The 57671-nt window shown below is 30.9% G+C and carries 46 protein-coding genes, 1 tRNA gene and 1 pseudogene (2 of these 48 cut by a window edge); 18 read left to right on the top strand and 30 right to left on the bottom strand.

The window, feature by feature from the left end; genetic code table 11:
- Positions 1 to 179 carry the end of a hypothetical protein gene (locus BTO06_RS14035; protein ID WP_100925914.1) on the top strand. Its footprint begins 664 nt before the window's first position, so only the last 179 of its 843 coding nucleotides appear in the window; the start codon falls outside the window, past its left edge; it ends in the stop codon at positions 177 to 179.
- 57 nt (positions 180 to 236) lie between these two features.
- Here BTO06_RS14035 and accD read toward each other — a convergent pair whose 3' ends face one another.
- The 3 genes from accD to tamL all read right to left on the bottom strand — a co-directional run bounded on the left by accD (position 237) and on the right by tamL (position 4842).
- Entirely contained in the window at positions 237 to 1094 is an 858-nt protein-coding gene (gene accD / locus BTO06_RS14030; RefSeq protein ID WP_100925913.1) for an acetyl-CoA carboxylase, carboxyltransferase subunit beta, read from the bottom strand.
- A 103-nt stretch (positions 1095 to 1197) separates the two neighbouring features.
- The gene (gene fbaA, locus BTO06_RS14025) at positions 1198 to 2256 is read right to left on the bottom strand and encodes a class II fructose-bisphosphate aldolase (protein WP_100925912.1); all 1059 of its coding nucleotides are present in this window, start codon (positions 2254 to 2256) and stop codon (positions 1198 to 1200) included.
- A 108-nt stretch (positions 2257 to 2364) separates the two neighbouring features.
- Positions 2365 to 4842, bottom strand: coding sequence for a translocation and assembly module lipoprotein TamL (gene tamL, locus BTO06_RS14020; RefSeq protein WP_100925911.1), 2478 nt, complete (start codon positions 4840 to 4842; stop codon positions 2365 to 2367).
- A 135-nt stretch (positions 4843 to 4977) separates the two neighbouring features.
- Between tamL and BTO06_RS14015 the strand changes: the two genes are divergently transcribed.
- Positions 4978 to 5709 (top strand): TrmH family RNA methyltransferase, encoded by a 732-nt coding sequence (locus BTO06_RS14015; protein WP_100925910.1) that lies wholly within the window; start codon positions 4978 to 4980, stop codon positions 5707 to 5709.
- 5 nt (positions 5710 to 5714) lie between these two features.
- Here BTO06_RS14015 and BTO06_RS14010 read toward each other — a convergent pair whose 3' ends face one another.
- From BTO06_RS14010 to BTO06_RS13990, 5 genes are all read right to left on the bottom strand, one after another.
- Positions 5715 to 6881, bottom strand: coding sequence for a radical SAM protein (locus tag BTO06_RS14010; protein ID WP_157811869.1), 1167 nt, complete (start codon positions 6879 to 6881; stop codon positions 5715 to 5717).
- A 138-nt stretch (positions 6882 to 7019) separates the two neighbouring features.
- On the bottom strand, positions 7020 to 7244 hold the full coding sequence (locus tag BTO06_RS14005; protein ID WP_100925908.1) for a hypothetical protein: 225 nt from the start codon (positions 7242 to 7244) through the stop codon (positions 7020 to 7022).
- Between the two features lie 364 nt (positions 7245 to 7608).
- Positions 7609 to 8223: a deoxynucleoside kinase gene (locus BTO06_RS14000; RefSeq protein ID WP_100925907.1), complete on the bottom strand. Its 615-nt coding sequence runs from the start codon at positions 8221 to 8223 to the stop codon at positions 7609 to 7611.
- 55 nt (positions 8224 to 8278) lie between these two features.
- Positions 8279 to 8959, bottom strand: coding sequence for a response regulator transcription factor (locus BTO06_RS13995; protein WP_100925906.1), 681 nt, complete (start codon positions 8957 to 8959; stop codon positions 8279 to 8281).
- Positions 8952 to 10568, bottom strand: coding sequence for a sensor histidine kinase (locus tag BTO06_RS13990; RefSeq protein WP_100925905.1), 1617 nt, complete (start codon positions 10566 to 10568; stop codon positions 8952 to 8954). The genes BTO06_RS13995 and BTO06_RS13990 overlap by 8 nt, the downstream gene beginning before the upstream one ends.
- A gap of 122 nt (positions 10569 to 10690) precedes the next feature.
- On the opposite strand from BTO06_RS13990, the gene BTO06_RS13985 reads away from it, so the two are divergent.
- The 4 genes from BTO06_RS13985 to BTO06_RS13970 all read left to right on the top strand — a co-directional run bounded on the left by BTO06_RS13985 (position 10691) and on the right by BTO06_RS13970 (position 15828).
- Positions 10691 to 11263, top strand: coding sequence for a hypothetical protein (locus BTO06_RS13985; protein WP_100925904.1), 573 nt, complete (start codon positions 10691 to 10693; stop codon positions 11261 to 11263).
- A gap of 27 nt (positions 11264 to 11290) precedes the next feature.
- Entirely contained in the window at positions 11291 to 12130 is an 840-nt protein-coding gene (locus BTO06_RS13980; protein WP_232731468.1) for a GLPGLI family protein, read from the top strand.
- A gap of 80 nt (positions 12131 to 12210) precedes the next feature.
- A complete protein-coding gene (locus BTO06_RS13975; RefSeq protein ID WP_100926796.1) occupies positions 12211 to 13083 on the top strand; it encodes a GLPGLI family protein in 873 nt (290 codons plus the stop codon).
- 18 nt (positions 13084 to 13101) lie between these two features.
- A complete protein-coding gene (locus BTO06_RS13970) occupies positions 13102 to 15828 on the top strand; it encodes a TonB-dependent receptor (protein WP_100925902.1) in 2727 nt (908 codons plus the stop codon).
- 63 nt (positions 15829 to 15891) lie between these two features.
- Here BTO06_RS13970 and BTO06_RS13965 read toward each other — a convergent pair whose 3' ends face one another.
- Positions 15892 to 19188, bottom strand: coding sequence for a zinc-dependent metalloprotease (locus tag BTO06_RS13965; protein WP_100925901.1), 3297 nt, complete (start codon positions 19186 to 19188; stop codon positions 15892 to 15894).
- 180 nt (positions 19189 to 19368) lie between these two features.
- Positions 19369 to 22644, bottom strand: coding sequence for a reprolysin-like metallopeptidase (locus BTO06_RS13960; RefSeq protein ID WP_100925900.1), 3276 nt, complete (start codon positions 22642 to 22644; stop codon positions 19369 to 19371).
- Between the two features lie 1204 nt (positions 22645 to 23848).
- Between BTO06_RS13960 and BTO06_RS13955 the strand changes: the two are divergent.
- Positions 23849 to 24704 (top strand): annotated as a pseudogene (locus BTO06_RS13955) (IS982 family transposase).
- 489 nt (positions 24705 to 25193) lie between these two features.
- On the opposite strand, the gene BTO06_RS13950 reads toward BTO06_RS13955, so the two are convergent.
- A complete protein-coding gene (locus tag BTO06_RS13950) occupies positions 25194 to 27407 on the bottom strand; it encodes a zinc-dependent metalloprotease (protein WP_100925899.1) in 2214 nt (737 codons plus the stop codon).
- A 74-nt stretch (positions 27408 to 27481) separates the two neighbouring features.
- Between BTO06_RS13950 and lipB the strand changes: the two genes are divergently transcribed.
- Positions 27482 to 28192 carry a lipoyl(octanoyl) transferase LipB gene (gene lipB, locus BTO06_RS13945; protein WP_100925898.1) on the top strand — a complete coding sequence of 237 codons (711 nt, stop codon included), beginning with the start codon at positions 27482 to 27484 and terminating at the stop codon, positions 28190 to 28192.
- A 34-nt stretch (positions 28193 to 28226) separates the two neighbouring features.
- Here the strand turns inward: lipB and BTO06_RS13940 are convergent, their stop codons facing one another.
- The 4 genes from BTO06_RS13940 to BTO06_RS13925 form a co-directional block, all read right to left on the bottom strand.
- A complete protein-coding gene (locus tag BTO06_RS13940) occupies positions 28227 to 28868 on the bottom strand; it encodes a YceI family protein (RefSeq protein WP_100925897.1) in 642 nt (213 codons plus the stop codon).
- Between the two features lie 70 nt (positions 28869 to 28938).
- Positions 28939 to 29391 (bottom strand): D-aminoacyl-tRNA deacylase, encoded by a 453-nt coding sequence (gene dtd, locus BTO06_RS13935; protein ID WP_100925896.1) that lies wholly within the window; start codon positions 29389 to 29391, stop codon positions 28939 to 28941.
- Between the two features lie 6 nt (positions 29392 to 29397).
- The gene (gene rsgA / locus BTO06_RS13930) at positions 29398 to 30348 is read right to left on the bottom strand and encodes a ribosome small subunit-dependent GTPase A (RefSeq protein ID WP_100925895.1); all 951 of its coding nucleotides are present in this window, start codon (positions 30346 to 30348) and stop codon (positions 29398 to 29400) included.
- A 41-nt stretch (positions 30349 to 30389) separates the two neighbouring features.
- Positions 30390 to 31142 (bottom strand): DUF5995 family protein, encoded by a 753-nt coding sequence (locus tag BTO06_RS13925; RefSeq protein ID WP_100925894.1) that lies wholly within the window; start codon positions 31140 to 31142, stop codon positions 30390 to 30392.
- Between the two features lie 93 nt (positions 31143 to 31235).
- On the opposite strand from BTO06_RS13925, the gene BTO06_RS13920 reads away from it, so the two are divergent.
- The gene (locus BTO06_RS13920; RefSeq protein ID WP_100925893.1) at positions 31236 to 31691 is read left to right on the top strand and encodes a hypothetical protein; all 456 of its coding nucleotides are present in this window, start codon (positions 31236 to 31238) and stop codon (positions 31689 to 31691) included.
- 82 nt (positions 31692 to 31773) lie between these two features.
- On the opposite strand, the gene BTO06_RS13915 is transcribed toward BTO06_RS13920, so the two are convergent.
- Genes BTO06_RS13915 through BTO06_RS13900 form a run of 4 tightly spaced genes read right to left on the bottom strand, consistent with a single transcriptional unit; the run spans position 31774 to position 35708 of the window.
- Positions 31774 to 32856: a bifunctional 3-deoxy-7-phosphoheptulonate synthase/chorismate mutase type II gene (locus tag BTO06_RS13915; protein WP_100925892.1), complete on the bottom strand. Its 1083-nt coding sequence runs from the start codon at positions 32854 to 32856 to the stop codon at positions 31774 to 31776.
- A gap of 11 nt (positions 32857 to 32867) precedes the next feature.
- Positions 32868 to 33731: a prephenate dehydrogenase gene (locus tag BTO06_RS13910; RefSeq protein ID WP_100925891.1), complete on the bottom strand. Its 864-nt coding sequence runs from the start codon at positions 33729 to 33731 to the stop codon at positions 32868 to 32870.
- 1 nt (position 33732) lies between these two features.
- Positions 33733 to 34887, bottom strand: coding sequence for a pyridoxal phosphate-dependent aminotransferase (locus BTO06_RS13905; protein ID WP_100925890.1), 1155 nt, complete (start codon positions 34885 to 34887; stop codon positions 33733 to 33735).
- The gene (locus BTO06_RS13900; protein WP_100925889.1) at positions 34884 to 35708 is read right to left on the bottom strand and encodes a prephenate dehydratase; all 825 of its coding nucleotides are present in this window, start codon (positions 35706 to 35708) and stop codon (positions 34884 to 34886) included. Before BTO06_RS13900 ends, BTO06_RS13905 begins: the two co-directional genes overlap by 4 nt.
- A gap of 588 nt (positions 35709 to 36296) precedes the next feature.
- On the opposite strand from BTO06_RS13900, the gene BTO06_RS13895 reads away from it, so the two are divergent.
- On the top strand, positions 36297 to 37091 hold the full coding sequence (locus BTO06_RS13895) for a patatin-like phospholipase family protein (RefSeq protein WP_100925888.1): 795 nt from the start codon (positions 36297 to 36299) through the stop codon (positions 37089 to 37091).
- A gap of 1 nt (position 37092) precedes the next feature.
- Here BTO06_RS13895 and BTO06_RS13890 read toward each other — a convergent pair whose 3' ends face one another.
- Both BTO06_RS13890 and BTO06_RS13885 read right to left on the bottom strand, forming a co-directional pair.
- Positions 37093 to 37785: a tetratricopeptide repeat protein gene (locus BTO06_RS13890; protein WP_157811868.1), complete on the bottom strand. Its 693-nt coding sequence runs from the start codon at positions 37783 to 37785 to the stop codon at positions 37093 to 37095.
- Entirely contained in the window at positions 37782 to 38327 is a 546-nt protein-coding gene (locus BTO06_RS13885) for an RNA polymerase sigma factor (protein ID WP_100925886.1), read from the bottom strand. The genes BTO06_RS13890 and BTO06_RS13885 overlap by 4 nt, the downstream gene beginning before the upstream one ends.
- Positions 38328 to 38457: 130 nt before the next feature.
- Here BTO06_RS13885 and BTO06_RS13880 point away from each other — a divergent pair, with 130 nt between their 5' ends.
- The 5 genes from BTO06_RS13880 to BTO06_RS13860 all read left to right on the top strand — a co-directional run bounded on the left by BTO06_RS13880 (position 38458) and on the right by BTO06_RS13860 (position 45789).
- Complete coding sequence (locus tag BTO06_RS13880; protein WP_100925885.1) at positions 38458 to 40566, top strand: T9SS type A sorting domain-containing protein; 2109 nt, start codon at positions 38458 to 38460, stop codon at positions 40564 to 40566.
- A gap of 2 nt (positions 40567 to 40568) precedes the next feature.
- Positions 40569 to 41441 (top strand): hypothetical protein, encoded by an 873-nt coding sequence (locus BTO06_RS13875; protein ID WP_100925884.1) that lies wholly within the window; start codon positions 40569 to 40571, stop codon positions 41439 to 41441.
- 15 nt (positions 41442 to 41456) lie between these two features.
- Entirely contained in the window at positions 41457 to 42092 is a 636-nt protein-coding gene (locus BTO06_RS13870; protein WP_157811867.1) for a hypothetical protein, read from the top strand.
- Between the two features lie 6 nt (positions 42093 to 42098).
- Complete coding sequence (locus BTO06_RS13865; protein WP_100925882.1) at positions 42099 to 42626, top strand: hypothetical protein; 528 nt, start codon at positions 42099 to 42101, stop codon at positions 42624 to 42626.
- A 367-nt stretch (positions 42627 to 42993) separates the two neighbouring features.
- Positions 42994 to 45789: a CHAT domain-containing protein gene (locus BTO06_RS13860; RefSeq protein WP_100925881.1), complete on the top strand. Its 2796-nt coding sequence runs from the start codon at positions 42994 to 42996 to the stop codon at positions 45787 to 45789.
- 729 nt (positions 45790 to 46518) lie between these two features.
- Here BTO06_RS13860 and BTO06_RS13855 read toward each other — a convergent pair.
- The 4 genes from BTO06_RS13855 to trxA form a co-directional block, all read right to left on the bottom strand.
- On the bottom strand, positions 46519 to 46704 hold the full coding sequence (locus BTO06_RS13855) for a hypothetical protein (RefSeq protein ID WP_100925880.1): 186 nt from the start codon (positions 46702 to 46704) through the stop codon (positions 46519 to 46521).
- 145 nt (positions 46705 to 46849) lie between these two features.
- Positions 46850 to 46926, bottom strand: a tRNA-Asp gene (locus BTO06_RS13850).
- Between the two features lie 65 nt (positions 46927 to 46991).
- Positions 46992 to 47918 carry a DUF58 domain-containing protein gene (locus BTO06_RS13845; protein ID WP_100925879.1) on the bottom strand — a complete coding sequence of 309 codons (927 nt, stop codon included), beginning with the start codon at positions 47916 to 47918 and terminating at the stop codon, positions 46992 to 46994.
- A 66-nt stretch (positions 47919 to 47984) separates the two neighbouring features.
- Positions 47985 to 48302 carry a thioredoxin gene (gene trxA, locus BTO06_RS13840; RefSeq protein WP_100925878.1) on the bottom strand — a complete coding sequence of 106 codons (318 nt, stop codon included), beginning with the start codon at positions 48300 to 48302 and terminating at the stop codon, positions 47985 to 47987.
- A gap of 271 nt (positions 48303 to 48573) precedes the next feature.
- Here trxA and metK point away from each other — a divergent pair, with 271 nt between their 5' ends.
- A complete protein-coding gene (metK, locus tag BTO06_RS13835; RefSeq protein WP_100925877.1) occupies positions 48574 to 49827 on the top strand; it encodes a methionine adenosyltransferase in 1254 nt (417 codons plus the stop codon).
- Positions 49828 to 50432: 605 nt separating this feature from the next.
- Here the strand turns inward: metK and sppA are convergent.
- The 3 genes from sppA to BTO06_RS13820 all read right to left on the bottom strand — a co-directional run bounded on the left by sppA (position 50433) and on the right by BTO06_RS13820 (position 54775).
- A complete protein-coding gene (gene sppA / locus BTO06_RS13830; RefSeq protein ID WP_100925876.1) occupies positions 50433 to 52178 on the bottom strand; it encodes a signal peptide peptidase SppA in 1746 nt (581 codons plus the stop codon).
- A gap of 47 nt (positions 52179 to 52225) precedes the next feature.
- Positions 52226 to 52612: a DUF6146 family protein gene (locus tag BTO06_RS13825; protein WP_232731466.1), complete on the bottom strand. Its 387-nt coding sequence runs from the start codon at positions 52610 to 52612 to the stop codon at positions 52226 to 52228.
- A gap of 108 nt (positions 52613 to 52720) precedes the next feature.
- The gene (locus BTO06_RS13820) at positions 52721 to 54775 is read right to left on the bottom strand and encodes a protein-disulfide reductase DsbD family protein (protein ID WP_100925874.1); all 2055 of its coding nucleotides are present in this window, start codon (positions 54773 to 54775) and stop codon (positions 52721 to 52723) included.
- A gap of 96 nt (positions 54776 to 54871) precedes the next feature.
- On the opposite strand from BTO06_RS13820, the gene BTO06_RS13815 reads away from it, so the two are divergent.
- Entirely contained in the window at positions 54872 to 55438 is a 567-nt protein-coding gene (locus tag BTO06_RS13815; RefSeq protein WP_100925873.1) for a DNA-3-methyladenine glycosylase I, read from the top strand.
- 30 nt (positions 55439 to 55468) lie between these two features.
- On the opposite strand, the gene BTO06_RS13810 is transcribed toward BTO06_RS13815, so the two are convergent.
- Entirely contained in the window at positions 55469 to 56392 is a 924-nt protein-coding gene (locus BTO06_RS13810) for a YfaP family protein (protein ID WP_100925872.1), read from the bottom strand.
- Between the two features lie 19 nt (positions 56393 to 56411).
- Entirely contained in the window at positions 56412 to 56915 is a 504-nt protein-coding gene (locus BTO06_RS13805) for a hypothetical protein (RefSeq protein ID WP_100925871.1), read from the bottom strand.
- 120 nt (positions 56916 to 57035) lie between these two features.
- Between BTO06_RS13805 and BTO06_RS13800 the strand changes: the two genes are divergently transcribed.
- Positions 57036 to 57671 carry the 5' portion of an ion channel gene (locus BTO06_RS13800; protein WP_100925870.1) on the top strand. Its footprint extends 282 nt past the window's final position, so only the first 636 of its 918 coding nucleotides appear in the window; it begins with the start codon at positions 57036 to 57038; its stop codon lies off the right edge, out of view.

Below are 57671 nucleotides of genomic sequence, written 5' to 3'. Positions count from 1 at the left end.
CAATTACAGAAAACTTAAGAAGAGAATATGCTTGTAAATATATAGTAAGTGGAGTTACAGAGATATCAAAAAATGGTGAAGTTTACACACTTGACTTTGGAGATGGGTCGTGTAATAATAAGGCTACCTTAACCAATGCAAATGGAGAAAGCATGGAGATTTCGTTAAGAAATAAATAGGTAGAGATAGTAGTTTTTCAGTTGAAAAAAACCAGCCTTTTGGGCTGGTTTTTTGTTTTATGCTCTCACAGGTTGATTTTGTATTAAATCTAAATACAGGTTTACCTGTTTTTTCAGGTCTTTCCTTTCATAAATTCCGTCTAAGAAACCGTGTTCTAATACAAATTCAGATCTTTGGAACCCTTCAGGTAATTCTTTTCCTGTTGTATCTTTTACAACTCTAGGTCCAGCAAATGCGATTAAAGCATTTGGTTCAGCAATGTTAATGTCTCCCAACATAGCGAAAGACGCTGTTGTTCCTCCAGTAGTTGGATCAGTACATAAAGAAATATATGGAATCTTTGCATCTGCTAATTGAGCTAATTTTGCAGAAGTTTTTACCAATTGCATTAAGGATAAAGAAGCTTCCATCATACGTGCTCCACCAGATTTTGAAATCATTAAGAAAGGAGTGTTATTCTGAATTGAGTAATCAATAGCTCTTGCTATTTTCTCTCCAACAACACTTCCCATTGAACCTCCAATGAAAGCGAAATCCATTGAAGCAATTACTAAATCTTTACCTTGCGATTTTCCCACTGCAGTTCTTACAGCATCTTTCAATCCTGTTTTTTCTTGTGCAGCTTTTAAACGCTCTGGGTATTTTTTAGTATCCTGAAATTTTAAAGGATCTTTTGCTGTTAACTTCTCGTTAAGTTCAGTAAATTCATTATTATCGAAGAATAATTCAAAGTATTCTTTACTTCCTACTCTTACGTGATAACCATCTTCTGGACTAACATAAAGATTCCTTTTTAACTCATCTGTGTCAATAATTTTTCCACTAGGAGTTTTGTACCATAAACCTTTAGGAGTGTCTTTCTTCTCTTCTGTAGGGGTTTGAATCCCTTTATCTTTTCGTTTAAACCAAGCCATATTACGATGTATTATAGTATTTAGTCAGTTTGTTATTTAGCCCGCAAAATAAGTAAAAAACTAAAGTTAATTACCAAAATTAAACTAAAATGTGATTAAAAATCTATAATGTATCGATGTTGTTCAGGTCTTCAAATGCTTTCTTCAAACGAGTTCTAAAGGTAATTTCACCTTCACGTAACCATTTACGTGGGTCGTAATATTTTTTATTTGGTATATCGTCACCCTCTGGATTTCCAATTTGGGTTTTTAAATACTCAATTTTATCAGTCATGTAATCCCTTATACCTTCATTAAAAGCAAATTGCAAATCTGTATCAATATTCATTTTAATTACACCATAACCGATTGATTCGCGAATTTCTTCTACAGTTGATCCTGAGCCACCGTGGAATACGAAATCGATAGTGTTACTTGGGACGTTATACTTTTTAGAGACGTATTCTTGAGAATTCTTTAAAATTTTTGGAGTTAATTTTACATTCCCAGGTTTGTATACACCGTGAACATTTCCGAAAGCCGCAGCTACTGTAAATTGGTCGCTTATTTTCATTAACTCTTCATATGCATAAGCAACCTCTTCAGGTTGTGTGTATAATTTTGAGCTATCAACATCAGTGTTGTCAACTCCATCTTCCTCACCTCCAGTTATTCCTAATTCAATTTCTAAGGTCATACCCATTTTACTCATTCTAGCCAAGTATTCCTTACATATTTCAATATTTTCTTCTATTGGTTCTTCAGACAAATCAATCATATGAGAACTATATAAAGGCTTTCCAGTTTCTGCGAAGTGTTTTTCACTAGCATCCAATAATCCATCGATCCAAGGTAATAACTTTTTAGCAGCATGATCTGTATGTAAAATCACAGGAACTCCATAAGCCTCTGCCATTAAATGGATATGTTTTGCACCAGCTATTGCTCCGGCAATTGCAGCTTTTTGATCTTCATTAGATAATCCTTTTCCTGCATTAAATTGTGCTCCACCATTCGAAAATTGAATAATTACAGGAGCGTTTACTTCTTTTGCAGTTTCTAAAACTGCGTTTATTGAATTTGAACCTACAACGTTAACAGCAGGTAATGCGAATGCTTTTTCTTTTGCTAATTTGAAAATCTCTTGAACTTCTCGTCCAGTTGCAACTCCAGGTTTTATCATTTTATAAGTTTTAGATTGATGTCATGAAGATAACAAAACTACATAAAAAATCGTGTAAAAGAAGAAAATCAAGAAGAGATTACGATTACGTTATAGTTAAGTATTTTTTTAGAATGGATAGTTGATTCCAATATTATATACTGCATTTGAGAATCCAAAATTTTGAAACCATCTTTTGTCTGTTAAGTATGGTTCACGTACTTTAAATCCTAAGTCTAAACGAGCTATTAGAAATTTAAAATCATATCGAACTCCAAATCCGGTTCCAACAGCGATATCAGTCAACGATTTTAATCCTGAGAAACGAGATTCTTTGTCTATTAAAGGAGAGTTTGTAATGTCCCAAATATTTCCTGCATCAATAAAAATTGCACTTTTTAAACTTCCAGCGATGTCAAATCGATATTCAAATGAGGTTAAGAATTTTAAACTCCCAATATTATATTCTAAACCCGGTAACCTTCTACCTGGTCCTAGTTCATATGTTCTCCATGCTCTAATGTCATTTGACCCCCCTGCGAAGTAACTTCTTGAAAACGGTATTGCAGAATTACCATATGTAATTATTGCTCCTAATAGTGTTCTGTGTGCGATCACATTATTTTGACCTAAATCCCAAAATTTTTTATACTCGATATCAGTCTTAAAGTACTGAGCAACTGGGATTTTAAAAACTGTTTTTTGATTGTTTTCATTGGTTTGATTGGATAACAATCCCATAATATTTCCCGAATTTGCTATTCTAAATCTGAAATAAGAAAAGTCCTTATCCTTAACATTTTCTTGATTGTTGTATGTAAAAGCATAAGCTATTTCCGGTATAAGGAAATCTGAGGTAACAATTATGTACCTATTTATAATGTTTGATAGGATTGTTGCATCTGAGGCACTCAAATTAGGGGAGCTAGCAATGCTAATTGCGTAATTAGTAATGGCTTCAAAGTTTCCAGGGATATTTTCAGGTGGAGTAATATTAGGAATAGTGTTTTTTCCAATATCAATTAAACTTCTATATTCAGACCTATAAATATTAAAATAATTACTAACATTTAAGTTTCTTACATATTGAGCATTTATTAATTCTAATTGAATTGATTTTTTTCGGTTAAAATTCCATCTGTAATCGACCCCAAGAGAAATGTTTTGTTTGTCAAGAGCTATATTTTTTTGAATATTTAAACCAGAAGAAAAAATAGTTCGAGGTTGCATTCTTTTCGGAACTAATTTGTGTAAACCGAAAGGTGCCATAAATCGTGGAACTTCAAGAGATGCGTTCGTACCTATCTCGTAACCAGGTCCGTTGCTCGAATTGAAATAACCTCCAGAAAACGATAATTTAAATATTTCTGATCCTTTAAAAGTATTTCGGTTTGTAATCGAAAACTTGGCTGAAATATCGAAGTTTCGAATATTAGAACGTGATAGTTCTGTTTCTACACCTATTGTGTATTTCTCTCTTGGAGTTAAGAATATATTAGCTTCCAAACCTTCATCATCATTCATTAAAGAACTATACCTTATTGAGGTAGATTTGAAATTTCTTAAAGCTCTTAAATGAGATTGAGTTAAATTTCTTAGCGAATCGGTATAAATTTGATTAGGTTTGATAAAAACCGATTGACTTAAATATTTTGGATTATATCTTAATTTTTCATGAGCAAAAAACGTAACACCATTATAGGAAATAGAGTCTAAATAGGGAACATTTCTCTTGTTATAAGTGTAATCGGTATAAACGTTGATGTTTTTTATTTTTTGAATTTTGAAAGGCTTAGAAATATAGTTTCCATCTTGCTCAACTAATCGATCTAAAATTCCTAATTCAACTTTTGTTTTTTGGTAGTCTTTTAAGGTATCATTAATAAACTCTATATAATTTTCATTAAAATGATAAACACCGTTATTTCTGAAAAGTTTTACTAAACGATTTGCTTCATTAATGAAACTTTGATTTTTGTATTGCTCTCCAACTTTTAGAAAGCTATTTCCTTTTTCCCTTGTGTATATCGAATCTAATACTTGTGAGCGAATGTTTATTTTAATTGAGTCTAAAAATGATGGTTTATTCTTCTCAACAAAGTAAGAAATTGCGCCCTTTTTCTCTCCAACGGTATCTTTCTTTGACCATACTTTAGCTCTGAAATAACCTTCTGTTTGAAAATACATTCGTAAGTTGTTAACTGTACTTTTTGTTTTTTTGTCACTTATAATTTCAGGTGCTTGCCCGTTATTAAGATACCATTGATTAAGTCCTATAAATGAATTAGCAACTGCAATACTTTGTTTTTCAGAGAAAATATCTTTGAAAGTATTGTACCATTTTGGGTGATTTTTTTTCCATTCATCTACATCCTGTGATCCTTTTGGATTTCCTAAGTTATAGAAGTACAATGATAAAGGAAGACCAATAGCACGGGCATTTGTGCGTTGAAGTAGAAGTTCTTTTAATTTTTCATCATTACGCTCAACATTATCTACTGTAATGGTGTTTTTAGTTAATAATAACTCATTTACTGGGACATGTTTTGTTGTGTTACATGAACTTAGCAGTATGGTGAATAATAAATAAAAAGAAAGTTTTTTCATTAACTTTACGCTGCGTATTTAGTACTTGATTTACGCTTGTTTTAAGTAGTAATACATTTAAAATAAACGTAGATAAAGTCAAGTAAGTCATCAAAAATACCATTTTTATGGTAATGTGCTGTTAAAAAACTACGAATGAGTTTATCCAAAAATCAAACCAAACTAATAAATAGTTTACGTCAGAAAAAATATAGGCAAGAAACCGGCTTATTTATCGCCGAAGGAATCAAGGTTGTAAATGAATTATTAACTTCCCATCTTGAGCTTGAGAAAATCTTTTTAACTGAAACTGGAATCGTTAAAGTAACAGATACAACTAAAATAATTGAGATATCAGAAGCGGAACTCAAAAAAGTTAGCACTTTTAAAACACCAAATAAAGTACTGGGGATTTTTCGTATTCCTAAAACAGTTTCAATACTAAACAAAGGATTAATAGTTACTTTAGACTCAATAAATGATCCTGGGAATTTAGGAACTATTATTCGTTTATGTGATTGGTTTGGAGTTGAGCAATTAGTTTGTTCTAAAGATACTGTTGATTGTTATAATCAAAAGGTTATTCAGTCTTCAATGGGATCTATTACAAGAGTTAAAATTTTTTATACCGATTTGAAGAGCTTTATTCAAAATTCAGAGTTACCAAGTTTCACCGCTGATATGGATGGAAATAATGTTTATAAAACTGATTTACCTAAAGAAGGAATACTAGTAATGGGAAATGAAGCCAACGGTATTTCTGATGAAATTAATAGTATAATTCAACAAAAGCTTACCATACCTAGATTCGGTAAAACTCAAAAAACAGAAAGTTTGAATGTGGCAACTGCAACGGCTATTTTATTAAGTGAGTTTAAGAGAGGTTAATCTTTTTAAACCAAAACGGATTCTTGTTGTAAAAATGATTCAAGCTCTTTTTTAAAAGGACTTTCAACTTCTTTAGAAATATTAGAAAGATATTCCATAATTTCTTTAGGGTTAATTGCTTCAATATTTTCCTTTTCATGTAGTTCTGGATAGCAAGAAATAAAGAACTTTTGAACGTGCGCAATAAGTTTAATCAAATCATTACAATAAACAGATGGATTGTTAAAACCATTATGTTTACTATGACGATGAACTAATCGACCTCCTTTACAGATTTCATTTAATGGACATTGCAAACATTGATTACAAAGCTTGGAGTTTAAATCATTGAAATATAAATTACCTAGTGAGGTATTTTGAATATCTTCTAAATTATTGGAGGTAATGTTTAATCCAGTTTTGGTAAAACCATGTCCGCAAGCTTTAAGAGAATCAATAGCCTCTATTTCACCGTTTGTTTCGATAACTAAAACTGTTGACTCATTTTTAGCATCTTCAGTTATTCTCATTAAGGAGTTTAGAAGTCCAAGAAATAAGGGGATTTTGAATCGATTTGCATCACGAATCCAAATATCAAATAAAGTAATAAGCCAGTTAGCCATGGTTGTTTCATTTTTGTTAAATGGAAAGTTATCATGGGTGTAATCAGGAATTAAAAAATTTACATAAGTAGCATTCATTCTTTTAAAACTGGCATAGATTTTTTCGGGAGATTCATTGGTGTTGATAACACAAGCAATGTCTGCGTAATCCATTTCTTCCTTTAATAGCTGGGCACTCTTAAAAACCTTGTCGTAACTACCATTCCCTTTATGATCAACTCTGAACATGTCATGAGCTTTTTTAGTTCCATCAACACTTATGCTAGGTGCAATATTTAGAGATTTGAATAGTGCTATCCAATTTTTATCTAAAAGAACACCATTTGTTTGTACATCAAAGAAAAATGAAACATCAGGAAGTTCTTTTTTCATCTCATTAACTTTTGTAACGAAATCAATATAAAATTGCTTAGATGCTAATAGAGGTTCACCTCCATGAAATATAAAAGAGAATTCTTTTTTGTTGTATTTCTGAATGTAATTTTTTGTTTTTTCTATGACATGATTTGCAATTTCGGCAGACATAAATTTTGGTTGTTTCTTATAAGTAGTATCTCCGAGATTATACATAAAACAATAAGAACAGTTTAAGTTACATCTACTCGCTATTTTTAAGGCTAAAGAATTGAAAGTCATGTTGGATTATTTATTTTAAACAAGGAAATTGTAAGAGATTACAATTTCCTTGAGAGATTTAGTAAACTAATTTTAGAATCTGAATCTTTCTTCGTCTTTTTCTGCAATTGACACACATCTTTGCAGTTTATCACTCCAAACTTGACCATGTGGACATTTTTTACCTCCACCGCTCGTCGGATAATAAATCACATCATCGTCTGCTGGAATTGCTCCTCCTTTGATAAGGGATAAATCATTGATTTGTTTGTTTGAAAATTTCTCTAATCCTTTCGATAAAAAAAATGATTTTTTCATTTTATAAAATTTAGTTTTTAGCTTACTCTTATTTGATTATTAAACAATACATTTTCAGCATCCTGTATTTGTCAAAACTTAGCTCGTTATTTGGCTGTAAGTTCAATACAAATATTGGATGAACGACTTATAAAATGAAGTGAATGGAGTTCCTATTTATAAAAAATGGAGATACTTTTTATAAAAAGTAACCATGGGTTCAGTTATATTGTTTTCAAAACGAATCCGTTGTGTTTTAGGGTAAAAAATAAATATTACTTTCTAAAAAAAATCATAATCAGTGTTAATCGAGTTTAGTACAACAAAAAAAACTCACTATATCAATAGTGAGTTTTATATATTTTGAAAATAGACTTTACTACGATTAAAAAAGTCCGTTTATCTGTGCATCAATTCTGTCAATGATATAACCTAAATCCTCTGGTTTGTCAACAAAATCAAGTTTATCAACCTCAATGATTAATAACTTTCCTTTATTGTAAGTGCTAATCCAAGCTTCGTATCTTTCATTTAATCTGCTTAAATAATCAATACTTATTGAACTTTCATAATCGCGACCTCTCTTATGGATTTGCCCAACTAACGTCGAAATGTCTGCACGCAAATAAATCAATAAATCAGGAGGTGTTACCAAGTTTTCCATTAATTCAAAAAGAGAAGAATAATTTCCATAATCTCTATTAGTCATTAATCCCATCGCATGTAGGTTTGGAGCAAAGATATGAGCATCTTCATAAATAGTTCTATCTTGAATAATAGCTTTTCCTGATTTACGAAGTTCTAGAATTTGTCGGAATCTACTATTTAAAAAATATACTTGTAAATTAAAAGACCAGCGTTCCATTTCACTGTAAAAATCATCTAAATACGGATTCTCATCTACTGATTCAAAGTGCGGTTCCCAATGGTAATGTTTAGCTAATAATTTGGTTAATGTAGTTTTACCAGCTCCAATATTTCCTGCGATTGCTATGTGCATACATCATAGTTTTTAGGCGGTCAAAATTACATATAATTTTCAATAATTTTTAAGATTAGCAGGTTAATTTATAACCATAACCTCGAATGTTAATAATTTCAACGGAAGGATCTTTTTTTAGTTTCTTTCTCAATTTAGAAATAAAGACATCCATACTGCGTGCATTAAAGAAGTCATCATTTCCCCAAAGTTTATTTAAAATAAAAGTTCTGTCTAAAACTTCATTTTTCTTTTCAGAAAGATAGTACAAGAGCTCACATTCTCTATGAGTCAAAAGTTCGACATCGTCTTTGTAATGTAGTTTTTGTTTTTCGTAATTTAAGGTGAATTCTCCAATAGGTATCTTTTCTAAGTTTCTTTTTAAGTTTACTCGATCAAGTAAATTATAAACACGAACAATTAATTCCTCCATGGAAAATGGCTTTTTTAGATAGTCATTTCCTCCATGCTGAAAACCATCAATTACATCTTTAGTTTGCGATTTCGCTGTTAAGAATATAATGGGAATAGTACTGTTTTCTGCTCTAATTTCCTTTGCTAATGTAAATCCATCTTTTCGAGGCATCATTACATCCAAAACCAAAATTTCAGGTTGTTCTTTTTCGTATAATTCATAAGCTTCTTCACCGTTCAGTGCATGAATTACTTGAAAGTTTCTGGTTTCTAAACTTTCTTTAACGATTTGTCCTAAACTTGGCTCATCTTCTGCTAGTAATAACTTTATCTTTTCACTCATTGGTTAGGTTGATTTTAAAAATAGTTTTACCAGGATTCGCTTGTAAATTTATAGATCCATGATGTTTTTCAATGATTTTTTTTGTGTAGTACAGACCAATCCCAAATCCTTTTACATCGTGCGTATTTCCTTTTGGGATTCGATAAAACTTGTCGAATATTTTTTCTTGTTGATTTTTGTCGATTCCTTTTCCGTTGTCGGATACTGTTATAGTAATGTTGTCTCTCTCGGAAATTAATAACACATCAATTTTATCACCTCCATATTTTACAGCATTATCAATTAAGTTAGACAGCGCATTTTCAAAATGAAATTCATCAACATTTAAATATAATGAGTTTGCATTGGAAGAGAACTGAATATCTTTTTCTGTTGTTAAAAGTTGATGTTTGTTTGACAGTTTCTCTAGCAAGTTAATTACTTCAACTTGTTCTTTCTTTAACAGTAGTTTTTCGCTATCAAGTGTTGCCGTTTCCAACAGTTTTTCAACCATTAAATGCAACTTTTTAATTTGATTTTCAGAGATTGAAACATACTTTTTAGTTTTCTCAATATCTTCAATCGCATTGAAACTATTAATTGCTTCCAAAGCAGTTGAAACTGTTGTGATTGGCGTCTTAAATTCGTGTGTGATGTTACTAATTAAATCGTTTTTAATTTCTGCTAGTTCTTTTTGTTCGTTAATTACTTTAAGTAAATAAAATAAACTTGAAATAACTGCTAAAGACAATAACAATGATAATAATATTCCTGTTGAACTCCTTTTTAAAGCTTCAGTCGACGGATTAGAATACTTCATTTTAAACTGTTTGTCTGGTCCAAGAAAAGTGGATTTTGACTCGATAATGTCGAATTGTTTTATAGGAACAGGTAAAAAATCCGCACGAAGTGTATCAGCTTTGAAGTATTCAAAACCAAACTGAATATTGATTTTCTTTTGTGTTAGTTCTTTTCTTAAAATAGAATCTATTTTAACAGGATTGATAGAGTCGTTTTGAATAGCAACAAAAACGGTTTGTAATCCTTCTATAAGCTTTAAACTATCTGTAGCTCTTTTTCCTCTATACACTTTAACATTAGAAATAGAATTTCCTTCAATGTGGGTTCCAGTTATTCCATCTTTATGAAATTGAGTGAATCCTTTTATTGGCGTTTTTTTGTCTATGTTTCTTTCTAACTCAAAAATGGTATCTCGCATTAGACTATCAATGGCAGAAGCTGTTCTATAAAAGTCTGTTTTATCATCGGTTTCAAGCTTAATGGAAGTTATTTGGAAGTCAACCTTTGAAGTAGAATCTTTTTTTCTCGAAGTATTTTTTGTTTTTCCTTTTGTACTGTCAATTTTAGAAAAGATATTCTTCCAAATATTTTTCATTTTATTTTGTCGTGTAGAATCTTTCCTGTCTGTAACAATTGCAAAGTAATTTTTCTTCGATAAGTCGGCAAAATACTGTTCAACAGCATTGTCTAAACTTATCTGAATTTCATTCATAACACGTTGTTTGTTTTGTTGGTAATTTTTATAATTCCAATAAAACTGAACAGCAATGGTGGTAATAATAGTTGCTGTGATGAAATAAAGAATCCAATTATATTTTTTTGATTTCATAGTTCAAAAGTACATTATAAATGTTAACAAAATTAGTCGGTTAACACTAGTTAACACTCGTTAACCAAGAAAGCTGTTTTTTGAAATCATATTTGTATGTGAAACGTAATAACTAAAAAATCATGAAAAATATAATTACAATAATCGTAGCAATTATTTCACTAAATACATATGCTCAGGAAAAGAAAAATATAAAATATAAAACTACATCATTAACGTTCACAGTTGATTCTACAGATGAAGTGAAGAAAATTAATTGGGATGATACCAAAGAGTTTTTTGAAGATGCAGATAAAGATGAAGAAATATCACTTGGCATCAAGATAAAGAAAAAAGGGGAAGAATTTAAGTCAGAATCAAAACATAATTTCTTAATATCTGGAAATGCTGGGAACATTGATCAGCTTATTAAAATGATATCAAACTATGAGTTCAGTAAAACGAAAGTAGAAAAATCATCATTGGTTTACACTGTGGAATCAATAGAAGAATTAAAAGAAATTAACTGGAATGAAGTGAAAGAGTCCTTAAAAGATAAGGATGAGAATGAGGAAATCACTTTAGGATGTAAAGTAAAAGGTAAAGATAAAGACGAGTTGAAATTTGAAACGAAACAAAGTTTTATCATCACAGGTAAAATAAAAGACTTAGACAAGTTGATAAATATTATGTCTAATTATACTAAGAATCAATAATAAATAAGCTAAATACAATAATTAAGTATGATGAGAATTACATTATTTCTGACGATGGTCTTGTTGTCAATCATAGCTGGTGCACAAAAATTTCAAGGGAAAGCAACTTATAAAACCCATAGAAATATGGATATCAAAATAAGTACAGATCAGAATGCACCAAATTCAGCAATACAAAAAAAGTTGCATGATCAATTAAAGAAAATGTCACAAAAAACATTTACACTAAATTTTAATAAAACAGAATCTACGTACACTCAGAACAAAGAGTTAAAACCAGAACCGCAAGCTGGAGGAGTAAGTATTGTTATGATTGGAGATGGAGGTGGAAATGATGTGTTATACAAAGATGTAAATAAAAAAGTGTATAGAAATAAAACAGAAATAAGTGGTAAGACATTTTTAATTGAAGATAAATTAGAAACTGTAGAGTGGGAAATGACAGCTGAAACGAAAAAGATAGGTAAATACAATTGTTACAAAGCAACTAGATCAAGAGAAGAAGAACGAGTTAGTTATACCATGACGGATGGAGATAAAGAAGAAACAAAAAAGAAAGTGACCGTAATTACTGAGGTTTGGTATACACCAGAAATTCCAGTAAGCAATGGTCCAGGAATGTTTTGGGGGTTACCAGGATTAATTTTAGAAGTTCATGAAGGAAAATTAACAATCGTGTGTTCTGAGTTAGTTTTAAATCCATCTGAAAAAGTAACAATCAAAAAACCTAAAAAAGGAAAGAAAGTTTCTCAAGAGAAATTTAATAAGATTATGCGTGAAAAAACAGAGGAAATGATGGAGCGTTTTAAGAATAATCGGAAGTCAAAAAATGGAGGAGAATCAATAAGTATTGAAATTCAAGGATAGTAATTAAACCTTTAGCTTTTTTTTATGTCTAACACCCGATAATGAGTATTATCTTTAACGAAATAATAAAGCTAATCAACATGAAATCAATTGTAACTTATTTGTTTATTTTCTTTACGATAGCAAGTTTTTCTCAAAAAAACTTCTATGGTAAGGCAATCTATCAATCAAAAACTACCTTCAACTTAGAACAATGGAATAACCGAGAAATGTCGGAACAACAGAAGAAAAGAATTATGGAACGAATGAAGAATATGCTTGAGAAAAAGTATGTACTTCAGTTTAATAAAAGTGCTTCCATATATAAAGAAGATGAGAGGTTAGAAGCACCAGGCAGGGGAGGAGGTTTTAGTTTTGGAGGCTTTTCAGCAGAGTTACAATACAAAAGTATTACTGATAAAAAGTTTGTAGAAGAGCGTGAATTTTTCGGCAAGAAATTCTTAATTGAAGATGATTCTGAAATGCCAAAATGGGAAATGACAGGAGAAACGAAACAAATAGGAAATTATTTATGTTACAAAGCTACAATGCTTAAAAAGACCGATGAATTCGATTGGCAAAATATGAGAAGAAGAGGACGAGGTAGAGGAAGAGATGGAAATCGTGGTAAGGAAGATAAAAATAAAGATACGGCCAATGTCAAGGAGGTAACAGAAGATATTGAAATACCAAAAGAAGTTTTAGTAACAGCTTGGTATACTCCTCAAATTCCAGTAAGCAATGGTCCTGGAGAATACTGGGGGTTACCAGGACTAATTCTAGAAATTAACTCTGGTAGAACTACAGTTTTATGTACGCAAGTTGTTTTAAATCCAAAAGAACGTGTTGAAATTAAAGCGCCCACTAAAGGTGAAAAAGTAACTAGAGAGAAATATAATAAGATTGTAAAGGAAAAAATGGAAGAGATGCGCGGAATGTGGAGAGGAAGAAGAGGTCGAAATTCTAGACGTTAGATAACCAAATATTTTATAATGAAACGAATATTACTATTGGCGGTCATTTTGATCGCTAGTTATACTAGTGCCCAAATTAAACTGTCGGGAGTAGTAAAAGATGACAGCGGAAATACACTAGAAATGGCGAATATGATTGCTGTAAATCAAGAAACTAAAAAAATTGACTCCTATGGTTTTACCGATTCTTTTGGTAATTATAAACTGAATTTAGATAAAAATGCAAGTTATGTAATTAAGGCTAGTTATGTAGGAATGAAATCAGGAGAAATTCAGATTTTAACAAAGGAATCAGATATTAAAAAGGATATCGTATTAACTTTTGATAATACTCTTGATGAAGTTGAAATCGTTTCTAAAATGCCCGTGACGGTAAAAGGAGATACAATTGTTTACAATGCAGATTCTTTTAAAAGTGGAACTGAGAAAAAATTAGGAGATGTTTTAAATAAATTACCAGGTGTTGAAGTAAATGATGAAGGAGAAATTCAGGTTGAAGGAAAAACAGTTAGTAAGGTAATGGTTGAAGGAAAAGATTTCTTTGATGGTGATTCTAAATTGGCAACAAAAAATATTCCTGCAAATGCAATTGATAAAGTACAAGTTTTAAAGAATCATAGTGAGGTTAGGCAAATGAGCAGCGTAACTGATAATGAAGATAATATTGTAATCAATTTAAAATTGAAAGAAGGAAAGAAGAACTTCTGGTTTGGAGAAGTTTCTGCCGGAATTGGAATGGCAACTGATGATACACGTTACATCGTTCATCCGAAGTTGTTTTATTACAGTCCAAAGTATAGTTTAAACCTGATAACAGATTTCAATAACATTGGTGAAGTTCCTTTTACACGTCGTGATTATTTTAAATTCACGGGAGGTTTCCGTGGAGGTGGAGGAAGAGGAACAGGATTTAATGTTGCTTCTTCAGATATTGGATTTTTAACATTAAGAAATAACAGAGCTAAAGAAATTGAATCTCGTTTTGGGGCGTTAAATTTCAGTTACTTACCTAAGAAAGATTGGGATTTAAGCGGATTCGCAATTTACTCAGGTTCAAATACAGATTTAGAGGAAAATACAGTAAGGAATTACTTGAATCCAAACATTGACGATTCTCGTTCAATTGATACAGAAACTACTCAAAGTATTACAAATCAAAAAAGTGATTTAGGCTTGATAAAAGTAAGTTCAAGTTATAAAGCAAATGCCGATAATCAATTCGATTATGATTTGTTTGCTAAGATTTCAGATCAAAAAGAAACTCAATTATTAACATCTAATCGTACTACTATTGATGGAACTTTCACATCTGTTCCAATTAATCAATTAACAAGTCAAAATCCATATTCTATTAATCAGAATTTTAATTATTACTATACATTAAATGATAATAATATTTTTGCTTTTGAAGGGCAACATTTATGGCAAAATGAAGATCCTTTTTATAATGCACAACTATCACAATTATCATTTTTCAATCAATTAGGATTAATAAATCAATCCTTATTTGATGTTTCCCAGAACAAAAGAGTTAAAACAAACAAGTTGGATGCTAAACTAGATTACTTCTATGTAATAAATGCTAAAAGTAATTTAAATCTAACTTTTGGAACAACGCTTAGTAATCAGCAATTTAATTCAGATGTTTTCCAGGTGTTGGATAATGGAGATCAAATCAATATTAATAATCCTGACGCTATTAACGATGTTGAATATACTTTTGATGATTATTACGCAGGATTACATTATAAATTTATCACTGGAATTTTCACATTCAATCAAGGATTTACAGCCCATAAGTATGCTGCAGTAAACACCCAATTGGGAAGTGTTTTTGATAATACTTTTATAAAATTACTTCCAGATGCCTCTATTAAAGTAGCTTTGAAAAAATCTGAAACGCTACGATTAGATTATAGTCAGCAAGTAAGTTTTACTGATATTAATAGAGTTGCAGAAGGCTTTGTGTTTAATAACTATAACCGTTTGTACAGAGGAAATAGAGAATTAGAAAGTTCGTTATCTCATAATATAAACTTAAGTTATTTTAGCTTTAATATGTTTAATTATACCAATGTTTTTGCTAGTGTTAATTATAGTAAATTAATAGATGCTGTTAAAGGAGCAACTGTTTTTAATGGAGTCGATCAAGTTTCTAGTTCGATTAATTCTGTTTTTCCAGACGAAACAATTTCCGCGAATGCAAACTTCCAAAAAAGTTATAGAAAGTTTAAAATTACATTAGGAGGGAATATGGTATATTCGATTTCTAATAACCTTTTCTTTTCAGGAATTACCAATCAAAATGAGAATAGAGAGTCTAACTCGTTTACGCAGGCTTACAGAACAAGATTTAGTTCGAATTTTAGAGAGTTTCCGAATTTCGATTTTGGATATAATGTAAGTATTAATAAGTATGATCAAGGAGGAATTATAAATACATTTACAACCCACAGTCCATTTATCAATTTCGATACATTTATTACTAATGATTTAGTATTCAACACTAGCTATACGTATAACAACTTCAGAAATCAATCGAGAACTTTAAACGATTATAGTTTTTGGGATGCAGACTTAACTTATCAAAAAGGAGATAGTAAATGGGAGTATAAAATAAAGGCAACTAACTTATTAAATACTAAATCTTTGAATCAAGACGATTCTAATGTGATATTCAATAGTTCATCTGTATATATTGTACAACCACGATTTGTAACATTTAATGTTACGTATAATTTATAATTTTTCAGGATTAATCAGAAACGTCGAGTTTGTGAAAGCTCGATGTTTCTATTTATTATTATATCATTTTATAATTAGTTTTCGCGTAGTTCGTTTATTGCCATTTTTAATATCTAAAAGATATAAACCTGAACTAATACCATTCAATTGTAGTTTCTCTGAGAATATAGCAGCAGTGTTATTATATATTTTTTCTTTGATGACTCGACCTCCTATATCGATCATTTTAATCAAAATATTTTCAGGGTTGAGTACTTCAAAAGTTATGGTAATATTACCATTTGAGGGATTAGGAAACACCTTTAAATTAGCAAAGTCAAACTCATCAATATTAGCAGTGTTATTAATAATATTTAACGAGTAGTCCTCAGTTTCACCCCATTCGGATGCATGATCTATATCGCAAGGACCATCAGTTAAAATAAAACTAGTATTATCAAAATACTGGACAATTACTCTCATTCTTGTAGTACCGGGAGTAGCATCAGTTGGAACGGTAATGTTCCCAGTTTTAGTATCAGTAGTTGTAGATACACTTCCTAAATCATACCTTTCTGTATTAACATCAAAAATATAGTCTTGATTCCAATCGATAAATACGTAACAATGATCTTGAAATCCGTCTGGATCAAAAGTAACGCTGATTTGGTAGGTATTTCCAGCATTTATATCTGTGCTTATTGAGGTGTAGTCGATATAACCATCTACAGTATCATTACCAGTGGTATTATTAATTGAATTAAAAGTTACATTCGTTATATGGTCCGCGCCACCTGCATCATCAGAAAAAGAGGAAGAACAATACGATGGATCGAGTGTTGTAAAACTATAAGGAAGTGTATAATTTCCCACTCCACAAGAATTTGTTGCTCTAACCCTCCAAAAATATTCAGTCAAACCATTTAATGAAGTACTTACCGTATATGTGTTGGTAGTTGAGGTTGTATTTAAAATTATATTATTAAAAGAAGTATCGCTAGCAATTTGAATTTCATACGCTTCAACTTCCGGAATGAGTGGCCAATCTAATTTTGGATTTATACTTACATCAGTTGCACCATTGGATGGAGAAATCAAAGCGAATCCCGTTAAAAATCCATCAGATATTTCTAACTCTGCGTTCGTTGTTTTATTTACTGTTGTTGAGACCGCATTTATTTTGACATTATAATCCCCAGGAACCGCACTAATAAGATTAGAAAGCGTCAATTTTACCATTCCATCACTATTAATTGTAGTTGGACTAAATGTAGCTATTGCATTTTGAGGTGCGTTTTCAATAGAAAAAGATACCGTTTCATTAAAACCATTTCTAAAATCTAACTCTAAATCATATTCAACAGTTGAAGAGTTGGTATTACAACCAATTTGTTTTCCACTATTGTTGGTAACAACAAAAGTAGGAATGGTTGATACTATTGAAAAATCAGAACTATTAACATTGTAGAAAATATTATCTATGGCTTCAATCATAATTCTTGCTGTAGTAGTTTCAAAATCAGGAACAGTAATTGTATGAATTCCATCATTAGGTGTATTATTTGCTAGAATTATAGGAAATGTTATTCCTCCATCAGTTGAAAGAGAGATTCTAACATTTTGACAATTGATAGGAGTTAAATCAGTGGTAGATTTATTCCAAGTTATTGTTTGCGTACTTCCGACATTCCAGGTTATGGCGCTATTTTGTGAAATCACAGTAAAGGGTTCAGCATCTGTTACCGTAATTTTCATATCATCTCTATCCGAAGATCCCGCTCCTGAATTATTATCACGAACCAACAAAGAAAAATTCATTTCCCTTGCTACAGTAGGAATGACCTCCCAAGCTGTTGAAGTGGCTCCGGAAATAACTGTTTCTAAAGGAGGTAAATATCTGTCTGTAGAAGTTGAAGGTTCAAGAGATCTAAAAAGTGGCCCGTCTGTATTACCAGACGCCGGAGGCATATTTGCAATTTCAATATCAATTTGTTCCCATGAATAGCTCAAATTATCGGTTCCATCAACGTCGGATGCATTTCCTTTTAGAATTAAAGGAGTACCACTCGGAACATTATAATCGTTTCCAGCATTAGCTACTGGCGCTGTATTTCCGGTATTAATGGTAGTTGCACACGATGTAGTTTGAATGTAATTCCACATACTTGTAATACTATAAGAGTGAAAATAATCGTCACTATTGTTCTGTACGTTTGGCACACAAATTCCCGCGTAAGCCATAATGGTTGAGCCACTTCCAGGTTCCACAGCATTTAATGCTGATCGGTTTCCATTACAAGAATTATTAAACGTATGGGGAGCGCCAAACTGATGTCCAATTTCATGAGCTACAAAGTCTACATCAAATGGATCATTAATAGGAACACTTGTTCCTGTAATGCCAGCTCCTTTTTGGCCTGTCTTACAAACAACACCTAAACCAGCTAAACCACTTGCACCAGTATCTGGTTTGCTAAACAAATGACCAATGTCGTAATTATTGTTTCCAATTTCATTATCACATTTATTTTGATTTTCAGTTATTAAAGTAGAGTTTGAATTATTTGTATATCCATCTGTATTAGCGTCAAGATATATTAATGGATTTTCACCATTAACAAGAACAATATTCATTCGAACAGATAATTCCCTTTCGTAAATTCCGTTGACACGAGTCATGGTGGTATTCATTGCTGAAAGTACAGCTGCCTCTTTCTCTGTTTCTGTTCCACTTTCAGTTCCTTGTTGATTAATATGAAATTGAGCATACTCTCCTGTGCAAGCTAGTGCCAATCTGTATGATCTCAAGATTCCATCATCAGGAGTTTTTAAATTGTTTTTCCTTTGAAATCCTTGTTTTATTGCTTCTTCGTTAAAAAGACATTCATTTTGATGTGTAGATTTATCAATATGAGCTCTGCTGTAACAAATGTATGTAGATTTATCCCTTGTATAAGGATCAATGTAAAAAGTAGGTTTATTAACTGAATAGATAGTAATGTATACACCATCAGAACCAATAGATATTTTACCTGATTTCGTTCGATTGTTCACTCCTTTTAAAGAGAATGATTTGATAAAACCATATTTTGGGTGCAAATCATTAGTAAAATTAGAGGTTTCTTCAATTAAGTATTCACTGAGTGTTCCTTCTTCATTAGGAAGATAAATGCTGTTTTCGTAATTTTTTGTTTCTAAGGAGAGTTCAGCTTTAAATTTTTTAAAGTTTAAGTTGAAGAGTGTAAATTTTGATGGATTAGCTTTTCTTAACAATAACTTGGACTTGAATACTGTTTTTTTTGAGTTTAATTTCTTCCAAGAACCCTGTGAATAGGTTACACTAATACAAAAAAGTACAACTGAAAATATAATTCTGTTCATGGGGGAAGTTTTGGTTTAGTGATGCATAAATATCAATATTGTTGAGCAATTATTTTGTAGTCAGTTAAATGTAATGATTTTGTGGGTCATTTCATAAAGTATAAATGAGGATTTTTGATATAATTCATAAAAAAAGGCGAACTTGTTAAGCTCGCCTATTTGTTAGATTTATTATATGGTTTATTTAATAACTAATTTTCTTGTGGTACGTTTATCACCGTTTTGTACTTGAAGTAAATACAATCCAGCGTTAACACTATTTAAATTTAATTCTTCAGAAAATACAGTCGGGATATTTTTATAATCTCTTTCTTCCACTAATCTTCCTTGAATATCGAATAATTTAATATTTACTTTTTCTGTATTTACCACTTCGAATGTTACATTGAAGTTTCCATTTGAAGGATTAGGGTATACTTTAAAATTTGTAAAATCAAAATCGTCAATTGAAGCTGTCGCATTAATTACATTAACAGTATAATCTTCTGTTTCTCCCCATTCTGATGCATGATCTGAGTCACACGCTCCGTCAGTTAGAACAAAATTATTGTTGTCAAAATACTGAATAATAACACGCATTCTTGTATTTCCATTTATTGCATTGTTAGGCACTGTGATATTTGCAGTTCTCGTTCCAGGTGTTCCTGAAATACTACCTAAGTCATATCGTTCTGTGGTAACATCAAAATTAAAATCTTGATTCCAGTCAATAAATACATAACAATGATCTCTGAATCCATCAGGATCAAAAGAAACACTAATTTGATAGCTATCACCAGCATTAATGTCAGTAGAGTTAGCAGTATAGTCTATATAACCATCAACAGTATCATTCCCAGAAGTATTATTAATTGTATTAAAGGTTACATTGGTAATATGATCAGCACCTCCTGCATCATCTGTAAATGTTGATGAACAATATGAAGGATTCTCAGTTCTGAAGAAAAACGCACTAGTGTAGTTTCCTGTTGCACAATCGTTTTTAGGTCTAACTCTCCAAAAATAAATGCTTGAACCAGAAAGTGGTGGACTTACTTCATAAGAATTGGTGTTAGATGTTGTGTTTAATATGACATTAGTAAATGTGTTATTAGTTGATATTTGAATATCATAGCCTGTTGCTTCAGTTATACTTTCCCAAGTTAGTGTTGGGACTATACTAACATTTGAAGAACTATTATCTGGAGAAGTTAGGTTGAATGAAGAGAAACTTCCATCAAGTACTCCAAGTTCAGCTTGAACCGATTTTGATTCAGAATTAGATGTAGCATTTACGGTAATATTATAATCATTTCCTGTTACTCCATCTAAATTAGTGATTGTCATTTTTACGGTACCATTTGCACTGATTGAAGTTGGGGCAAAAGAAATATTTGCTCCTGCAGGTGCATCTGTAGCGCTGAAAGAAATAGTTTCATTGAAACCATTTACATATTCTACTGTTAAATCATATTCAACACTGTTTCCTCCTGAATTACAAACAAATTGTTTTGAAGATGTATTGGTTAATAAAAACGTAGGAGCCGTTGAAATAACCGAAAAGTTAGTAGTATTAACATTATAAAAAATATTATCTACCGCCTCAATCATTATTCTAGCAGAGTTTGTTAGGTTATTTGGAACAACAATGTCATGGGTGCCATCATTAGGAGTACTTTCAGCAAGAATTATAGGGAAAGTCAAACCTCCATCAGTAGATAATTTGATTCTAACATTTTGACAATTAATTGGAGCTTGATCCGTAGTTGATTTATCCCATGTAATGGTTGCTGTACTTTCAACATCCCAGGTTGTTGATGTGTTTTGAGATGTAACTCTAAATGGGGTTGCATCTGTTACTGTAATTTTCATGTCATCTCTCGCACTTGATCCACCACCAGGCTGATTATCTCTGACACTAAACGCGAAATCCATTACTCTTGTGACATTAGGTAGAACTTCCCATTGAGAAAAAGTAGATCCTGAGATTACCGTTGATAATTCTGGTAAATATCTGGTTACTTCTGAATTTGGAGGAACAGATCTAAACATTGGCCCAACAGTATTTGTTACTAGGGGAGGCATTGTGGCTACCTCATTATCTAGTTGTTCCCAATTATAGGTTAGAGAATTGATACCATCAGAATCAGTTCCTGAACCAATAAGTTTCAATGGGGTATTTTTGGGAACCGAGTAGTCAGGCCCAGCATTAGCAGTTGGCACTGTATTATTTGTATTAGATATTGTCGCACAGGTAGACTGTATTCTTAGCCACATTTCGTCTATACTAATGGCATGGAAATAGTCATCGGCATTGGATTGAACATTCGGTGCACAGATACCAGCGTAACTCATTATGGTTGATCCACTACCAGGTTCTACAGATGTATTTGTGTTTCTTTGACAGGAGTTATTTTGAGTGTGATTAGCCCCAAACTGATGACCTATTTCGTGACAAGCATAATCTATATCGAAAGGGTCACCTTTTGGATTAATTCTGCCAGTTACTCCGCCAGCTTTTAAATTACTGCATACGGATGGCGTATAGGCTAAGCCCGAATCCTGTCCTTGATAAAATAAATGACCTAAGTCATAATTATTTGCTCCAATTAACGTATTGCATATTGAAATATTTTCATCAATCATGAGACTGATGTCGTTGTTAGTATATCCATCATTCGTAGCGTCTAAAAAAAGAACAGGATTTTCACCTCCACTAATTACCATATTTAATTTTACAGCTAATTCCTTTTCAAAAACTTGATTTATTCTTGCTAGTGATGTATTCATTGCTGATAAAACAGCAGCCTTTCTCTCGGTTTCTGGAGCCGAAGTAAGACCTTGGTCGTTGATATGATAAGTTGCATATTCTCCTGTACAAGCTAAAGCAAATCGATAAGTTCTTAAATTACCATCGTTTGGGTTTCTCATGCGAGCATTTAATTTTACTTTTGGAGCAATATTACTCTGGACCATGCATTCAAAATTAGATTCTATTTTATTCAAACTTTTTCTATCAAATCCGATATAGGTTCGTTTATCCTTTGTATATGGTTCTATATAAAAACTTCCATTTTGTGGAGAGTTTAATATCATATGAACACCATCGGTACCAATAGAAATTTTACCCGAAATTGTTTCATTTTTGACTGACTGGATTGAGTAAGTTTTTATAAATCCATATTTTGTATTAAGAGGTTCCGTAAACTGATTGTATTCATGTATGTAGTAATTTTCTAATTTTCCGTGATAACCAGGTAATGAAATAATTTTTTCTTTTCCTTTTGTTTGAGCGGTTAATTCATTTTTAAAGTTTTCCAAATTTAAATTGTAAAGAGAAAACTTTGTTGGTTCTGATTTTCTAAGGGATTTTTCGCTTCGTAAAGCTAGATTTTCGGAATCCAATTTATTCCAAGAACTTTGAGCATTGGTAAGGGATATGCAAAAAAGTACTAATACAGATATAATTCTTTTCATTGGGCTTAAATTAATGTATTAATATTTATGTTATAATTATTAAACTATGTTAATTATTCAACAAAGTTTAAATCAGATGTTAAAAATATGAATAATTTTGGATGGTTTACGAGATTATTTGAATTAGATTTTAAAATTAAAGAAATTCACTTCTTAAAAACAAGATTTATTATAAAGTGAACAGTTTTGTTGTTCGTTTTTTATTTTCTGCGTTCTATATTGTACTCAAATAGCGTTGTACAAATGTGTAACATTATGAACGACAACATTTACGAAAAACTTATTCAGAAAGATTATACGATGAGCTTAAACTTTCCTTTGTAATGGAAAGAGAAAAAGTGAAATTAACTTACAAACAAGCGCATTTTAAATATGGAATTAAGTGATGTAGTACTGTTTTAGTATGATTAAATTTATGAGAACTTTGATTTATATAACAAAAACAATCTAATATGCCAAAATCACTAGAACAAAATTTACATCAAATAGAAATGCTAAACAATCATATAATGCTCAAGCATTAGCGTTAGAGAAAAACGGAATGCTGTTCGGTAGGATGATTGATTTTGCAGAGGTAGTATAATATTCCGATCAGAAAAAAGTTCAAAACCAAGTAATTAATATGTTTGTTTGTAAGAAAAAAAATAAATCTTCTATCTGTAAAAAACTCAGGTTTTGTAGAATGGTGTTTTATCAAGTTAATAATAGAGTCAGGAAAGTTAAAATAATAGGAAATGTAGTTAATTATGTAAAAACGGAACAACCAAGAATTGGAAAAGGAAAAAATTGTTACATTTTTATTAGAACTGACTAGTTTGGGAGTAGAAATAGAGATATTGTTTGATATTTAACCTGCTAATAAACTACTGATAAAAGAACAAAAGAGTGATCATATCATAACTAACCCTCATCATCATATTATAAATATGCAAATTTTATCAAAATTTTAGAAGTGAATCGACTAGAACAAGTTTGGTTAGCTTATAATGTCTATCTTTGAAGTCGTAAAAACCAGATGTATTAGTTATTAGTTACAGATGCATATTCTATTACTATTATAACGTGAGTTCGACGTAATAAACCTGACTTATTTGTAAATAAAAAGCAAGAAATACAGCAAATTAAAGCGCTGAATTTTAACTATTTAACTAAGTTTTTCGCTATAACTCTTGATGTTGAAATTTTCTGTGAATTTGATGATTTTATGAAAGAATTTGATATTGTTTTAACAAAAAGCAGCATTTCTGACTCTTCTCAATTAAAAAAAAACCAATAGAACATCTAAAATAAGTGGAAGTGAAATAATGACTATTATGATTATTTTTAATCTAAAGTCATATCGTAATCTGAAGTTTTTTTGCCATGATTACGCAGGTAGACATATGAGCAACTTCTTCCCTGGTATTGTTTCTTATAATAGATTTGTAGAACTTCAAAAACAAGTAGTGCAGATATTGTCTATATTTTTAAAAATTAGATGTTTAGTAAAATATTCAGGTATATCTTTTATTGATTCTACTGCATTAAAAGTTTGTCATTATAAAAGAGAGAAACAACATAAAGTATTTAAAGGTATTGCTGAAAAAAGTTATGGGACTTTAGGTTGGTTTTACGGATTTAAGTTACACTTAGTCTGTAATGATAGAGGTCAAATAATTGATTTTATGATTACTAAAGCAATAGTAGATGATAGAGTTCCTTTGAAAACTAAAAGCTTCCATGATAAAATCTTCGGAAAAATATATGGAGACAAAGAATATTTAGGAAAAGATTTATTTGATAAATTGTTCGTAGATGGTATCCATTTAAAAACCAAATTAAGGGAAAATATGAAAAAAAAAGCACTTGAATTTATGGATAAAGTATATCTAAGAAAAAGAGCAATTATAGAATCGGTAAATGATGTCCTAAAGAACACTTGTCAAATTGAACACTCCAGACATAGATCTTTTGATAACTTTATTGGAAATCTAATTGCTGGATTAACAGCATACGCTTTTCTTGATGCTAAACCTTCTATCAAGATTCAAAATTTATTACCAAATGTAGGTGTAAATTAAATCGAACTCACGTTACTATAGGTTATCATTTTGATAAAACTTTTTAATTTAGTTCAACTCTACGAGCTTTGACCATGGCTATAAAGTAAGATATATCCAAACAAAGAACTTATACACCATTCAGATAGAGGCTCGCGATATCGAAGAAATATATATCAAGATATATTATCAAGTAAAAATATTAATTAGTATAGAAGGATTCATATTATTCATATCAAAATGTTGTTGCTTAACGGGTTAATAGAATATTGACACAAGAGTTCTTAATGGATTCTACAAATCACGATTTTGGTAGAATTAAGAAAATAGAAAAGTAATCAATAGCTATTTACAACCCTAAAAGACTACATGGGTAGTATCATTTTAAAACTTCGAATCAAATACAACAATAAAAACAACATCCTCCAATACTGTAGTTTTAGAGGATGTTTAATAGATTTAATCAATAAATTATTGTAATGGTTATTTATGTCTAGTCATTCCTAAAAATTATTGGATTATTAATTTCTTTGTAGTTCGTTTATTTCCATTCTTTATTTGCAACAAATAGATTCCTGAGTTAATATCTCTAAATTGAAGTTCTTCAGTGAAAGTAAGAGGAGTGTTTCTAAATTCTTTTGTTTTTATCATTCGCCCTCGAATATCAAATAACTTAATTTCAACTAGTTCTGTATTAATAACTTCAAATTTAATATTAAAGTTTCCATTGGATGGGTTAGGATAAAGGTTAAAGTTTGTAAAATCAAAATTTTCAACTGAAGCTGTTGGATTATTGACAATTGTGAAGTTTGAGGTATTCACATTGTAAAAAATATTATCAACTCCTTCTATTAGAATTCTTGCTAAACTAGTTGCCGTGTTTGGTATTAAGACACTTTCTGAACCATCATTTGTAGTACTGTCTACTATAGTTTCGAAAGATAAGCCACCGTCAACTGATATTTTAATTCTAACATTTGAGCAATTAATTGGATCCATATCAGTTGAGGCAACATTCCAAGTAATAGTTTGAAAAGTTCCTCCATCTACTGACTCAGATGCGTTTAATGATGTTACTTTAAAACCAACAGAACTCACCACAGTAATTTTCATATCATCTCTTGAACTTGAACCACCACCAGGATTATTATCTCTTACACTAAAAGCAAAATTTAATTCTCTTTCAAATGCAGGGATCACTTCCCAAGTAGAAGAAGTTGAACCGGATAAAACCGTTGATAATTCTGGTAAATATCTTTTACTTGAACTACTTGGAGGTAAAGATCTAAACATTGGTCCAACGATATTATTTATTCTTGGAGGCATTATAGCTACACCGTTATCAGTTTGTTCCCAATTGTAACTAAGTCCTCTTGGACTGTCTGGGTCTGTTCCTATTCCAGTTAATACTAAAGGAGTTCCAGCAGGAACTATATAGTCTGAACCAGCATTAGCAGTAGGAACAGAGTTTCCAGTATTTGTAAGGGTAGCACAAGATGATCCTTGTAAAGTATTCCACATTTCATCAATACTAATTGCATGATAATAATCATCTTGTGCTTCTTGAACGTTTGGACTACAAATCCCAGCATAACTCATAATAGTTGATCCACTTCCAGTTTCTACTGACGTATCTGTATTTCTATTACAGGTATTGTTTTGTGTATGATTAGCTCCAAATTGATGACCAAGTTCGTGACAAACTATGTTTAAATAAGCATTTCCAACTGGGTCAACATCTCCAGTAACCCCTCCCGCTTTCCAATTTCGACAAACCGCAGGTCTATATGCAAGTCCATTGACTTGGTTATCCTTATGAAATAAATGACCTATATCGTAATTGGTTGTACCTATTAGAGCATTGCATCTTTCAATATTTTCATCTATCATTAAGCTTATATCATCTTGTGTGTAACCATCAGTCGCAGTATCTAAAAATAAAACAGGGTTTCTTCCTCCATTTAATACTATTTCCAATTTTACAGCTAACTCTCTTTCCATTATTTGGTTGATTCTTGTCACTGCGGTATTCATTGCTGATAAAACAGCAGATTCTTTTTCGGTATTGGTACCAGAAGAAACCCCTTGCTCAGTTATATGATAACTAGCATATTCTCCAGTGCAGGCCAGTGCTAGTCTGTAGGTTCTTAAATTTCCGTCATTTGGATTTTTCCTAGTTTTTACGTCTTTTTTTTCTATTTCGTAAATATTGCTTTTAACCAAGCATTCAAAGTCTGATTGATTGTATTGTATATCCTTTCTATTATATGCAATGTAGACTGTATTGTCTTTTGTATAAGGATCAATGTAGAATGTTCCTTTTTTTGGTGAATTAATAACTATATGTACACCGTCAGTTCCAATGGATATTTTCCCAGTTATAGTTTCGTCTTTAGTCCCTTGAATTATATAGGTCTTCAAAAATCCATATTTCGGGTTAAGAGGTTCTGTGAAATTTGAATATTCTTCGATCATATATTCATAAGACTCTTGATTGAATCCAGGTAATTTTATTCTTTTATTCAATCCTTTAGATTGGAAAGTAAGCTCTTTCTTGAATTCTTCAAGGTTTAAGTTATATATTGAATAACCCTTGGGATGAGCATTCATGTATTTCTTTTCACTTCGAAATTTATGGTTTTCTGAAGGCAGTTTTTTCCACGAACTTTGTGCAGTGATTAAGGTCACGCTAAAAAGCACTAAAAATAGTGTAATTTTGTTCATTTAAATTTAATTTACATAAGTTTATAATTGTGTTATGAGTAATTACTAAAAAAAATAAGGCACTTGACAAAAATATGAATAAAAATGTTAGTTTGATTGAATTAAATCAAAAAGATTATAAGGAAACTTGGGATTATCAATCTGATTTACTTCAAGGTATCGTTGATACAAAAATTAGAAACAGAAGAGAAAATCTTTCTATAGAAACAAATAATTACTTTCTATTTGTTGAGCATCCTCATGTGTATACCTTAGGTAAAAGTGGCGATATGAGTAATTTATTACTCAATGAAAAACAGCTTGAAGCTAAAGGGATTACTTTTTATAAAATAAATAGAGGAGGAGATATCACTTACCATGGACCAGGCCAAATAGTCGGGTATCCTATTTTAGATTTAGAAAATTTCTTTACAGACATTCATAAGTATCTTCGTTGTTTAGAGGAAGTAATTATTAGAGTTATTGATGATTACGGATTAAAAGGGCTTAGAAGTGAAGGTGAAACAGGAGTTTGGTTGGATGTTGGAACTCCGTTTGCAAGGAAAATTTGTGCGATGGGAATTCGAACTAGTCGCTGGGTAACTATGCATGGTTTTGCTTTGAATGTAAATGCAGATTTAGGTTATTTTGATCATATCATTCCATGCGGTATCAAAGGAAAAGCCGTTACTTCGATGGAAGCTGAACTTGGAAGAAAGTTAGACGTGGAAGAAGTAAAGGGTAAAATATTAAAATACTTCAAAGAAATTTTTGAAGTAGATGAATTCATAAAAAAAGCGAGCTAAAGGCTCGCTTTTTTTACTTATAGAAAATTGATAATTATTTTCTCGCTTTTAAATCAAAAGAAAATTCGATTAAATCGTTGATAGCCTTATCTTTTAGACTTTCAAAAAACTTTCCAGAACCATATTTAACACCAAAATCAGTTCTATCAACATTAAATTTTTCACTCTTTAAAGTAATATCATTTCCATTTTCTGTTAATGTAGCTGGAATTGTAATACTCTTAGTAACATCTTTAATCGTTAAATTACCAGTAATATGTAATTTTCCTTCTTTTACTTCTGAGCTAGCAACAACAAATTTTGCAGTTGGAAATTTTTCAACGTCAAAGAAATCTTTGTTTTTTAGATGGCCTTCTAGGCTTGCCTTCTTTTTTCCTTCTAAATCTAAACAAGAAATTGAATTCATATTAATTACAAATTCACCAGCTTTTAAAACTCCGTTTTCAATATCGAATAATCCCTTTTCTAATCCAATTACTCCGTTATGAGCATCTCCTACTTTTTTATCTCCCTTCCAAGAAATTGAAGATTCTGCTACATTTACGTTATACGAGTTAATAGGATCAGTTACTTTTTCTTCAACTTTTACTTCTTCTTTAGTTTCAACTTTCTTCTCGCTTTTACAAGAAGTTAATGCGATAGCAACAATGGCTAATGATAAGATTAGTTTTTTCATTTTATGTAGATTAAATTAATATAATTTATTTTCCATGGCAAATATATTTAATATCCGTCATGTATGAAAACTATTTTTTGTCTTTTGTGTCAATTATAATTGTCACGGGTCCATCGTTTAGCAATTCTACTTTCATATCCGCTCCAAACTGACCAGTTTGTACTTTTTTACCAACTTGTTTTTCAAATACGGTAACAAATTCTTTATAGAGAGGAATTGCCGTATCTGGTTTGGCTGCTAGAATATAACTTGGTCTATTTCCTTTTTTTGTAGATGCGTGTAATGTAAATTGACTTACAATTATAGCATCACCATTTATATCTAATAAGGATTTGTTCATCACGTTATTCTCGTCATTGAAAATTCTAAGATTTGCGATTTTCTTAGATAACCAATCTATATCTTCTCTGGAATCTTCACTAACAATTCCCAGTAAAATCAATAAACCTGACTGAATATTTGCAACTTTTTCTCCTTCAATGGTTACACTCGCTCCTGTAACTCTTTGTATTACCGCTTTCATTAAATTTTATTTTCCTGATAAAATATCGGTTCTGTAATTCTCTTCTTCTCCTTCTAATATTTGTAAATAGCTTTTGTATCTAGACCAAGATATTTCTTCATTTTCTAGTGCTTCTTTTACCGCACAATATGGCTCCTTTAAATGAATACAGTTATTAAATTTACAGTCTTGTTTTAAAGCAAAAAACTCTGGAAAATAATCTCCTAATTCATCTTTGTCAATATCCACAACACCAAATCCTTTAATTCCAGGAGTATCAATAATTCTAGCATCAAAACTTAAATCGAACATTTCAGCAAATGTAGTTGTATGCTGCCCTTGCTTGTGCTGCTCGGATATTTCCTTAGTTCTTAAATCTAAAGTAGGTTCAATACAGTTTAGTAAAGTAGTTTTTCCGACACCAGAGTGCCCTGAGAACATACTTACTTTATGAGTCATCATATCTTTTATTTCTTCCACATTAGTTCCTTCCGCAGCAGAAACTTCAATACATTTATAGCCAATTGGCTCGTAAATATCTTTGAGATATAAAATTTCAGCTTTTTGTTCAATTTTATAGGTGTCAATTTTATTGAACACAAGAATAACTTCTATAGAATAAGCTTCAGCAGTAACTAAAAAACGATCAATAAAAGTGGTGAATGTTGGTGGATTATCTATAGTAACCAATAAAAATGCTTGATCAATATTTGAAGCAATAATATGTGTTTGTTTGGAAAGATTTACGGATTTACGGACAATGTAATTTTTACGATCAAAAATTTCAGTAATAATTCCTGTTTCTTCATCACTTTTGGTGTCAATTTCAAATTTTACGTGATCACCAACTGCAATAGGATTGGTACTTTTAATACCTTGAATTCGGAATTTTCCTTTAATTCTGCATTTTAAAAACTTACCTTCTTCAGTTTTTACCCAATACCAACTTCCTGTAGATTTATAAACCGTACCTGTCATATAACAAAGATGAGAATAAAAATTGAATCTTCTTCAGAAGTTTAGTTCATTAAATCTTTAATTTTTCCAGGAATACTGCCCCTTTCTGCTATTCTAATTATCCCAAAAATGATATTTACTATTATTCCAGGATCACTAATTAAAGAGGCGATCTTTGCTACTTTTTTATCTCTTTCTTCAATTACTTTTTGTAAATCAGAAGAAGAAGTATTAGCAAGGTGAACAGCAAAATTCCAAGCACCATCTCTAGCAATTTCCATGCTGAAATCAACGAAGAAATTATCAACTTTTTTTGTGAATTTTAAAATTTTTCTTAAGAAAGGCCAAATAGATGCTAAGTCATTTTCAACATCTGTAACTAATGAAGATAAAATTTCATTGATTTTATTAAAATCGTTTTTCAATTTTTCAATTGGTTCTCCTTCCGAAACTTGAGCTGCAGCAATTCCTAAATCAAGGTTTATATGCGCATTCATTCCAATAAGCAAATGTTGTAATACAATTGGCCAGAATTTTTTAGATAACATAAAAGCTTTTAACCATGAAGAGGTCACTGTTTTGTTCTGGGAAAAATCATAGTATGCATCTATATATCTTTTCGCAAAAATAATATCTAGCTTTTCCATTCTTGGTCCATCTTCAAAAACACCATTTTGAATTCCTTCTTTTACTTTAATGGTTACTTTTTGATATAATGCAGCAAAATAGCCTAGTGGACTTTTTTCTTGAATTGAAGTATCGATAATGTCTTGCAGAACAGCAATAACATCATCAATGTTATGAATTGATTTCATAAATGGTTAGTTTGGTTGGATAGTAGAAAAGTACAATATTTTTATAAAGATTAAACAAGTATATTCGCAACTAATTTTTAAAATTTTAATACTATGAAAAAAGTATTATTTATCCTTATTGCTATGATAGCAATTCCTGTAAGCTCTCAACAGTATGATTATAAGGTTGTTACAAGTGTAGAATCAATTATTCCGAGTGGTTTGGGTAGATCACGATTAATTTCTAGCAACGAAGATAGAGATTATAAGCAATTTACTTCTACACGTTCAGATGACAAGAAAAAAGATAAAAGAAACAAATCTGATCGTTCTGAAATCAGGGTTAAAAACTTTGATGAAACTAAATTATTAAACTTCTTTAACTTAGGAGGTATTCGTTTTCAAAATATTGCAGCTAATGATGCTGTAATTACTTCAAAAATTAATGATATGGTAGCAAATGGATGGGAACTTGCCTTTGTAAATAGTGGAGTTGAAAGTTATGGAGGTAAAGGCGATAATAGTGGAATTTTTATTACTCGATTTATTTTCAAGAGATTGAAACAATAAGTTTGTTTGAGTATAAAATTAAAGGACGTTTAAGTATTTCTTAAACGTCCTTTTTTTGCCAGTATGCAAGGTTTAATATTTATTATTGGTTAATAATTTTCTTCTGGTGATTGATACTTTCCTGGTGAATTGCTTTAAATATTCTGAGTACAAATTCTTCACTTAAATTATTTTCTTCACCTTCTAGAATCATTTTGCCTAGAATTTCGTTCCAACGTTTTGTTTGAAGAATCGCAACGTTCTTGTCTTTCTTTAAAGCACCAATCTGATCAGAAATTTTCATACGTTTTCCTAACATTTCAATTAACTGATGATCTACCACATCAATTTGAGTTCTTAATGTATTTAAGGCATTACTATAATCAGCTTCCGTATCCGTTTCTTTTCTGATTTTTAAATCTACCATCATTTGGATTAATGTTTCCGGAGTAATTTGCTGTTTCGCATCACTCCAAGCATTATCAGGATCGTGGTGAGTTTCTACCATTAAACCGTCAAAGTTTAAATCTAAAGCAGTCTGGCAGATATCAAAAATGATGTCTCTACGCCCAGCAATATGAGAAGGATCGCAGATTAATGGTAAATCTGGGAAACGATTCTGTAATTCAATAGGAATTTGCCAATTCGGATTATTTCTGTATCTCGTTTTTTCATACGTTGAAAATCCTCTGTGAATAACTCCTAACTTTTTGATATTTGCAGAGTATAAACGCTCAATAGCACCTAGCCATAAAGCTAAATCTGGATTTACAGGATTTTTAACTAAAACAATCTTATCAGTTCCTTCTAAAGCATCTGCAATTTCTTGAACAATAAATGGACTTACCGTTGTTCTTGCTCCGATCCATAAAATATCAATGTCGTGTTCTAGAGCTAACTTCACATGATCTTTATTGGCAACTTCTGTAGAAGTTAACATTCCGGTTTCTTTCTTGGCTCTTTGTAACCATTTTAATCCAAGTGCACCAACACCTTCAAAATTTCCAGGTCTTGTTCTTGGTTTCCAAATTCCCGCTCTTAATACTGTTGCATCAGTATCTTTCAATTCATGAGCAATTTTTAATACTTGCTCTTCTGTTTCTGCACTACAAGGTCCTGCAATTACTAATGGATGACTTAATTTGAAATCATCTAACCATGTTCTTAATTTTTTGGTATTTTCCATTTTTTGTCTTTTTAAGGAAGCTTTACTTCTTGAATTCCGTTTAAAATTTGTTTGATATGATTGGTGTTTTCCATTTCAGAGTAGATTTCTGAAAAATTATTTTGTTCTAACAGCGTTTTAAAGTTTTGTAAATTTTCAATGTATTCATCTAGGGTTTCTAGAACATTATTTTTGTTTTGTTCAAATATTGGAGTCCACATAGCTGGTGAACTTTTTGCCAAGCGCACTGTTGAAGCGAAACCACTTCCTGCCATATCGAAAATATCACGTTCGTTTTTCTCTTTTTCAATAACTGTTTTCCCTAACATAAAAGAGCTGATGTGAGATAAATGTGATACGTAAGCAATATGTTTATCATGGGATTTAGGATCCATATATCGAATGCGCATTCCTAATTTTGAGAAAATCTCCAAAGCTTTTTCTTGCAATTTGAATGCGGTTTTTTCTACTTCACAAATGATATTAGTTTTTCCTCGATATAAATCTGTTAACGCAGCTTTCGGTCCTGAAAATTCAGTTCCTGCAATAGGATGTGTCGCTAAAAAATTTCTTCTTTTTGGATGATTAGCTATAGCATCACAAACCAATTCTTTTGTAGATCCCACATCTAAAACCAAACAGTTGTCTGGAATATAATTTAATATTTCAGGAATAACATATAAAGAAACATCTACAGGAATAGAAACAATTACAATATCAGCTATTGCTACATCTTGATTTGTTGCTTTTTTTTCAATAATCTCTAAAGACAAAGCTTCTTCTAAATGATCTTCATTTCTGTCTATTCCATAAATGACAGCATTGTTAAATTCTTTTTGAATATCTAGCGCCAAACTTCCGCCGATTAATCCTACACCAACTATAAATACATTCATACTACACCAAATTATCTATCCTTTTAATCGCTGTTTTTATGTCTTCTTCTTTTACGCATAAAGAAAAACGTATATATCCTTCACCTTGACTTCCGAAAATACTTCCAGGAGCAACAAATAGATTGTACTTGTGAAGAAGGTTATCAATATAATCCTCTGATTTTTGGTTAGACGGAATTTTTGTCCAAACAAACATTCCTGAACCATCTTTTTTACAAGTAAGGCCTAATTTTTCTATAAGTTCATGAATTAGTGCTCTTCTGGCCTCATAAATTGAGTTAATACTACTAAACCATTCTTTTGAAAGTTGTAAAGCCGCTATAGCTCCTTTTTGAATTCCGTAAAACATTCCAGAATCCATTTGAGTTTTCACTTTTAAAATTTCATTTAAGAATTCTTGTTTTCCCGATAACATTCCAACTCTCCAACCTGCCATGTTGAAAGATTTACTTAGAGAGTTTAATTCTAATGCTATTTCTTTTGCTCCGTTAACTTGTAAAATACTCGTAGGTTTTTCATTTAATATAAAACTATACGGATTGTCATTTACAACAACAATGTTATGCTTTTTAGCAAACTCAATAATATTTCTGAACGTATTTTCAGAAGCATTTGTTCCTGTTGGCATATGTGGGTAATTAATCCACATTAGTTTTACGTTACTTAAATCCTCTTCCTCTAAAGCTTCAAAATTTGGTTGGTAGTTGTGCTCTTCTACTAAATCATAATATATAGGATTTGCACCTACAAGTTTCGTAACTGAACTGTATGTTGGGTAACCTGGATTAGGAATTAGAACACTGTCCCCTTCATTTAAAATGGCTAATGAAATATGCATAATTCCTTCCTTACTACCCATTAAAGGAAGTATTTCGGTATTAGTATCAAGAGAAACATTGTAGTTCGATTTGTAAAAAGAACTCACAGCTGCTCTAAACTCAGGAATTCCTTGGTAGCTTTGGTATTTATGAGCCCCAGCTTCAGTCATACTTTTCGTAATTGCTGTAATTACTTCGGTTGGTGGAGCTAAATCTGGACTACCAATTCCCATATTTATGATTGGTTTTCCTTCAGCAACTAATCCTCTAACTTCTCTTAACTTTTTAGAGAAGTAGTATTCTTCAACGGTTTGTAAACGGTTTGCAAATTCTATCATGATCTTCCGTTTTTGTATTCTCCTAATATTTTAAAATCTGTAGCCATAATTTCTATAATAGCTTTCGCTTTTTTGTAATCTTCATAAGTGTCAAAAGTCACGTCTACGAAAAATGCATATTTCCATGGTGTTTCGATTTTTGGTAACGATTGAATTTTGGTAAGATTCAATTTACAATCGCTCATTACATTTAAAATGGCAGCTAAACTTCCTCGTTTATGATCTAACTCAAACTTTAATGATGCTTTATTAATCGAATCTATTCCATTTTTTGGTTGAGAAGTTTGAAGAATAACGAAGCGAGTAGCATTATTTTTTATTGTTTGAATTTCATCTTCTAATACTTCAAGTTCGAAAATATCAGCAGCGATTTTAGGTGCAATTGCAGCAACGCCGGATAATTTTTTCTTAGATATTCGTTTTGCAATCTCAGCTGTATCAACATCTTCTACCAATTTTATATGTTTGTATTGTTTGAAGAATTCTTTACACTGCAGTAGTGCCATTGGGTGTGAACAAACTTCTTTTATCTCTGATATATCCTGATTTGGTAACGCCATTAAATGATGATGAATTGGTAAGTAATACTCTCCAGAAATGTGAAGGTTATTCTTGTCGATTAATGCGTAATTCGGAATAATAGAACCAGCAATTGTATTTTCAATTGCCATGATTGCTTGGTTGGATTCATTGTTAATTAAACTATCAACAAGTACATCGAACGATAAACATTCTTTTAGTGAAATGTTTTTATCGAAAAATTGAGTTGCAACAATGTGGTGGTTGCTTCCTTCTATTCCTTGAATGGCTATTTTTTTCATTTTAGATCAAAAAAAAAGCCTCGATGTAATCGAGACTTTATATTTATATTATTTTATTAGCTAGCTAAACATATAACACAAAGTCTCTCCTCTTACTGTAAAAGTAAAAGTAAAAATAGAAACCTTGCCATACGTTTTGTAACATAACTTATTCGTTGTTATTTTGTTGTTGACAAATCTGAAAAATTAATTTCTCTTAACCAAATTTTTTTTATTTTTTTTTCGCTATCGATTTCGTAAGCTATTTATTTAACAAATATGTTAGTCTTGTATAGAATATAACAGGGAAAGATTTTAATTTGATAGAAGTTTTATTTTGGTTTTAAAGAGATATACTTTTTGATAGGAGTTAACTCGGGAGTCTCAATGCGTACTTTTGTGAATAATTTGAATGACTTAAATTTCACATGTTTTTTAAAACTTCGTCTCTTTCTATTGTTTTTATTCATTATGAATTTAATTTCAATCACAGTTTGATGTTGGTTTATTTGATTTGAATCGTTACACATATAATATAGGAAAGGTTGATTGAATTTAATTTTCGTAGTATCTTTAACCAGAAATTAACTATGAAAACATTGAAACAAAATGATTAAAGAATCCTACAAGTGCTCTATTGATAATTTAAATAAACTGGATAAGAGTGTTCCCATTAATTTGGTATTGAGTGGAGGCGGAGAAAAAGGAGTAGCTCATATTTCACTACTAGAGGAATTGGAGAAACGAAATATAAAAATAAATTCAATTTCAGCTTGTAGTGCAGGTTCTTTGGTAGGCTCGATGTATGCTTCGGGTGTTTCAGCAAAAGAGATTTTAACATTTTTTAAAAAGACAGATATATTCCAGTATTCGTGGTTAACCTTTGGTAAAGCTGGAATTTTTAACTCTGATAACTATTCAAAATTGTTGAATGGTAAAATTAAGGATACATTTGAAGAGTTATCGATTCCTTTATATTTATCGACTACTAATTTAAATAAAGGAGTCACTCATTACTTTAGTGAAGGAGACTTAAGAAAGCCAGTTTTAGCATCTTGTGCAGTTCCTGGGTTGTTTAATCCAATTGATATAAACGGTGAATTGTATTCTGATGGAGGTATTTTAGATAATTTTCCGATTACGCCGTTTAAAGGGTCTGAGTATCCAATCATTGGAAGTTACGTGGTGTATCCATCTGTAAAGAAGAATAAAGATTTAAGTTCAACTTATAAAGTATTAGAACACTCTTTTAAGTTGTTATCTCTGTCTTCTGAGGAATATAAATTTTTTAAAACTTTTGCAACGGTGTGCTTTCCGCTTGAAGATTACAGCAGTTTCGATAAAAAAGAAGTGAATAAAATTTATAAAGTAGCAAAGAAATATTTAAATGAAAGATTGAAATAAATTAATTGAGTTTGTTCAATAGTTCTTGTCTTTGACTTTTCTTAAATTTCATTTGTTGTTTGTCCATTAATTCCAAAGTGGATTTAGCTGATTTTTTTTCGTCAAGCAATAAATGAGTGATTGATAGATACCAAAGTGTTTCTTCGGAATAGTCAAAATCAAAGTTTTGTAATTCTTTTAAAATAGACAATGCTTGTTCTTTTTTATCAATACTCAAAAGAGCCATTGCTTTATAAAACTTAATTTCTGGTGTAGTTTCTTTCAGTAAGAGATTATCAAATTTTTCAATTGCTAATTTGTAGTCTTTTTGTTCATAAGCACTAAATGCTTTATAAATGTCATTTTCGGTTTCACTCCTAGTAATAGGAAAGTGTACGTTTGGGTATTCGTCTAAATATGAATCGAAATTATTACCTGAATAAAACAGAAAATAATAACCACTAATAAATACGGTAAGTACAGCAGCGATTTTTAAAAATATGTTTTTTGTTCCTTTTTTGTTTTCTATTGAATTAATTAAATCGCTAACTTCTTTATCTTCGATAATTTGAAATGCTGCATGCATTTTTTTATGCTCATTGAATAAAGCAATAAATTCTTCGTTGTTGCTTTTTAAAGAATCAAATAAAGCTCGTTCATTAACATTCAAATTCTTAGCAAAGTATTTTTGTATTAAATTTTGATAATCACTCATTTTCCTACTAACTCTTTTAGTTTTTTCATACATCTAGATTTATGGCTACTTACAGTATTCGCATCTTTGTAATCAGTCACTTTTAATATCTCTTCAATACTTAAGTTTCTGAGATAAAATAATTGCAAGAGTGTTCTACAAGATTTTGAAATCTTGTTTAAAGCTTTGCTTAATGCAATTTGTTCCATTGTTGGCTCTACACTTTCTATGGAAATACTGTCATAACCATCTTCCTTTTGATCCTTAACAAGTACTATTTTTTTTGATTTTTTAAAGTGATTGTAAATTTTGTTTTTACCAATTCCGAATAAATAAGTTTTAACAGAGCTTTTTTCTAGCACTGTTTTATTGATTGCAAAACTTTTATTGAATGCAATGATGGTGTCATGGTAAATATCTAAAGCATCAGTTTCCGATAAATTGTAGGTAAACGCATACTTTAAAAAATCGTCTCTATAATTTACATAAACTTTCCTTAAAGAATTTTTATTACCATTTCTTAACTCCTCCTGCAGTGCTATGTCCTTTATAGATTTATCCATTAGTATTTAAAAATGTAAAAATATTAACAAAAAATCTTTTTTTTCTCAAAATGTTAAGATTTGAAATAATTGACAAACTAATATATGAATATAAAAGCGAAAATATTTAATAATCATTAACTCTAATAATATGAATTATAAAAAATTACTTCTAATACTATGTTTTCCTCTGGCTCTCTTTTCACAGCATACATTTGTCCCAGATAATGCGTTTGAACAATTTTTGGTAAATCAGGGGTATGATGATGTTCTGGATGACTATGTATTAAGGGATAATATTAAGAATATTACTTTCTTACCAATGAATAATTTGGGAATTCAAGATTTAACTGGACTTGAAGATTTTACAAATTTAGTTGAAATACGACTTAAAGGAAATCCTATTCAGTCTATTGATTTAACTGCAAACACAGAACTCCAATATATAACAATAGGAGACCAATCTTTAACCTCTTTAAACATTGATGGTTTAATGAAGTTAATAAGGATAACAATGCAAGATTCCTCTTTAACTACTCTAGATCTTTCTAATAATTCAAGTATTGAAATATTGAGTTTGAAAGATAATTTAGAATTGACAAATTTAAATATTACGAACGCAACGAATCTAGAGTCTATTAGTTTGACTAATAGTGATAAACTTGAAACTATTGATATTTCTACAAATATTGGTCTTACCGATTTTTACGTATACTATTGTGATAAAATCGATAACCTAGATTTTGCTAATAACACGGTCATTTCAAGTATAATATTATTCGAATTAAATAATATTTCAAACGTATCAATTAAAAATGGGTTGAATAACTATTATTTAGAGAGTTTGTCTAATCCAAATTTAACTTGTATTGAAGTCTCTGATGCGGATTATGTAAATGAAAATTGGTCAAGAACCAAAATTACAGGAGCTCCACGTTTTGATGAATATTTAGTATTCAGGAATGATTGTGATGAAGTATCTAATGGAGAAACAATTACCATAATAGATGAAAGTTTTGAGAGTTATTTAGAAGGTATTAATGTAGGAAATGGAATTATTGGCGATGGATTAGTTTTCACCGAGTTGGTTGCTGAACTTACTGAATTAGATGTAAGTTATCAGTATATTTCAGATTTGTCGGGGATTGAGTATTTTACTTCTTTGACTACATTAAACTGTAGTGGAAACGAATTAACTTCTTTGTCAGTTACTGATCTCAAAGACTTAACCACTTTAGATTGTTCATACAATGATATCACAGTTTTAGATATTACAAAAAACACAAATTTGGTTAATCTAAATTGTAGTGCAAACCAATTGTCAGAATTAAATACTCTATCAAATTCGTTATTAGAATCAATCATTTGTGAGGTAAATAATATAGAATACTTAAATCTTGTAAATAACATAAATTTATCACGATTAATTGCTAATGATAATAGTTTACTTGGAATTTCTCTAAAAAATGGAAATAATACACTCATAACGAATGAGAATTTTTCTGCCTTTGCCAATTCAAATTTAACCTGTGTAGAAGTTGATGATGTTAATTATAGTAACACGAAATGGGCGCAAATAGATATGCAAACTAATTTTAGTGAAAACTGTACTCCAGTAAATGATGATTGCTCCTTTACTGTTCCAATTACTCTTGGTCAGGATACACCAGGGGATACAATAAGTGCTTCAGGAGCTGTTACAAATCCAAATTGTGCAGAAAGTGGAGTAGTTGTTTTTGATGTTTGGTATTCGTTTATAGCTCCAGAATCTGGAAGTATGAATATTACAATTAGCGCAGATTCATTGGTTTCAAAAATTGCCTTATATGCTTCATGTACAGATGCAACTCCATTAAATTGTGATGAAGGAAACTTATCTGTAAATGGATTAACTGCTGGACAAGAATATTATTTACAAGTTTGGTTGGAGTTGTCAACATCAAATAAAGCAAAAAGTGGCTCTGGAAGTTTTGTTTTAAATGCACAAGATACTGCTGTGCTTTCTGTTGATGACTTTATAGATAATCAAGAAGTTACAGTATATCCGAATCCTACTAGTGATCTTTTGAATATTAAAAACTCGACATTTATAAACACAGCTATTTTGTATGATTTAGCTGGTAAAGTTTATTATAAATCGAATAATATTAACAATACAACACACGAATTCTCAATTCAAAATTTACCATCAGGTTTATACCTACTTCAAATTGAAGATGAATTCAAGAATAAAATCAATAAGAAAATTATTAAACAATAATAATGAGAAAATTTATAGCTGCTGTGACATTTCTTTTTTCAGTTAACCTAGGTTTTTCTCAAAAAGTAATATACGATACCAAATCATTTGGTGACTGTGAAGCTATTGAAGCAAATGTAAGTTCACAAAAGTTCTCAATCTATATTGCTCAAAAAGAGCTAAGAGAAGGTTATGGTGGGAGGTACGAATTATCTGGAGGACAACCAATAACAGATAATGTTAATCCTCCAAATAATTTTGTTTTTATGATGGATGTAAATTTTAAAAACGGATTGAAGTTTCCAATAGAGGAGAAAGATAGTGTTTATGTGAGTCTAAGTAATGTAAAGAAAGGCTATGATGATGATATGAATATGAGAAAGCAAATTGAGAGTAAAAATTACAACCGTATTGAAAAAGAGAAACAAAATTTTGAAATAAGTAAAAAGAGTGTGCAAGATCAGATAAAAGAGCTAACAAAAAAGTTCCAAGCGGGTAAAATCTCTACCGATGAATTTGGAGACAAATTAAAAGAATTAAGTGATCCATTATTAAAACAAGTCGAAACAAGTTATTTTGGAAATATTGCCTTCATTGAACCAGAAGAAAAGACAACTTATAGTATCAATTTTGTAAATACTTACGAGCAAATTGAAAGTCAAGCTTTTTCAGGAATTCTTCATATTAAGAAGTTTAATAAAGATGAGTTGGTGGTCTCTTTTAGTGGAAATCATATGGTTAATTGTTTAGCGAAAAGAGCAGCGACTTCACGAGAAGAAGAGGAAAAATGTAAAGCAAATAAATCATGTTTAATGAAAGAGTTTTATGTGTTGCGAGAAGGAAATGTTACAGGGAATATCAATGTGAAATTGAAAAAATTCAACGATTACAGATAACAAAAACTGAATAAAATGAAAATATTTAAAATAACAATTTTAGTAATGAGTTTAACCATTTTAAGCTCATGTTTTGGAGATAAAAAATCAATAATAGGATCTGATTTAGGAGATACTTCTTTTGTGAATAAGAACTTTAAAGGAAATGCTATGAATTTTGCGGACGTGGAAGATGTTTGTGCTTTGTTGAATCAAGAGAAAGTTGCGAGTTTATATAATGTTCCAGCATCTTATATAGTAACTGTTGGAAAAGGAAAGTTTGTACAGAATGAACAGGTTAAAACATGCCTGGTTCGTGTAAAATTAGATGATACAGAGTGGAATTTTTTAACCGGAATGGTAACACTTTTTAAGGAAGTAAAAGCTAGTGAGGACCAAGGTGGAATTTCTGAAGCTGTTGGTCAAGGAGAGAATTGGGAAGAAGCATGGTCTTTAAAAAAGTCAATGTCTAAAACAGGAAAATGGATTCCAAATGTAGGAAAAGCTGCGCTGTATACCTCTGCAAAAAGAAAATTAGAAATAAAGTTTGAGGGGTATTCTTTAGAGATTGTAGCTCCTGGAGCTCCTTTTAATAATAAAGAAAAAGCTAAGAATAGAGATTTTGAAAAGATCACTTTAGCTATGGCAAAAGATTTAGGATTTTTAAAATAATTGTATATGAGAAGTGATGTAAATATATTGATTGTTTTATTAGTTTTTTTGATCTCAATTCAATTAAAGGCACAAGAAATTAATGGAGGTTTATTACTAAATAATAACAAAGAAGTAATGCTAAGTCTAGAGTCCAAATCTGCAGTGGACTTATTCAAGCAATTTAAAGTAGATGCTTATAAAATCGGATTCAATTTTAAAGCAGATGGATTAAAGAAGAATGAGGAAGGGGAGTTTGTTGTGTTTTTTGACTTTATGACGGTGGTGAAGAAAGACGGAAGAACTATAAGAAAAGTGAGAAGACATATTCCAATGCCTTATTTTCCTGGAGAAATGTTTTTACCTGCTGAAGCATTTGATTTTATAGGTGTACTATCAGTAACATCATGGGATGATATGGAGAAAAGGACATTTGTTCCTCAACAAAAATCAGGGATTTTGAAATCAGGAAAATATGAAGTTCAATTGAGTGCAATACCTAGAGATGTGAAAGGTAAAATAGATCCAGTAACCTTTGGTTTTGTAGTTGAGTAATCTAAAATTACATCAAAATCTAAGTTGAGGACATTATAAATCCATCAATGAATTAGAAGTCTGATCGAAGTACTGATATTTATAAGATAGACCATTTAATAAAAAATTGCAATGAAACAAGAAATTCTCATACCATCGGGCGAAACTGAAACCAAAAGTTTAGAATAGCAACGTTTCAAACCAAATATTAGGAGGATAGAATTCGATCGTTTAAGTTAGAAGTAGAAGTAGTAAACAATTAGGTGTTACTTGACTTCTATTTTAGTTTAAAGAGAAAATAGTTAATTGTTGTATGTTTTGAGTAAAAAGCCGCTTTTTAAATGAGCTGCTTTTTGTATTTTTAAGAAGTTGTTTAGTCAGATCAAAGATGAAAAAGTCAATACTAGAATTACCTCTCAAGCTATTCTTTTTATTTGTTATTGGAGTATTGAATGCTGCAGAGTTAGTTCCCAAGGATACAATTGTTAGCCATGCTCAAAAATTACATAATGAAGAAGCGCATCAAAAATTAGTAGACTATGGAGAAAAGGTTCTTAAAACTTTTAAAATTATTTCAACATCTGATAGTCTAGTTTTGGCAAAACTATGTTACTATCAGTCAAAAGGAAACTATTCTTTAGGCCAATATTGGGAGAGTGTAAATAGCTCTACTAAGGGAATTGAAATTTCTCCAAATACAACAGAAGGAATAGAATATAAAGGAAGGTTATTTGCCGATAGAGCTTGGTCAGAGAATTATTTGGCGTTAACAGGAAAAGCTAAAGAAAGTTTAGAAACAGGAATTGACATTCTTATAAATTTACCTGAAAAAGGAATAGGAGCACTTGATTACATCGTGAATTCTTATGTTTTACTATCAAGTGTACATGCCTATTGGGGAGATTTAGAATCTGCGAAGTTGAATTTGAGATTGGCAACAAAAATATATAACCAAAACAAAGAAGCTTTAGATAAATATAAGGTTGATGAAAATGGGAATGGTAATCGATACGAGATTATATTGTTGTATCGTAAGATTTATCTACTCTGTAATTTAGGAAGAAGTAAAAAGGATAGTGTTGAAATTGAAGCAACAATCCGGAAGCTTGAAAAAGCTCATGCCGCAAAAAGTTTTAAAATACAAGAAAGAGTTTACTATAGTACTTCATTGAATCATATTGGAGATTGGTATTTAGGTTATAAACCAGATAGTTTAATTTCAACTTCAGATATAAAAAGAGCGGAGTACTATATTGGTAAATCAATTGACTTAATAGAAAACAAAAAATATCCTGGTAATTATTTTATGTTTAAGTTTAATAAGTGTAAGGCACTAACACTGGCTAATAAAATCGAAGAGGCAGATGTTCTTATATCTCATTTATTAGATTCCGTACCTGATCAAGGATATAAATCTTTTTTTCTTGCGCAAAAAGGTTTAATTAAGGCGAAGGCAAAAAATAGAAAAGAGTCACTCGAAACATTTTATAAAGTGATAGAGTATGTTCATACAGGAGAAGAGAAATTAGCAAAAGATTATAGTAATTTCAGACCGAGTAAAATTTTCGGTCAAACGAATTTGCTTAGCAGAGTAGCTGAGAAACTAGATTTGTATTATGGAGATGATCCAGAGGTTAAAAGAATTGTTTTAAGATTATATCGCTTGTCTTTAATTCAGTTTAAAAATAGTCATAGTAAAGCAAAGTTTAATAAAAAGGAAAATGAGTTATTAAGGAAAATACTCGACGGAATTTTAGTTGCTTCTCAGAAGCAAGGTGCTTATGATCAGAATCTTCTTGCAGAGGTTTTGAATAGTACTGAAAACATAATGAATAAAAGGGCTTGGGAAGAATTTAAACAAAATAGATATACAAGTGCGCTCTCTAATCTTGATTCTATTACTCGTCGGGAGTTGGACTTGAAAACGGCTCTGGTTTTCGCTCAAAAAGAGCATGATTTAAATAAGGTGGATTCTCTACAGCAACAAATTTATAATCATATCGCTTTTACTGAAAAGACCTATCCAAATCTGAGTTTAGTTCGAGATTATAATTTTGATATTTCAAAATTACAACAGCGATTGTCTGATAAAGAAATGATAATCAAGTATTTCTTTCTATCTAATAAACTTGCCATCTTTTCAATAACCAGTAATCAAATAAAATGCTCTTTGATTCCTTGGGATAAAAAGAATAAAGAATTAGTGAATGAGTTTGCTTTTAGAATCAGTGAAAGAAGAACAAGTGAAGATTTATCTCAAGTATTAAGTAAAAAAATACTACCAGAAATTAGTCAAAGGATTAAAAGTTTGATAATTAATCCAGATGGTGAATTATATAAAATTCCATTTGAAGTTTTATATCGTAATAATAAGTTGATTGTTTCTCAATTCAATGTTAATTATTCTTCGAATTTAGGATTTATTGATAACGAAGATTTGACTGAAAAACCTAAGGAAGATATTTATGTGTACGTTCCCGATTACGAAGCCAAGAAGCTTTTACTTGCAACGAGAGGAGAGTTTTCTGATTTGGAAGGCGCGAGAAAGGAAGCTAAAATGATATCGGATTTATTTCCAGCTAAAGTATTTACAGGTTTAAATGTGAGTAAAGAGGTATTTGTGAATACGGCATCAAAAGCTTCATTTTTACATTTGGCAATGCACGCCAAGATTAATGAGAGTTCACCAGGGTTAAGTAGGTTTGTTTTCGGGAAAAACAGTAAGATGGAAGATGATTTGTACTTGGATGAGCTTTACGCATTGAATTTAAAGGCAAATTTAGTCGTTTTAAGTGCCTGTAATACGGCAACAGGTAAAGAAAATGCAGGAAGAGGAATTGAGTCTTTTCAGCGGGCTTTTTCCTTTGCTGGTGTTTCATCTACCGTTGCAAGTTTATGGGAGGTTCCAGATGTTGCAACGAGTAAAATTATGGAAGGATTTTATAAAGAATTAAAAAAAGGATTGCCAAAATCGAAAGCGTTACAAAATGCCAAGCTAAATTATCTGGAGATTCATCAAGATACTAAATTAGCTGATCCTTATTATTGGGCAGGCTTTATTGTTTATGGAAATAATGAAGCTATATCAAATGGATCTCAAACAAATCTTTTTGTTTGGTTAGCAGTAATAGTATTAATTGGATTGGTGGGGTTTCTTGTAAAAAAGAGAGTTAAAGTGTGGTAATTGTTAATGGTTCTTTTTTGCTTTTTAAATTAAACTATGGTTATACTTTTTATGCTCACATTTTTATAACTTTTAATTTACAATAGAATATATTTCCATTTTTAATTTTGTAGCGTAAATAAGTTGAATTAAAATATATTCCCCAATTAAATTAGTAGCTCGTGTTTTAGAGCTGTTTATTCGTTTTTTAAATCAATTTATTGCATTAAATATGAATTGATAGTAAAATTAAAAGGAAATGAAATTGATTAGAAAACATCAAAAAGAAGTAAGATTTTTCATCCAGTTTATTACCATGGGAATTCTATCATTATTAATAGCTTATTTCGCTGGTTAAAATATAGTTTTCTGTTTTAAATCACTTTAACGATACTTAACGATTGTTAACCTGTGTATTTACTTGGGTTTATTGATAGTTTTAAGATTTTATTAGTTGTTAAATAACTTAAGAGAATATTAGTTAGGTTAATAACTGAAAAAGTTAGGAGAGGTATTTATGGGAAGTGAATGCTTCTACTTTTATTTCGCTATGATAACAAAAAGGTATTTAAGTTATATTTTCACTGTAATTGCAGTAAAACATTCCATAGTAATTATTAATCCATAGATTTTCCTAATTCATTAAAGTCCTGTTTTACTAAAGCTTTACTTACATAAAATTGGCGCGAATTAATTCAATTGCTAAATAGCAGTTGAGGTTTTTGTAGAGTGGTAATTGCTTTCCCTATCTTATTTTTTCTTCAACGATTTGATGTATTCTTTTTCTGTAAACAAATCAAAAGAACAAGCAAACGTACCTCCGTGTTTTATTACAACTTCGGTTAGTTCGTCGATTATCTGATGAAGTTCTTTTTCGCTAATTTCGGTTAATCCATTTCTTTGGATAATTCCGTCGATGTAAATTGTGTTTTTCATTGATAGAAATTTTTGATTTGTCCTGTTGTTATGGTTATACAGGATTATAAAGTTCTAATTAGCTTTTAAGAGGGAAATAATGAAGGCTTATTTGAGAATCTTAATGTTTATGCAAAAAAAAGCTCTCAAAAATTTTGAGAGCTTTTGGCGGTCTGGACGGGACTCGAACCCGCGACCCCATGCGTGACAGGCATGTATTCTAACCAGCTGAACTACCAGACCGTTGCGTGTTTGCGGGTGCAAATATAGCATCCTTTTTTGTTTCTACAAACTTTTTTTAAAAAAAATTAAAATTTATTTCTGCTCACCAAATAGGTAGTAAGAATTTTATTGTAGTTATCTCTTACATTTACAGGGACATAATTAATCTTATATTGTAAACATTTATTTTTTAAATTTTCGAAAAAATTACCAATTTCTTTTTGATAAGACTCTTTAATACTATTGGCATATAGGTTTATTTGTTCTCCAGTTTCAACATCTACAAATTTTTTAGGGGTATTTTCAAAATCAAAATTGTATTCTAACTCCCTATCGAAGGTGTGAAATAATATTACTTCATGTTTATTATATTTCAAATGTCTTAAAGCATCAAATAATTCTTCATTATCTCTTGAAGGTTGGAACATATCGGTAAATAAAAAAATCATCGATCTCCTATGGATCTTTTGAGCTATTTCATGTAAATATTGGTAAGTATCTGTAGTTTTGGTTTCTTTTGGTTTTTTTAAAAGTATTTCTAATTGATTTGTTAACATTTTTCTATGACGATCACTTCCTTTTTCTGGAGCGTAATATTCATAGGAGTTAGAATAAATACTTAATCCCACTGCATCTCGCTGTTTCTTTAATAATTCTATCAAACATGCAGCAGCAACCACAGAAAATCCTATTTTGTTTAAATCATTTAGATTTTGTTCTTTCTTAAGAGGATAATGCATCGAAGAAGAGTTGTCAATTATAATATGACATCTAAGATTTGTTTCTTCCTCATATTTCTTAGTGTATAGTTTTTCTGTTTTAGCGAATAACTTCCAATCAATATGTTTTGTATCTTCTCCTTTATTATACAGTTTGTGTTCAGAGAATTCAACTGAAAACCCGTGATAAGGACTTTTATGCATTCCTGTGATAAAACCTTCAACAACTTGTTTTGCTAGAAGGTCTAAATTTTTAATTTCAGAAGATTTTAATTCAGATAGATTTAACGCCATTTACCGAAAATAAAAAAGGTTTGACACTTGTCAAACCTTTTTTATGAAATAATTTTTTATACTAAATTACAAAGCGGCCTCAATTTTATCAGTGTACGCTTTCTTAGGAGCAGCTCCAACTTGCTTAGCAATAACTTCTCCATTTTTGAAAACTAAAACTGTAGGAATGTTTCTCACTCCATATTTAGCTGCGAATTCTTGGTTCGCATCCACATCTACTTTTCCTACTACTGCTTTACCTTCGTATTCTTTGCTAATTTCGTCAATGATTGGACCAACCATTCTACAAGGTCCGCACCATGTTGCCCAGAAATCTACTAAAACAGGCTTATCAGATTTCAATACTGTTTCTTCGAATGTTGTATCTGTAATTTCTAATGCCATTCTTTTGTCTTTAATCGTTAATGCTCACAAATGTACTAATTTATTTTACTTTTCTCAATTCTTAAAAGATTGGTTTTTCTTATCTGTAAATCAATTTTACAAATATGTTGGCTCTGATATTTTTATAGTTAGATAATAATAGTAAATTTGCGGGCAACTTAATGAGGAAAGATTTGGATGATTGCAACCTCGTAAAAAAATGCTAAAGCAGTAATGTTTGGCTTCTTTTGCGACCAACTTTCCACTTACTAATTTTAATATACAAAAGAATATGTCATACTTTTTTACATCAGAGAGTGTATCTGAAGGACATCCAGATAAAGTAGCCGATCAAATTAGTGACGCTCTAATAGATAATTTTTTAGCCTTTGATCCAAATTCAAAAGTAGCGTGCGAAACATTAGTTACAACTGGTCAAGTAGTTTTAGCGGGAGAGGTAAAATCTAACATTTATTTAGATGTTCAAAAAATCGCAAGAAACGTAATTAACAAAATTGGATATACGAAAAGTGAGTATATGTTCGATGGAAATTCTTGTGGTGTATTTTCAGCAATTCACGAACAATCTGATGATATCAATAGAGGAGTTGATAGAGCTAAGAAAGAAGAACAAGGTGCAGGAGATCAAGGAATGATGTTTGGTTATGCAACAAATGAAACAGAAAACTTTATGCCTCTTGCATTAGATTTGTCTCATTTAATTCTAAAAGAATTAGCCGCTATAAGAAGAGAAGGGAAAGATATTAATTATTTACGTCCAGATGCAAAAAGTCAGGTTACTATTGAGTATTCTGATGATAATGTACCGAAAAGGGTAGAGGCAATTGTTGTTTCGACTCAGCATGACGATTTTGCTGATGATGATGAAATGTTGGTTAAAATCAGACAAGACATTAAAGAAATTTTAATGCCTCGTGTTATCGCTAAATTACCTGCTCAAATCCAAACATTGTTTAATGATGATATAAAATATCATATCAATCCAACAGGAAAATTTGTAATTGGTGGACCTCACGGAGATACAGGATTAACTGGTCGTAAAATTATTGTGGACACTTATGGTGGAAAAGGAGCACATGGTGGTGGAGCATTCTCAGGAAAAGATCCAAGTAAAGTAGATAGAAGTGCTGCTTATGCAACACGTCATATAGCGAAAAACTTAGTTGCTGCTGGAGTTGCAGATGAGGTTTTAGTTCAGGTGTCTTATGCTATTGGAGTAGTGGAGCCGATGGGAATTTTTGTGGATACTTATGGAACTGCAAAAGTTGATTTGACTGATGGAGAAATTGCACAAAAGGTGTCTGAAATTTTTGATATGAGACCTCATGCAATTGAGGGTAGATTAAAGTTAAGAACCCCAATGTATAGTGAAACTGCTGCATATGGACATATGGGACGTAAAAATGAAGTGATTTCTAAAACTTTTGAGCAACCAAACGGGGCGTCAAAACAATTAGAAGTTGAATTGTTTACATGGGAGAAATTAGATTACGTCGATAGAGTAAAAAAAGAATTTAGCTTGTAATTTACAGTCAGTTTTAAAGATAAACAAAAAGCGTTTTGTAGAAATACAAGACGCTTTTTTTATTATGTAATATATATGAACTTCAATAAATGTTACATTTTTATAACTTTAAATGTGTAATATTCTCATAATTAGTCTAAGATTCTAAAAATGTTACATGAAACAATTTTGAAGGTTTATTAGAATCGTTATGTTTAATTTTGCATCAGGGATATTCAAATTTAAAGATTAGTAATTATGGGGAAATTATTACTTAACAAAATACTATTAATAGTAAGAAGAGTTTTGGTTGTTTTAGCAGAATCTGGTAAGGGTGCTAGCTATGCTTTAAAACACTAAAAAAAGGAAATAGAAAGTTTAAAAACGCACTACCCTTGGGTAGTGCGTTTTTGCTTTCGAATTTATTTATTTTTCGAATTTATTTATTTTTCGAATTTATTTATTTTTCGAATTTATTTATTTTTCGAATTTATTTATTTTTCGAATTTATTTATTTTTCGAATTTATTTATTTTTCGAATTTATTTATTTTTCGAATTTATTTATTTTTCGAATTTATTTATTTTTCGAATTTATTTATTTTTCGAATTTATTTATTTTTCGAATTTATTTAATCTGAAGAATATATGGCATTCTTGCCTGAATTCCTTCCATATTTTTAAATTGATTAATCTGATTAAATAACTCATAATTCTCAGAACCAATCGTTTCTTTAATGATTTCCTCTTTGTTTACTTTCCCAAAAGGAGAAACGTTCAACATATCCTTAATATCTTTTTTGTAGTTAGGAAAGTTTCTTATTCTATAATCTTTAATTTCTGCATATTGTACAGCTATATCTATAGCATCTTGTAGTCCACCTAATTTATCAACCAAGCCATTTTCTAATGCTTCTTTACCTGACCAAACTCTACCTTGTGCAATAGCATCAACTTTTTCAAAAGTCATTTTTCTTCCTGCGGCAACATGATTTACAAACGTAGTATATATTTGCTCTACGCCTTCTTTAGTTACGTCATAAAATTTCTTATCCATTGGCTCAAATAAACTATAGGCAGCACTTTTGTTGGTTGAAACTTGTTCTGCATTAATTCCCATCTTTTTAGAAAGCTCATAAGCATTAGGTAAAGCACCAAAAACTCCGATTGAACCTGTTATTGTTGTTGGTTCAGCAACAATTAAATCAGCATTACAAGCAATGTAATATCCTCCAGAAGCAGCTAAATTACCCATTGATACAATTAATGGTTTTTTATTTTTAGCAAGTTCTAACTCTCTCCAAATTAATTCTGAAGCTAATGCACTTCCTCCAGGAGAATTTACGCGGAGCACAATTGCTTTGACTTTTTTGTCTTTTACCGCTTTTTTAATTGCTCTATTAATCATTCCTTGTCCAATAACATCTTCGTTACCTTCTCCATATGCTATTTCTCCTTGCGCATAAATAACTGCAATTTTATCTTTCGAAGTTGAAGCAATTCTTCCTTTTCCTGACTTAATGTAATCTTCTAAACTAATCGTATTTGGTTTTGAATCAACTACATTTTTCAATTTTTCATCATACTGATCGCTATAAATAATTCCATCAATTAGATTGTTTTTTAAAGCTAAATCAGCATTTCGTCCTTCTGAATTATCAGCAATTGTATTGAGCTGTTCTACTGAAATATTTCTGCTTTTACTTATATTGTTTGTGAATTCAGACCAAATAGAACTTAGGAAAGAAGTAATTTGTTCTCTATTGGCATCGCTCATTTTGTTCTCTAAAAAAGGTTCTACTGCACTCTTGTATTTCCCATGACGAACAACTTCCATTTTTACACCATATTTATCCTCAAAGTCTTTATAGTATAAAATTTCAGAGGAAAGTCCTGAGAATTCGATTTGTCCTACTGGATTTAAGAAAATACTATCCGCAACAGAACTTAAGTAGTAGTTTTTCTGAGAGTAAACATCATTGTAAGCGTAAATGAATTTACCAGATTCTTTAAATTCTTCTAATTTTTTTCTTATCGCTTGTGTTTGTGCCATTCCAGCTCCAACTGCATTTGTTTTAATGCTAATTCCTTTGATGTTATCATCGAGTTGTGCATTGTCAATTGCATTTAAAATTTCATTCAGGGATAATTTTTCACCAACTAAATTTAAAGCCTGTGCAATCGGACTTGTATCTTTTGGCGCATAATCTTTAATTTGTTTAACTACATTCAATTCCAAAATTGAATTTTGTTTTACAATGACTTCTTCTTCGCCACCAGCAACGACAGCAACCAATAAAAAGAAACAAACTAATATAAATAGACTAATAAAAAAACCTAAGATTGAGGCTAATAGATTACGTAAAAACTTCATTTTTTCTGATTAAAATTCTAGGTCAAATATACGTTTTTAACACGAGTTTACCATTGCAGTCGCATTCTATACTTTTGTTGGGCAAATTCAAAATAATTGAACAACTTATAGTTAACGTCATAACCATAATCAACATTAGGATCATAGAGAATAATATTTTCGTAGATGTTTGGATTAAATCGAGCAGGATTGTTCACTCTTGAGTTCCAAATAGAAACATAAAACCGATTCTTATTTTCGAGAAAAATTTGAGAATGGTAGCCTGGTGGTCGTGCAACGGTAACTAGAAAGTTGTTAAACCCTGGATCAATTATGGTTATTTCATACTCGACACTATCATTTTTAATAACTACCGGCTCTTCTTTCAAGCCGTCTTGTTTGTTTTTTGAAATGGAACTACAAGAGACTAAAAGAATGATAAAAATATTAATCATTAAGTAGTTGATTAAACGAGTCATCTTTATTTTAATTCATACTATAAATATAAAAAAAGATACATCATCAAAATGTATCTTTCTGTTTTAAAACCTGTTAATGTTTTGTTATTTTAATAGATTCGATTGATTGAATAAATTATTTAAAGTGTTTTTAGATCTTTCTTTTCCATCTAACAGCCATTGTAAATATTCATTTTCATTTGGTGTATAACCAACAGGATTGTTTAATACTTGTTTTCCATCTGAACTTAGAAGTACATAGTATGGTTGCGTATTAGTTTTAAAAAAAACTGTTTGAAAATGCGACCATTTATGTCCGTAGTTTTTAAGTGTTCTGGTTCCTCCATTAATACGATTTACCTCAATTTGCTGTTCTTTTGGGAGTTCTTTTTTATCGTCAACATATAAAGAGATTAAAACGTAATCGTTGCGGAGTACGTTATCAATTTTATCGTCAATCCAAACATGCTCTTCCATTTTACGACAGTTTACGCATGCATAACCCGTAAAGTCAAGCATAATTGGTTTATTTACTTGTTTTGCATACGCTAAACCTTGTTTTAAATCCTTAAAACATTGTAAATTATTCGGACAGTCTGCTTTATTGAAAATACTATATCCTGCTGGTGGAGCTAAACCACTTAATAAAGATAGAGAATGATATGTGTTAGTTTCTTTGTTAACTCTGAAACCTGTTGCTAAATAGATAGCAAAAGCCAATGAAACAACCCCTATTAATATTCTTGGTATTCCGATTTTTTGCATTGGAGAGTCATGTGGAAATTTTATCTTTCCGAAAAGGTATAATGCTAAACCAGCGAAAATGATAATCCAAATAATTAGGAACGGTTCAATTTTTAACAAGTTCCAGTGTGCAACTAAATCTGCATTAGATAAGAATTTAAATGCTAGCGCTAGTTCTAAGAAACCTAAAACAACTTTTACGGTTGTCATCCATCCTCCAGATTTTGGTAAAGATTTTAGCATGTTAGGAAACATGGCAAATAAAGTGAAAGGTAAGCCTAAAGCGACACCGAATCCAGCCATTCCTGAAGTTAATTGCCAAGCGCCACCATCAGAAGATAAAGATCCTGCTAATAATGATCCTAATATTGGTCCTGTACATGAAAATGAAACAATTGCTAATGTTAAAGCCATGAAAAAAACTCCAATAATTCCTCCTGAGCTTTCACCTTCAGTTGTTTTGTTTGTCCAGCTGCTAGGTAATGTTAATTCATAGAAACCAAAAAAAGAACCTGCAAAAAACACAAATACAACAAAAAAGATTACATTCAGCCATACGTTGGTTGAGATTTCATTTAAAATATCAGGATTGATTGAATCCAATAAGTGAAAGGGAATACTTAAAATTAAATATACGGCAAGAATAAAGAAACCGTATAGTACAGCTTTCGAAACTCCTGCTCCTTTAGAACTATCTTTTTTGGTAAAGAAACTTACAGTTAAAGGAATCATAGGGAACACACACGGAGTAAGTAATGCTAACAATCCACCTAAAAAACCAAGTCCAAAAATACTAAGTAAAGAAGAAGATTCATTTTTCTTTTTTACGTCAGATGAATTTTCAGTTCCATTTGAATTTTCTTCACTTTCAGGTTCTTGGATTTCATCATTAGAAATCCCGTACAATAAATTATTTGCTTCATTATTACTAAGCTCTGCCTTATCTTTATTCTGTTTTGCAACGTTTGTTGTTCCTGGTGTAAAAATTAGTTCTTCAGTTTTTGGAGGTAAACACTTTGTGTCATCACAAACCATAAACTGAACTTCTGCTTCAACTTTTATGTCACTTTTAAGTAGTTTTATTTTTTGTTTAAAAGTTGCTTTGTAGGCGAAGTATTTAATCTTCATTTTGAAGATTTTATCATCTTCGGTAATTCCTGAGTCCTCTAATGTATTTCCAATTAATTCATAACTTTCGTTCGCTTTAAATGTAAAAATCGTAGGTCTTGGTCCACCCGCAGGTATTTCCTGTCCATAAAGATGCCATCCATTATCAATGGTAGCAGTGGCTACTAAAAAAGCTTCTTCCTGGTTAACTTTTTCAATACTAGTTTTCCAAGAAACAGGATCAAATACTTGAGAATAACCAAGAAAAGTAGATGTTAGTGCTATATACAGAAAGAAAATTTTCTTCATAATAGAATAAGTTTTGTACTATAGTCCGTAAATGTAGTCTTTTTAATACAAATAAGTTTGGGCTCTTTTTATTAAATTCAATTCAAAATTTTATTAATGAAAAAACGCTGTAGTTGGGTAACTGATGATCCTTTATATGTAGCTTATCATGACGAGGAGTGGGGAGTTCCTGTTTATGATGATAAAACGTTGTTTGAGTTTTTAGTATTAGAAACTTTTCAGGCGGGATTAAGTTGGATTACTATTTTGAAGAAGAGAGAGAATTTTAGAAAGGCTTTTGACCAGTTTGATTACAAAGTGATATCAAAATATGATGATGATAAATTTCTAGAATTAATTGAAAATGCTGGGATAATCAGAAATAAATTAAAGATAAAAGCGACAATTTCAAATGCACAAGCTTTTATAAAAATTCAAGAAGAATTCGGGTCATTTTCAAAATATATTTGGAATTATGTAGATGGAAAACCGATAAAAAATTCAATTGTGAATAGTGAGGATGTACCAGCAAAAACTATACTTTCAGATAAAATTTCTAAAGATTTAAAGAAAAAAGGATTCAAGTTTGTTGGTTCAACTGTAATTTACGCGTTCATGCAAGCAACGGGAATGGTTAATGATCACTCTGTTGATTGCTTTCTGCACAGTTGTAATACTAGTTAAAAAAAACCGGAAATCTTCCGGTTTTAATTATTAGTTTTTATTGTAGGTCCATTTTGTAGATTCTTGACCTGCGCCAACGCTTCCAGAAAAATTGGTAACATTATTACCATTGTCTCTTACAACAATATTAAAAGAGGTAGTTCCTCCTGAAAAATTATCTACCCATACTCTGTAGGTTCCTGAAGGTCCTCCATTTGGCCAAGTAATATTCTCTGAGTTACCTCCGCTACAATTTCCTGTACAATCAACATCTAAACTACCACCACTAGAAGAAGCAACATTTGAGTAGCTTATAGTCGTTCCATTTGGATCAGTAACATATAAATCAAGATCCGAACCTCCACTCCAAGTTAAATTGAATCTTGGACTTCCATCTTGTCCAGAAAGACCACAATCAGAAGGGTCAACTAAACCTTGACAAGAAGGCTCATCACAATTCCCGCACATCATAGCTACATCCCTAATATTTGCCCTTGAGATCTGACCGCCTGATGTACTGGCGAATTCATAACATTTTATATCATGACAAATTTTGGATAGGTCATTACAAATTGAGGCAAGCATACCAAAATCAAAACTTCCCGTTCCATTTGTACTTCCTTGAGTGTTAATAGGTACAAAATAAATTGGTCCAGAAGTTCCAAATCTCATTCCAACAGCATTTACGTTTCCATTCGGAGCATTAAATGAAATATTATTTGTCATTGATTGTCCGCCGCTTATTGGAATAGTTGCATTATTATTACTTGTAATAGTAATTGAATCGTCAATTTCCACTTGGCTTGGATCTACAGTAAAAGTACCAGGGGGTAATTGCAAAGCATTATTCATTAAATTTGCTACTTCATCAGGATCAGAAATTCCGTCTCCTACTGGGTCACCATCACTTCCACCGCAATTTAAAATGGAAAGTGAAACTAGCGTTGCTAGACTTAGGCTAATTACTTTTTTCATAATTATAGTATTTGATTATTTAAATTTGAAATCTAATTGAAACTCCTGTGGTAATATCAGAACCTTCTAAAAATTGTTTCGTAACATCAAAACCTATGACAATACTATCAGAAATGAAATAAGATAGAGTTCCTCCTGCTGAAAAGTAAAATTCAGCGTTTTCACTTGCTTCAGATTGAACAGTCAAATATCCCACTCCTGCTGTAGGTGCAATATCCAAACCATCAGCTACTGCAATATCGTATTTAATTAAAGCGTCAAAGGTTAAAGCATAATCAATAACATCTTCAATGGCTTCTACAGGAGCCAAATAAGTTAATTGTGCTATATAACCAAATCCATCAGAACTACCCCCAAGGTCATTATTAACAATAAGTCCTATACCGTAATCATATCCTTCACTGATTGTTGAAAATTGATAAGATAAACCTAAGCTACTTTCAACAGGTGTTGAATTTTGTCCGATTAAATCATTTGTAAACCAAAATGAGATTAAAATAGCGAGTAAAAATTTATTTTTCATTTGTTTGGTGTTTTAATTCAACTTCAAAATTAGAATAAGACATGTTTTTGGTTTTCCCTACAAATAAGTAATTTAGTACCTAATCTTGTTGTTAAGTAAGAATTGAAAAACTTGAGAAGTATGGCAAAAAAGACAAAGGATATAGGTTTTGGATATAAATCTGCCGAAAATGTTAGAGGAATTATTAATAAAAACGGGACAACAAATATTTTGCATTTAAATAGACCATTAAGTATAGATGATTTATATACTTATTTCATTGGTTTAAGCTGGTGGAAGTTTTTCATTATGGTAGTTTTCGGTTATACTTTGATGAATGTTTTTTTCGGAATTATATATGTGATAATTGGAATTGAACAAATCACACCTTCTAAAGGAAATTTAATTCAAGATTTTTTAAATGGTTTCTTTTTTAGTGCACAAACGCTAACAACTGTTGGTTATGGTGGAATCGCCCCTAAAGGAATTACAGCAAATATTATAGCGGCATTCCAAGCGTTAATTGGTTTGATGAGCTTTTCTTTTATAACAGGATTGTTATATGGACGATTTTCAAAACCAAAAGCAGCCATCCGCTTTAGTCATAATTTAATTTTAAGAGATTTCAACGGAGGAAGAGCATTGATGTTAAGATTAATGAATAGTAGAAAAACGTTAATGATTGAGCCAGAAGTTTCGGTAACACTTTCGATGAATCAAGAAGACGAAACAGGACAGTATAAGAGAAGTTTCTATGTGCTAGAATTAGAAAGAAAG

Source organism: Tenacibaculum sp. SZ-18 (genome assembly GCF_002813915.1).
In the GTDB taxonomy this organism is placed as follows: Bacteria; Bacteroidota; Bacteroidia; order Flavobacteriales; family Flavobacteriaceae; genus Polaribacter.
This window is presented reverse-complemented; position numbering and strand designations above follow the sequence as displayed.

What these genes read in the sequence shown, in the direction of transcription:
- accD (WP_100925913.1), bottom strand. Translation starts at nt 1,094, where the DNA reads ATGGCTTGGTTTAAACGAAAAGATAAAGGGATTCAAACCCCTACAGAA.
- fbaA (WP_100925912.1), bottom strand. Translation starts at nt 2,256, where the DNA reads ATGATAAAACCTGGAGTTGCAACTGGACGAGAAGTTCAAGAGATTTTC.
- tamL (WP_100925911.1), bottom strand. Translation starts at nt 4,842, where the DNA reads ATGAAAAAACTTTCTTTTTATTTATTATTCACCATACTGCTAAGTTCA.
- BTO06_RS14015 (WP_100925910.1), top strand. Translation starts at nt 4,978, where the DNA reads ATGAGTTTATCCAAAAATCAAACCAAACTAATAAATAGTTTACGTCAG.
- BTO06_RS14010 (WP_157811869.1), bottom strand. Translation starts at nt 6,881, where the DNA reads ATGTATAATCTCGGAGATACTACTTATAAGAAACAACCAAAATTTATG.
- BTO06_RS14005 (WP_100925908.1), bottom strand. Translation starts at nt 7,244, where the DNA reads ATGAAAAAATCATTTTTTTTATCGAAAGGATTAGAGAAATTTTCAAAC.
- BTO06_RS14000 (WP_100925907.1), bottom strand. Translation starts at nt 8,223, where the DNA reads ATGCACATAGCAATCGCAGGAAATATTGGAGCTGGTAAAACTACATTA.
- BTO06_RS13995 (WP_100925906.1), bottom strand. Translation starts at nt 8,959, where the DNA reads ATGAGTGAAAAGATAAAGTTATTACTAGCAGAAGATGAGCCAAGTTTA.
- BTO06_RS13990 (WP_100925905.1), bottom strand. Translation starts at nt 10,568, where the DNA reads ATGAAATCAAAAAAATATAATTGGATTCTTTATTTCATCACAGCAACT.
- BTO06_RS13985 (WP_100925904.1), top strand. Translation starts at nt 10,691, where the DNA reads ATGAAAAATATAATTACAATAATCGTAGCAATTATTTCACTAAATACA.
- BTO06_RS13980 (WP_232731468.1), top strand. Translation starts at nt 11,291, where the DNA reads ATGATGAGAATTACATTATTTCTGACGATGGTCTTGTTGTCAATCATA.
- BTO06_RS13975 (WP_100926796.1), top strand. Translation starts at nt 12,211, where the DNA reads ATGAAATCAATTGTAACTTATTTGTTTATTTTCTTTACGATAGCAAGT.
- BTO06_RS13970 (WP_100925902.1), top strand. Translation starts at nt 13,102, where the DNA reads ATGAAACGAATATTACTATTGGCGGTCATTTTGATCGCTAGTTATACT.
- BTO06_RS13965 (WP_100925901.1), bottom strand. Translation starts at nt 19,188, where the DNA reads ATGAACAGAATTATATTTTCAGTTGTACTTTTTTGTATTAGTGTAACC.
- BTO06_RS13960 (WP_100925900.1), bottom strand. Translation starts at nt 22,644, where the DNA reads ATGAAAAGAATTATATCTGTATTAGTACTTTTTTGCATATCCCTTACC.
- BTO06_RS13950 (WP_100925899.1), bottom strand. Translation starts at nt 27,407, where the DNA reads ATGAACAAAATTACACTATTTTTAGTGCTTTTTAGCGTGACCTTAATC.
- lipB (WP_100925898.1), top strand. Translation starts at nt 27,482, where the DNA reads ATGAATAAAAATGTTAGTTTGATTGAATTAAATCAAAAAGATTATAAG.
- BTO06_RS13940 (WP_100925897.1), bottom strand. Translation starts at nt 28,868, where the DNA reads ATGAAAAAACTAATCTTATCATTAGCCATTGTTGCTATCGCATTAACT.
- dtd (WP_100925896.1), bottom strand. Translation starts at nt 29,391, where the DNA reads ATGAAAGCGGTAATACAAAGAGTTACAGGAGCGAGTGTAACCATTGAA.
- rsgA (WP_100925895.1), bottom strand. Translation starts at nt 30,348, where the DNA reads ATGACAGGTACGGTTTATAAATCTACAGGAAGTTGGTATTGGGTAAAA.
- BTO06_RS13925 (WP_100925894.1), bottom strand. Translation starts at nt 31,142, where the DNA reads ATGAAATCAATTCATAACATTGATGATGTTATTGCTGTTCTGCAAGAC.
- BTO06_RS13920 (WP_100925893.1), top strand. Translation starts at nt 31,236, where the DNA reads ATGAAAAAAGTATTATTTATCCTTATTGCTATGATAGCAATTCCTGTA.
- BTO06_RS13915 (WP_100925892.1), bottom strand. Translation starts at nt 32,856, where the DNA reads ATGGAAAATACCAAAAAATTAAGAACATGGTTAGATGATTTCAAATTA.
- BTO06_RS13910 (WP_100925891.1), bottom strand. Translation starts at nt 33,731, where the DNA reads ATGAATGTATTTATAGTTGGTGTAGGATTAATCGGCGGAAGTTTGGCG.
- BTO06_RS13905 (WP_100925890.1), bottom strand. Translation starts at nt 34,887, where the DNA reads ATGATAGAATTTGCAAACCGTTTACAAACCGTTGAAGAATACTACTTC.
- BTO06_RS13900 (WP_100925889.1), bottom strand. Translation starts at nt 35,708, where the DNA reads ATGAAAAAAATAGCCATTCAAGGAATAGAAGGAAGCAACCACCACATT.
- BTO06_RS13895 (WP_100925888.1), top strand. Translation starts at nt 36,297, where the DNA reads ATGATTAAAGAATCCTACAAGTGCTCTATTGATAATTTAAATAAACTG.
- BTO06_RS13890 (WP_157811868.1), bottom strand. Translation starts at nt 37,785, where the DNA reads ATGAGTGATTATCAAAATTTAATACAAAAATACTTTGCTAAGAATTTG.
- BTO06_RS13885 (WP_100925886.1), bottom strand. Translation starts at nt 38,327, where the DNA reads ATGGATAAATCTATAAAGGACATAGCACTGCAGGAGGAGTTAAGAAAT.
- BTO06_RS13880 (WP_100925885.1), top strand. Translation starts at nt 38,458, where the DNA reads ATGAATTATAAAAAATTACTTCTAATACTATGTTTTCCTCTGGCTCTC.
- BTO06_RS13875 (WP_100925884.1), top strand. Translation starts at nt 40,569, where the DNA reads ATGAGAAAATTTATAGCTGCTGTGACATTTCTTTTTTCAGTTAACCTA.
- BTO06_RS13870 (WP_157811867.1), top strand. Translation starts at nt 41,457, where the DNA reads ATGAAAATATTTAAAATAACAATTTTAGTAATGAGTTTAACCATTTTA.
- BTO06_RS13865 (WP_100925882.1), top strand. Translation starts at nt 42,099, where the DNA reads ATGAGAAGTGATGTAAATATATTGATTGTTTTATTAGTTTTTTTGATC.
- BTO06_RS13860 (WP_100925881.1), top strand. Translation starts at nt 42,994, where the DNA reads ATGAAAAAGTCAATACTAGAATTACCTCTCAAGCTATTCTTTTTATTT.
- BTO06_RS13855 (WP_100925880.1), bottom strand. Translation starts at nt 46,704, where the DNA reads ATGAAAAACACAATTTACATCGACGGAATTATCCAAAGAAATGGATTA.
- BTO06_RS13845 (WP_100925879.1), bottom strand. Translation starts at nt 47,918, where the DNA reads ATGGCGTTAAATCTATCTGAATTAAAATCTTCTGAAATTAAAAATTTA.
- trxA (WP_100925878.1), bottom strand. Translation starts at nt 48,302, where the DNA reads ATGGCATTAGAAATTACAGATACAACATTCGAAGAAACAGTATTGAAA.
- metK (WP_100925877.1), top strand. Translation starts at nt 48,574, where the DNA reads ATGTCATACTTTTTTACATCAGAGAGTGTATCTGAAGGACATCCAGAT.
- sppA (WP_100925876.1), bottom strand. Translation starts at nt 52,178, where the DNA reads ATGAAGTTTTTACGTAATCTATTAGCCTCAATCTTAGGTTTTTTTATT.
- BTO06_RS13825 (WP_232731466.1), bottom strand. Translation starts at nt 52,612, where the DNA reads ATGATTAATATTTTTATCATTCTTTTAGTCTCTTGTAGTTCCATTTCA.
- BTO06_RS13820 (WP_100925874.1), bottom strand. Translation starts at nt 54,775, where the DNA reads ATGAAGAAAATTTTCTTTCTGTATATAGCACTAACATCTACTTTTCTT.
- BTO06_RS13815 (WP_100925873.1), top strand. Translation starts at nt 54,872, where the DNA reads ATGAAAAAACGCTGTAGTTGGGTAACTGATGATCCTTTATATGTAGCT.
- BTO06_RS13810 (WP_100925872.1), bottom strand. Translation starts at nt 56,392, where the DNA reads ATGAAAAAAGTAATTAGCCTAAGTCTAGCAACGCTAGTTTCACTTTCC.
- BTO06_RS13805 (WP_100925871.1), bottom strand. Translation starts at nt 56,915, where the DNA reads ATGAAAAATAAATTTTTACTCGCTATTTTAATCTCATTTTGGTTTACA.